Here is a 57,671-nt window from a genome sequence, read left to right on the forward strand (position 1 = left end):
TAGAAATACGGGTGTAATGGCGGTGACATCGGGGAGGTGAGTTCCACCGTTGTAGGGATTATTTGATAAATAAACATTGCCTGGTTTAATAGTGTCGCCTTTATCATTGATTAAACTGCGGACACTTTCACTCATTGAGCCTAAATGTACGGGAATATGGGGGGCGTTAGCTACTAATAATCCTGACGCATCAAAAATTGCACAAGAAAAATCTAAGCGTTCTTTAATATTTACGGATACGGCTGTATTTTGTAGGACAATTCCCATTTGTTCAGCAATGAATTGATAGAGATTTTTGAATATTTCTAAGCGTACTGGATCTGGTTGAGATGTAGTATACATTTTGATTGCGACTCCTTGAATGTGAGAAAATTGTCAGATATGTAATTACAAAAAGATAGGTTGGGTAGGGTGCGTCAGTATGAATAATTTTTGAGTATAGTTAGGTTCTATCGCACTGACGCACCCTACAGTTTGGATATTTTTTTATCTGGAAGTACCTAAGAAAAATTGTCAGATATAGCTATCCATTTTTTGTGATTACAAAAAGATAGAGGTTTGTAGTAAGGACTTCAGTCCTGATTTTTCTAAGGACTAAAGTCCTTACTACGAACTTGCTTATCTATCAATTGAAAATGGCGATCGCTGTTTCTTCAGATGGACTCTTCAACTTAAATAGTCAGAAACTCATCTTTCAAATCGCAATTAATTTGTAAATTTATTCATGGTTGACACATCGGGCTAAAATCAAATGATTACACTCAGTTAATCTGGCTTGCCAATTCGGTTCAACTACAATGGTGCTAATTTTTTCGACAATGATAGCAGCACCATTAATACAATCTCCTGGTTGTAAATCTTCCCGACGATAAACTGGCGTATCATGCCATTTTTCAGCAGTAAACATCTTGACTATTTCCACCGATTGGGGAAATTTATCTAAAGGTTTAGTACGAGCAATTAAAGTTTCTTCAGGAGTATCCATTTTCTGAATTACTTCTACTGAAATAGATTCAACAATTAAGGCTTTTTTTGACTGCACGAAACCATAGCGAGACTTATGTTTATCTGCAAATGCTATTTGCATCACGGTTACATCTACATCAAAATTAACACTTAAGGTAGAATCAGTCCCCTCATATTTTAAATTCAGGGTTTGAATTATTTCTTCTTCAATGCTGCTTTCATCTTGGCTGAGTTCACTTCTGGCTTGGGTTTTTAAAGACTCCATTAATTGTATTAATTGAGGAATTAATGCTTGATTTAAATGCTTTTCTACTCCCCCAACTCTAGTAGCTCTAACATCAGCTAATCCCATACCATAAGCTGAAAGAACACCAGCATAAGGATGCAGAAATATCTGTTTCATCCCTAAAGTATCAGCAATTAAACAAGCAACTTGTGCGCCTGCACCACCAAAACAACAAAGAACATATTCCGTGATATCATAACCACGTTGTAGGCTAATTTTTTTAATAGCATTAGCCATATTTTCGACAGCGATCGCCATAAATCCTGCTGCTACTTGTTCTGGTGTACGATAATTACCTGTAACGGTGGCAATATCTAGGGCTAATTGGTTAAATTTCTCCAAGACAATATCTTTATCTAAAGGTAAATTACCATCACTGCCAAAAACAGCAGGGAAATATTGGGGATGAATTTTACCTAACATCACATTAGCATCTGTCACCGCTAAAGACCCACCACGCCGATAACAAGCGGGTCCAGGATTTGAACCAGCCGATTCTGGCCCGACACGATAACTAGAACCATCAAAAAAGAGAATTGAACCGCCGCCAGCTGCGATCGTATTAATTGATAATACAGGAACTCGCATCCGCGCCCCAGCAATTTCGGAATCTAATTGGCGTTCATACTCACCTTTAAAATGGGCAACATCTGTACTTGTTCCCCCCATATCGAAGGTAATTACTAAATTAAAACCTGCTCTTTTGCTAGTTTGGACTGCACCAACAATACCGCCAGCCGGGCCGCTTAAAATGCTATCTTTACCTTGAAATTGTGTAGCATCAGTTAACCCGCCATCAGATTTCATAAACATTAACCTGACGTTAGGTAACTGACTAGCTACTTGGTCAACATATCGCCGTAAAATTGGCGTTAAGTAAGCATCTACAACAGTTGTATCACCGCGACTTACCAATTTCATCAAGGGACTAACTTGATGAGATACAGAGATTTGTGTGAAGCCTATTTTTTGAGCAATTTCTGCTACTTGTTGCTCGTGTTTGGGGTAGCGATCGCTGTGCATAAAGACAATTGCACAACTACGAACCCCTGTATGATAAACTGCTTGTAAATCTTGTTTTACCTGTGCAATATTTACAGGTGTTAATTCATTACCATTAGCATCATAGCGTTCATCTACTTCAATTACCTGTTCATAAAGCATCGTCGGTAAAATAATTTGACGAGCAAAGATATCAGGACGGTTTTGGTAGCCAATTCTGAGGGCATCTTTAAACCCTTTGGTAATTAGTAGAACTACTCTATCTCCTTGTCTTTCCAACAGTGCATTAGTGGCTACTGTTGTCCCCATTTTAACTACTTCTATCGCTGCACTGGGAATAGGTTCATTGTTTTTCAGACCAATAATATTCTGAATTCCTTGAATAACTGCATCTTGGTATTGTTCAGGATTTTCGGAGAGTAATTTATAGACTATTACCCATTCTTGATTAGGCAAAGGCACAATTAAAAATCGTTCCTGAAGTCTTGAGAGTCTGTCTATAATTTTCTGATTATCTGTTACAGCAACAATATCTGTAAATGTGCCACCTCTATCTGCAAATACTTTTAGCATAGTTAGATTTCATCTATCAACTAAAAGTAGCGTAGCAGTGATGTTTGGTATAGTTCTACTTCATGTGTGGTATATTTTGACAACAAGTGTAGACAAAAATATTTTTTATCGCACGCAGAGGCGCAGAAACGCAGAGAGTAAGAGTTTCAATCTCTGCATGATATCAGGTTCGGATAATTAGTTATGCTTTCAAGAGTGATTAAACCCCACCCTCACCCACGCGCCAGCAATTCTCATTTTCACTAAACCTATTTTGAGTATTTTCACTGCTTGACAAAATGCGCTCTACTCACCACTCCCTACTCATCACTCCCTACTCACTACTCCCTACTCAGCACTCAGCACTCATCACTCATCACTCCCTACTCAGCACTCAGCACTCCCTACTCAGCACTCTCTAACTATCATATGTTTTTTCGAGTCAAAACTAATTACTCCTTGTTGTTGCAATTTGCCTATCAATCTTGTAATTGTGACTCTAGTAGTACAACACGCGCTAGCAATTTCTTCGTGAGTGAAGCGAAGATTTAAACGAGTTCCTTCTGCTACTGGTTCGCCAATTTCTTGTTTCAAAAACTGTAAGAGATGATATAATCTATCTTCTACTCGTCGCTTGCCAAAAATAACTAACAAGGATTCAGTTTGCTTTAACCGTTGATTGATTTTTGGTGACAGAATATTACTTAATATCGGATTCAAAGCTACTTCAGTTAAATGAATAGATACTAATTTGACATCTGACAAGGCTGTAGCTTGATAAATAGGTAAAGATGTCATACTAGAGCCAAATACCATTTGTGGTGTTGCTAAACCTACTAAAATTTCTTCACCTGTTTCACAGAAAGTATTTAATTTCACTAAACCTTGGCAAATATAGAAAATTACTAAAGGATTCAAGGGAATATCTTCACCTTTAGTATAGGTATATATGGGGCGATCTTGACTGAGGTATTCTTCACGATTGATTAATCCTAAATCATTTAAATGATGTTGATTAATCTGACGCAATAACCAGCGCAAAGATGTTGGTTTACCATGTTGATTGCGAACTACTGCTACTGTCAAAGCCGCATCAAAAGGTTCACCATCATCTGGCTGTAAACGTAATACTAACTCTTTACCTCTATCAGATTGAAATAGCTGAGTTATTTCGCTGCGAAAACTTTCTCGCTCTTCGATGCGGATGAAGTTAATCATCGATTGACCGAATAAAGTCTGCTTGGTAGTATTCAGCAACTTAGCGGCGGCTAGGTTAGCTTCTTGAATAACGCCTTCTGAATTAGTAACAAAATAAGCATCTGGTGCAAATTCAAATAAATTGTAATAATGTAAGCGTTCAGCTTCTAATTGAGTTCTTGTTTGTAAAAGTTCCTCGTTTTGTTGATAAAGTTCTTCCGCCGCTAACTGTACCATTTTCGAGTTACTATAGAGTTCCTTAAAAGCTTGCGGTAGTAAATCTGGTGGAATCCACGGCAAAACGCTGGCAGTTTGGTATAAATCTGCTAGCTGCTTGTGTAGTGCTTCGGCTCGTTGGATAAATAATTCTATATTCACTTTAGATACTCACGACTTACTGACAGCACTGGATTAGAGCAATCAACTTAATTAATAGATTAAGAAACTGCTTCTACCCTAAAGCTGCGAATTGTCAAAGTTGAAGTAAACTGCAAATCTACATTTATCCTGAGAGTTAGCTAATCTTAGTATTTAGTACAAAACAGCCAACATAATTATTAAACCACTAAAAATCACTCTTAAATCAATATCAGCAGCAGATATTATTTAAAGAATTGTATAAAATCAATTTCATGGGAAATCCCTTGATACAGGGTGCTAACTGTGAAGAATAACGAAAAGTTTATAGCCATACTTCCATCACTAGCATCAAGCAACTACTACTTGAGATATAGATCAAACTTTAAGTTAATTTGTATTCTACAATACAGGAAACTATAACGATTTAGAATATTCCTCTTGCACAGTTCTGAAAATGAGATGTGTCATTCTGAATGAAACGTACAATTTTTGAGATGTTTCGCTTTGCTCAACATGACAGCATCCTTTGAGATGTTTCGCTTTGCTCAACATGACAGGTTCTTTTGAGATGTTTCGCTTCTCTCAACATGACAGGTTAAGGATTTATGCAAGAGGTTTAATAGTTTGTGATAATCAGAATCCCGACATCTTTGAGATATCAGGATTTTCAGGTTTTTAGGAAATAAGTTAGGAGGCAGAAGATAAATAAAAAATCAAATATTTGGTTAAAATTCGGCAAATAACATTATATTAATCCTAAATTAGCTGTTAATTCAATTGCTTTCTCAAAAGTGATACCTTGTTTAGTCGCAATATACAATAATGCTATTACGGCTGAACGGATTGAGTTATCACAATGAATCAGAGCAGGTTTTGGTAATTCATTGATGGTATTTAAGACATGGCGTGTAGTTTGATGGTTAATTTCTTCAACTTTAAGAGGTAAATTAAGATAACGCAATTCTAGAAATTCCAGTTTATCTCGTTCATCATCTAACCAGCCTTTTTCATCAGGCGATCGCAGGTTAAGTATAGACTTATAGCCATCAGCAAGAATTTGGGGAAATTGCTCTGGGGTAATTTGCCCTGCGACAGATAATTCATTGTTAATTTTTCTGACGATATCCATATTACCACCTTCCTAATAGTGAGTCATCAATTTTGCAGATAACTCTAATAGTAAGAACTCAGGAACAAAAAATATTGAAAAATTTCTCCTGAATTCTTACTAAGAATCTTCATGTTTAAAAATCTTGTTTTTCTGGTATATCCCCCTCAAAAGGCTGAACACCTGTTGCTGGGTAGTCATCATCTCTCACACCAAAGATTCTAGAAACTGCACCTGAGAGATAGTTAATTAATTGCTGTCCTAAGTTTTGGATTTTTTGCAGTAAATTTTTAGAGGTAGACATAAATTTTCCCTTTTAAATTTGTTTTAAACACCGATTAATTGAAAATGAATTGCTAATGTTAGCTATCTGATAACTGCATTTTAATTAATGTTTCCTCATCTCTCAAACAAAATTTTCAACATTGAATATATGGGCAGAAAATGCTATAAATCTCGAATTTTTACATCAAAATAGTAAATGAGGAAAGCCAGCATCGCTTTTTCGATGAACCCAATAACGATATTGGATTCTCATCAGCTAACTTCTACAACTTTTTGACTACAAAAATTACTTCTTTGTAAACAAAATCTTGTTCTAGGCATAACAAGACATAGATGTTTACTGAAGTATATTTGTAACCAGTGTGAGTATAAAGCAAGCTATTGAGGTAATCCAATTAATGCTGGCGTTTTCTACACTTTTAAATTTATGTCAAAAATTTGAGGAACTTGTGAGGAAATGGCTTACAGGAGAAATTTTTTTTGGCGATAAAATCTCTAATTATTTCTCTGTGCCTTAGTGTCTCTGTGGTTGAAAAGCTCTTGATTTCACCACAGAAACCCTAAGGCACAGAGAGTAGAGCGGGAAATATTCTCCTCACAACTTCCTCAAATTTTCCTCTTAACTTCAAAAATGAATGTCTCTAGGCTGTAGTCCCCAAATTTCTGAGGACAAAACGATGAACAAGAGAAACTTTGCAACTATAGATGGTAATGAGGCTGTGGCTCAAGTTGTCTATCGATGGCTAAATGTATCAAGTTGTGAGGGTGTAGAAGTTTAGAGTTTTGCAACCTACACCATACATTCGTTAACTTGATTGAGATGTTAATTTTATAACATAACCAGGAAATATATCAACATGGACTTAACAACTAGTTATATGGGGATGAAGCTGCGATCGCCACTCGTGCCGTCAGCATCTCCCCTGACGGGCGAAATTGATAGTATTGTGTGGATGGAAGATGCTGGTGCAGGTGCGATCGTACTTCCTTCGCTGTTTGAAGAACAGTTAAGCATGGAAAGTCACGAACTGCATCATCATCTGACCTATGGGACAGAAAGTTTTGCTGAGTCTTTAAGCTATTTCCCCGAACCTGAAAACTTTCGTCTTGGGCCTGACGAATATCTAGAGTTGATTTATAAAACCAAAGAAAAGGTAAAAATTCCCATTATCGCCAGCCTCAACGGTTCTTCACTAGATGGCTGGACTGACTACGCCAGAATGATTGAACAAGCTGGTGCGGCAGCGTTGGAATTGAATATTTACACTGTACATACTGATCCACAACTGACAAGCGAACAGATAGAGCAGAGCTATATCAATATGTTAAAGGTAGTTAAAGCTGCCGTATCCATTCCTGTAGCTGTTAAGCTCAGTCCTTATTTTACCAATATGGCAAACATGGCCAAGCGTTTCGATGATGCCGGGGCTGATGCTTTGGTATTATTTAACCGCTTTTACCAGCCAGATATCAACCTAGAAACCCTAGAGGTAAAGCCTCATGTACTCTTAAGCACCCCCCAAGCCATGCGTTTACCTCTGCGCTGGATTGCCATTCTTTATGGTCGGATCAATGCTAACTTAGCTGCTACCAGTGGTATTCATACTGCCCATGATGTTATCAAGATGCTCATGGCTGGGGCAAACATCACCATGCTGTGTTCTGTTTTATTACGGCATGGTATCAACCATATTCGGTGTATAGAAGAAGAAATGCGCGAATGGATGGAAAAACACGAATACGAATCTTTACAACAGCTTCAAGGTAGCATGAGCCAGAAAAACTGTCCTAACCCCAGTGCCTTTGAACGCGCTCAATATATGCGAGCTTTGCAAACCTATAAACCAGAATGGGGCAGAATTTACGAGCCGTCTAATTATCATGGATAGGGGATAGGGGACTGGGGGTGTAGGGGTGTAGGGGTGTAGGGGTGTAGGGGTGTAGGGGTGTAGGGGTGTAGGGGTGTAGGGGTGTAGGGGTGTAGGGGTGTAGGGGTGTAGGGGTGTAGGGGTGTAGGGGTGTAGGGGTGTAGGAGAGACAAGGGAGACAGCAAGTCATATCCAATGCCCAATCCCCTAATTACGAATTACGAATTACGTTAGCAGAGCGGGGCGTTAGCCCATTACGAATTATTTACTATGCGTAAACGAATTGGCATTCTAACTAGCGGCGGTGACTGTCCGGGATTGAATTGTGTGATTCGCGCAGTTGTCAGTCATGCGACACTTACTTATGATTGGGAAGTGTTAGGTATTCCCTATGCGACCAAAGGGTTGCTTGAGCGTCAAACGATCGCACTTAATATGCACGGTTGGGATTTGCGGGGTATTGACCCATTACTGAATATGGGTGGCACAATTTTAGGCACAATTAATAAAGGCGATACCTTAGCTCATATAGATGAGATGCTTGCCAGTTATGAGGCGTTGGCTTTGGATGCGCTGATTGCCATTGGTGGTGATGGAAGTTTAAGTATTATTAATGAACTTGCTACCCAAGGTAATTGGAATTTAGTTGCTATCCCCAAAACTATTGATAATGATGTCGCCCTCACAGAACGAGCCATTGGGTTTGATACTGCTGTAAATACAATTGTTGATGCGATCAATCGTCTAACTTTCACAGCCGCTAGTCACGATCGCGTGATGATTGTGGAAGTTATGGGACGCACAGCCGGACATTTAGCACTCCACTCTGGCATAGCTGGCGGTGCAGACGTGATTTTAATCCCGGAACTAGCATACACAATTAAGGGATTATGTCAACATATAGCAGAATTGCGCGATCGCTGGCAACGTAAATTTGCGATCGTTGTAGTCGCCGAAGGAGCAAAGTTGTGTATGGAAGATATGTCCAACACCACAAACTCTTCCCCCGCTCCCAACTCCCCAATCCTTACTCTCCCCCCTCCCAAATGCGGCAAAGGTCAATACATCGCCGAACAGATTGCTCTTTGTAGCGGCAATCTTATAGATACTAGAGTTTCTGTTTTAGGGCATATTCAGCGTGGTGGTATACCATCGGCACTTGATCGATTAACAGCCACCGTTTTCGGTAAAGCAGCCGTTGATTTAGTCGCTAAAGGTCAATTTGGTCAAATGCTAGCTTGGCAACATGGGGAAGTTGTTGCTGTTCCCATTCAAGAAGCTGTAGCGCAAAGTCCCTTACACGTAGATCCCGATGGTTACTTAGTACAAAGTGCGCGTTCTTTGGGCATTTATGTTGGCGAAAAAACCTAAACGGTTTGTAGTAAGGACTTTAGTCCTGATTTTTCTAAGGACTAAAGTCCTTACTACCAACTTGCTTATACCTTGCTTCCCCCTTTTCTTGAGAACCAATGCCCATAACTATTAGTCCTTGCCAGTATAGATAGACTAAAATCTCTAAATTCTCCCCAAAAGTATAGAGAAATAGAATCATCAAAATACTCAAGCCAACTTTAGCGGCGGGACGGTTGGGATCTAAAGACTTAATTAACAAATCAACGAAACTGAAAGCCATTGGTACAGCTATGGCGATAAACCCGACAATGCCCTTAACAAACAATACACCTGCCCAAGTATGGTGAGAACCAATAGGCATATATTCTACTAGGTGAGGCCCGGCTTCAACTATGCCATGTCCCCAAATTGGAGCTTCAGTATGCCAACGATAAACCGCAATCCGTTTTAAAGCCATACGTACCCGTGTTGAACCCGCCCTTGCAGCCTTAAAACCATCCCAAAAATTATTAAAAGCTAAAATAATCGATGGCGAGAAAATCCCCCCCAGGTAACTAGTGATTCCTAGTCCAATTAAGATCATTGGGCGAGCCAGTCCAGATAAAACCGTTGTCAGCAAGGGAATCGCCACAATACAAACTTGAGCCATGCGAGACTTACAAACGAAGCACATGATTATAGATCCGATTAAGCCAAACCACCGCCATCTTTTATTTTTTTCTTGCAAGGCCAACATAAAATTAACATTGCCGACAAAACCTAAAGCTGGCCCCCAAGGGGTAAATAGCCGCCAACGCAAATCACCTGTACTACCATCAATTTCATAGAGAGGGACATCAAAAAATTCATTACCCGGCCCTCCTACTGCTTTTAATGGTGAGACATATAAGATTTGGGGCAAGTGCAGCATGGGAGTTAACAATAAAAAAGGGGTAATTATTAACGTATGAAAACCAACAACACAAACAGCCCGATAAATAATTTGTGGGCGAATTTTTAAACAACCCGCCAAGGGATAAAGAGCCAATGCAGCCCAACCTTTAGCCCAACCAATGGAAGACTTAATAATTAAACTAGTTGGCAGATTGTAGTCCATATGTCCAGCAACCAAGGCTACTTCCATCGCCAACATCCCAGCAATCCACACCCAGATAGACAAGGGAATAGAAATTTTCTCCTCTGGTGGGGTGTCTTTTGTCTGTGCCAGGATTTTAATTAAGAGAAATAGTAGCAGCACCCAACACAAAACAGACCCCACAACATATAGTCCACCAAAAACCCAAATAAAGTAGGTGTTAGCGATCGCCCACCATACCACTTTTTCCGGTACATTCTCCGGCTGAATATCATGTTCTAACTTAAAAAATTTTTTCATTACTCCCTGTCACCTGTCACCTGTTCCCTATCCTCAAGACAACCAATTAGCAAGCTTATCTATCCAAGGTTTACGAATCCACAATATTAAAAGACCGAGGGTAGAAAAAACTGAACCAGCGGCCGCCCCAGCGAAAATCAAGCCCTTTTTAGGAGTTGTGGGGTCTTTTGGTAAACTAGGCTGCATTGCCATCTGTATCAAAGGATAGGCCGAAAAAATATCTCCTTGGCCTAAATCTAATTTGGTTAGTGTGGAAGCAAAGACAGCTTCGGCAATCTGTTGATCTCGCTTCAAATTTTCTAAGATAGATTGCCGTTGAGATAGACTATCTAAACGCCTCTCTAGGCGAGCAATTTCGGAGTCCAAAGCTTTAATCTGAGCTAGGAGTCCCTTTTGATCAGATTGGTAAACTATTAAACTTTGGAATAATGTATCCCTGCCAGACCCATTCACTGCTAAAGTTAAACGGATTAGTGTGTTTGGAGTCAGTTGTTTACGTGTAAGGAATTTACTGCGGTCTAAAAGAGCAATCCAAGCAGCCTCACGACGTTTACTTTCCTTAATAACTTGGGGATGGTTATCACCATACTTAGTCATTAAAACTTCTAAGCTTGTTGTCGCTTCACTGTAGTCCTTGAGGTTTTTTTGAAAGATTTGGTCTGCATGGAGCAAAAACCCATCGGCTGCTTCTTGGGGAGTCAGTCCTAAATCTTGGATCAGCTGCTGCATTCTTTTGCTGGTAAGTTGCTCTTGGGCTGTAGCCTCTGCACGTTGTCGGCGCAACTGCTCAATATTAGAAGAGAGATTACCCACTTGATCAGGAAAACTCAAGCCAGAGCGTACTTTGTATTCCGACAGCCGTGTTTGAGATTCTTCGAGTTTCTTTTGAGTGGAAAGCAAGATTTTTTGCGTAGGTTGACCACGCTGACTGATTTCCTCAGCCCGTAAAGCATTGATGCGATCTACCATTGCTTGATAGAGAGCCAAAGATTTAATGCGTGCATCCTCTGGACTTTTACCTGTCATCTCAAACAACATCATGGTAGTGTTGTCTAACAGTTTGATCCGGGGCTTGAATGACTCATCTGGCATTTTAGCGATCGCAGCTGCTGCCTTTAATACTGGCTCACTGGTAAAAATATATTCATAATTAGCTCTAGGATCGAAAGTAGAACTACCCAACCCAGAAGCACTAAAGGAAGAAGCCTGACCAATTTCTGGTAGGTTAACATTCACACCAAAACTAGCCCCGGTTAAAATCAGCGCAAACTCACTAGTGTAGGTTGGTTTCGTCACTTTTAAATACTGGATTGTTGACCCCCAGATCAGAACATTACCCAACACACTCAGCACCCCATAACGCAACCATCGGGCTTTTACAATACCGATAATGATTGCTAGGGGAAAAATCAAGCGTCGTTCTGTCATCTGAATATATTTCGTAGAATTGAGAGAGGGTTAAGAATGGTTTGGATCACGTCCCGAAATTCCACTACTTTGGAGTCATAACAGACGACAATATCATTGCCCATTAAAAAGGGATTATTAGCATCATTATTTTTCGTATCCATAAGCAGTCTGTTGACACTCCGCTCTATGTAAGTAGTTTTCCCTGTTAATTGTTCAGTTCTCGCCAGTACGGCTTTACGTGCTGCATTAGTTCCCCGTGTTCCTCCTGCACAGTTAGCCGCAGCCACCGCATGAGAAAAACGCGCACCATAAGCAAAAGATACGCCATCAGGAGGAGGATTACTAGGATCTGGTTCAGTCACATTCGAGAGGAAGACTTTCACCCCAATGGGGGTAATTGGTGAAGGACGGACTAACTCATTGTGCATCTTGCCAGAATCGGGGATGATAATGCGATCGCCTGCAATGAGTGGGATATCTGCAAAGGGTTCACCGGTTAAAATTCCAGACAAATCTACTATCCGGGTTTCTCTATCGCGGATCAATTGAATGCGTTTAATATCAGCATTAGGTTTAACTCCACCAGCATCGCGGATAGCCACCGCCAAGTAACGGTTAGGGGGATATTGTCCCGCCACTGCTACCGGGGGTTGGGTTCTATCACCTGGAGAGAGTTCATTAATAAATACCCGTCCCGGTAAAAATGTCGCCCCACTGACAAAGACTTCCACTGAAGCCCACTGCACCACCCTCACGTTTACTTGCAAAAACGAGGGTTGGAAGAAAGCCCCATGAATCAAAGCTGTAGTGAGATTTTCCTCAACTTGCTTTGGTTCTAACCCCACCACAGGTAAAGGAGATAAATAGGGAATCTCCAAATCTCCCTCTAAATTGACCTCAAAAATGCCACTAAACTCCTCCCCTTCAGGAATGATCACCTTAACGCGATCGCCAGGAGATAGAGGTAAAGCAAAACTGGGTGTTGTCCAACTCAAAATTATGAATATGGCATGGAAAATTATATGTTTGAACATTGACCCTGAAAATATTTAAGTATTAATTGCATAACGTTACAAAAAGCTTCTTTTTATCTAGTTAAAATTACAGTTCTTCAATGATGCTATTAACCTATACGAAATGTAAAAAATATAAACCGTATGAATTCAAAATCAGAATACCCTTTTAATCTATTTAACTAACTAATAAACCCTGCATTTTGCTTGTAAACAGTGGAAATGCTGACTAAATACCAACAGTAATTATTGCCTATCAGTGATTTTACTCTTGCATTATTTAAGGCGTTTTTAAGTGATAAGCGAGAAAATATTTATACTATCAATTCGGATAAAGACAAAAAGCTTTGTATAAGGATATTATACCAGTCATCAAAATTAGACACTGGTAACTGATAACCGATAACTGATAACTGATTTAATGGGACTCACGATTGGTCTAGTAAATACCTATTCAACTTTAAATATTGGTGATGCAGCAATTTACAGTGCCTTAACTGCCCTAGCAGATGATGCTCAAGTTGTAGCTAAATTCCAAGACTTAGAACCAGAGGACATTCCAGGTTTACAGCTTGTCCCTGAAATGAGACAGTGTGACGGCTATATTAGCGTAGGCGGCGATATATTCAACAATGCCCGCGAAAGTTTAATTACCAAAGCCTTCATTCGTAATTTACTGCAATTACAGCGATCGCCCCAAAAAACATTTTTATTTGGACAATCAATCCCGCGATCGTGTCATGGCCTAAGTTTTCAGGCCTTAGCGTTTTGCTTACGTCGCTTGGCTGCGGTTTGCGTCCGAGATGCCCAAAGCCATCAACGCTTAACCCAAGCTGGAGTATCAGCAATTCTATCCTTTGATGTCGCCTTCACCCTCTCAGTTAGTGAAACAGCCAAACAAACAGCCAGAGAAATCCTTCAAACATTAGAAATCGAACCAGAAACAGCCGCCTTAATTTCCCTCCGCGCCTTTGACTCAATGTACAGCCATGACAATCAAAAATTTCAACATCAATTAATTACCCTCAGCCGCAACTGCCAAAAACAAGGATATCAACCCGTATTACTAATTCAATCTAAAGCCTACGGAGCAGATAACGACCTAGCAGTAGCAGAACAAATCGCCCAACAAGTACCAGGACTCAAAATTTTCAACCCCTTTGGAGTAACCAATACAATACCCACATGGCAACTAGTCATGGGTGCATTAGCGATTAGTCGCCTAATAGTCGCCATACGTTATCACACAGCAGTATTAGCCCTAGCAAGCGGCAGAACGCCCTTTAACTTGTACTATTCCAACAAAGGCAAAGACCTAACCCAACGCTTAGACATTCCTGGGTGCAACCTCAAAGACTTTAACCCCGATAACTGTATGGATGCGATCGCCGCCACAGCCACCACCACCTTCAACCATCAAACAATTCGCCAACAAGTCCAACAAGACTTCCACCAATGCTATAACCAAGCACTCAAAAACTCAAAATAACTCCTCATTCTCCCTCTCTGCGCCTCTGCGTGAACCAATCCCCCCCCCACCAAAATGAAACCAAAAATTTCCCACCTCATAGGCGGTCAAGGAATGGGCTTGACCAAAAACCGATTACTACCGCCTGAAAAAATCGCCCTAATTCAGTCCTCCAGAATTGTAGATAATTTCTTAGCTGTTCCCCCCAAACCCAGGCTTATAGATCAACCATTCATCATCGGTGTATATGGAAGATTCTGCTTTCAAAAAGGCTTTGATATCTTAATCGATGCCGTCAATCAACTATCTAATCGACTTATACCACCAAGAAATCCAGTAGCACTAGCGAAAGCAATTCAGGAATTAGTTGATTTACCTGCTGCTGAATTAGCCCAGATGGGAGAACAGGGAAAAGCTTCTGCTATCAATGCTTGGGATAGTTACATATCTAACTGGCAACAGCTACTAGAGGCGGTGACATGAAAGCGATCGCCAAAACTTTAGCAGTCTTCAAACAAGACCGCTTCGTGCGTAATATTGGCTGGATGGGGGCTTCCGAGTTAGTTATTCGGGTATTTCGCCTGTTTACTACAGTCATTCTGGCGCGGTTTCTCAGTGCGGAAGATTATGGACTCGCCGCAATTGTTCTGACTACTTACGAATTTATTCGCGTGTTTACCCGTAATGGGATTGCAGACAAAATAGTCCAAGCCGATGCTAGCGAGGTAGAAGAGTTATGTCGTACCGCCTTCGGGTTGAATTGGGTAATTGCTGGGGTGTTATTTATCGTGCAGTGTTTAGCATCATTAGCGATCGCACAATTTTACGGTAACTCAAATTTAATTTTACCCATTTGTCTGATTGCGATTACATATCTGATTTATCCCCTAGCAATGGTGCAAACAGCCTTAATCAGAAGGGAAAACCGCCTGAATATTTTGGCTTTGATTAGTTCTGTGCAAGTATCTACAGACAACGTTTTAACGGCGATTTTTGCCCTTTCTGGCTGGGGAATGTGGGCGATTATTCTGCCTAAGTTTTTAGTAGCCCCCATCTGGATTATTCTCACCTTTAAATATCATCCCTGGCGCATGACTCAATCTGTCACCTTCGCTAAATGGCGACAGATTACATCTTTCGCTAGTCGCATCCTTGGTGTCGAATTACTCACCATTTTTAGAGAAAACATAGATTATCTGTTAATTGGTCGTTTCCTTGGTTTAGAAGCTTTAGGTGTTTATTATTTTGCATTTAATGCCGGATTAGGCATGAGTTTAAGTGTAATAAATGCTATACGGCTTTCGTTATTCTCCGACCTGTGCAACCTCAACTCTCAGCCCGTGTTATTCGCCCAACGTTATCTGCAAAGTCTGCGGAAAATCGCGTTTATGATTGTGCCTTTAGTCGTGTTGCAATCGAGTTTAGCACCTTTCTACATTCCCCTAATATTTGGGCAGAAATGGGTAGAAAGAGGTGCTGTACCCATTTTAATGCTGATTTGTTGTTCAGCCCTATCCCGTCCCTTTGCTGATGCAGCTTCGTTAATGTTCCGCGCCTTTGGTCAGACACAAATTGAATTGCGTTGGAATCTGATGTTTACGGTGTGTTTGGCTACGGGGATTTGGGTAGGGACACAATGGGGGATTTTAGGAGCTGCGATCGCAGTTATGGCAACCCATTTAATTCTCCAACCAATTTACACTATTTGGGCAACTCAGCACACTTTCAATAGTTCAAAGTTCAAAGCTCAAACTTAGGTTAAAAAGGTGGATTGAGGGGTGAATTTTAAACGCAGAGGGGCGCAAAGGTAAGCGCAGAGGTACGCGGAGAAGTTTCTGATTTGAGGAGGGGAAGGGATGATAATTAGTAAGCCAATGGTATCGGTGATTATACCTGCTTATAATGCGGCTGAGTTTTTAGGGGCGGCGATCGCTTCTGTACAAAAACAGACTTTCTCTGATTGGGAGTTATTGATTATTAATGATGGATCTACGGATGACAGTGTGGCAATTATCGGAGAATATCAAACTATAGATGACCGTATTCATCTAATCAATCAACTCAATCAGGGTGTTTCTACTGCCCGCAATCTGGGAGTAGAAAAAAGTCGAGGTCAATTCCTGGCTTTTCTCGATGCAGATGATCAGTGGCTACCAAACAAGCTCTACCAACACCTGAAGCATTTTCAATCTCATCCCCAGTTAGGGGTAAGCTTTTCTCAGGTGGAAATCCTTAATCAAGCGGGTGAACCAACCGGACAGGTTTCTAGTTCCCGTTTAAGTAATTTAAAACCAGAATACTTTCTTTCAGAAAACCCCACTACGACAACTTCTAATTGGGTAGTGCGTCGGGAAGTCTTTCATCAGGTGGGAGGCTTTTGTAAAGACATGAGTTTTTCTGAGGATTTGGAATGGTTGCTGAGAGTTAGTTGTACTGATTGGGAAGTTGCAGGTATTGACGAGGTTTTGACTCGGTATCGTACTAGTTCTGGTGGGCTTTCATCTAATTTATATCACATGGAAGCAGGTTGGAATCAACTTGTGGACAGGGCGAGAGTTTATGCACCTGCGTTAGTTGAGCGTCATTTTGCTTTGGCTCAGGCTGTGCATTTGCGTTATCTGGCTCGGCGGGCTTTTCGTCTGGGAGTACCTGCTGATGTGGGGGTTGATTTTATGACTCGCGCTTTGCGTTCTGATTGGCGGTTGTTGGTTTATGAGCCTCGGCGGAGTTTTTTAACTCTGGTGGCTGTGTTGGGGGTGTGGTTGATGGAGGGGATTTTTGCACGCAGTAGACGCTTTGCGGCTTCCCGCAGGGTGGCGCGGAGGCGCAGAGAGTAAGAGTTGAGAAGAGTTAATTACGAATTAGTTATGAAAGTATCTGTAATTATTCCGGTTTATAATTCTGCGGGTTCTGTGGCTGAAACTTTGCGATCGGTTTTGGCGCAGACATTTAAGGATTTTGAAATTATTATTGTTGATGATGGTTGCACAGATAAGAGTATTGAGATTTGTCAGCAATTTGATGATGGGCGGATACAATTTGTTCATCAACGGAATCGGGGCTTGGCTGGGGCGAGAAATACCGGGATTCGTCACGCACAAGGGGAATATTTGGCTTTTGTTGATAGTGATGATTTATGGCTACCGGAGAAGTTAGCGAAGCACGTTGATCATTTTGAACGTTCATCTACGGTGGGTGTGAGTTTTTCTCGTTCTAGTTTTATTGATGATCAGGGTCAACCTCTGGGAATTTATCAAATGCCTAAGTTGACTGATATTACACCAGAATATTTGTTCTGTCGTAATCCTATCAGTAATGGTTCTTCGGTGGTTATTCGCAGAGATGTTTTGCGAGAGATTAAGTTTCAGGAGAATCTCTATGGTGAAGTGGAAGACTTTTACTTTGACGATCGCTTCCGTCAATCTGAAGATATTGAATGCTGGCTCAGGATTGCTCTGCAAACTAACTGGAAAATCGAAGGTATAGCGGAAGCTTTGACTCTTTATCGGGTGAATATGGGGGGTTTATCAGCCAATATTATCAAGCAATATGAATCTTGGGAGCAGATTCTGGTGAAAACTCAGGTCTATAATCCTGAATTTGTGGAAAAATGGGGTAATAAGGCTAGAGCCTATCAACTACGGTATTTAGCCAGGAGAGCAACCAGACAGCGATCGCCTAAAATTGCTGTCAGTCTATTACACCAAGCTTTGAAAATACACTGGCGGATTCTTTTAGAAGAACCTCGCCGCACATTAATCTCTTGTGGTGCTGCATATTTACTCTGGATTTTACCCCAATCTGCTTACCAGTGGTTAGAAAAATTGATGATGCAAATCACTGGTACAAGTCAAAAACGACGTATCCAGCATGAACAAGTTAAGAGTGCTGAGTAATGAGTGATGAGTAATGAGTGATGAGTAATGAGTAATGAGTAATGAGTAATGAGTAATGAGTGATGAGTGATGAGTAAATATTCAGTCTGTAGATTATTCCTCTAGACTTTTGACTAATAAATAATGGCCAAATCAACTATGAAAGTATTATTAGTTTGCTCTTCCGGTGGACATTTTAAAGGTCTTCAACAATTGCGTTCTTTTTGGGAAAATTATGATCGAGTTTGGGTGAGTTTTAATACAGCAACTACACAAGCTGCTCTGAATGAGGAAACGGTTTACTGGGCTTATAGTCCTACTAACCGCAATTTTCCTAATTTGCTGAGAAATTTATACTTAGCTTTTAAAGTCATTCGAGAAACTAAACCCGATCTAATTGTCTCTACGGGGGCTGGTGTGGCTGTTCCCTTTTTGATTATGGGGAAACTCTTTGGTAGTCAGACAGTATTTATCGAATCTGTAACCCGGATTCATACTTTGAGTTTATCCGCCAGACTAGTTTTACCTTTTCTCAGTCTTCTATATGTGCAGTGGCCACAACTACAAGCCCGTTATCCTCAAGCTGAACTCATCAGTCCCCAAGAGAGTTAATCAATTCGTAATTCGTAATTCGTAATTCAAGCATCCTCTTACACCCCCCTACACCCCTACACCCCTACATCCCTACACCCCCTACACCCCTACACCCCTACATCCCTACACCCCCTACACCCCTACACCCCTACACCCCTATGATTTTAGTCACTGTTGGCACAGAACAATACCCCTTTAATCGCCTCATGCACTGGATTGAGGTGTTATTACAAACTGAATTAATTTAAGAGGAAATTGTGGTTCAGTATGGGAACTCGACGATTTTACCGGCTGGTGCTAGGGTTTATCGTTTCCTCAAGGAAGAGAAGTTTCAAGACTTGATTCACAAAGCCCGAATTGTGATTGCACACTGTGGGGAAGGAACTTTACTGCTGTTGGATTCCCTGGATAAGCCTTATATTTTGGTTTCTCGCAGTCAGCAGTTTCAAGAACACGTTGATGATCATCAAGTAGAACTAGCTTTAGCATTATCCCAAATCAATGTTCCTGTTGCTTGGTCTCCTGGTGATTTGGTGCGATTTATTGATAACCCCAGACAAGTATCGGTTTCTGATGTGTCTCAGGCTTCAGCGATCGCACTTTGCAATAGTTTAGAAGACAGATTTGGTCAAACTTTCAATCAATTACAGGTAGGTGTATAACAATGGTAGTTTCTAATTCCAAGGCAAAATTAACTCTAGTTACTACTCGCTTAAACAGCATTCTATTAGTACAGATGCCACCCCGATTAACTGTCCTAGAGGCGGTTGCTTTCCGGGAGATGTTTAAAAGTTTTTTGGAAGACTCTACTATCAACAAAATTATCTTAGATTTTGGACAAACCACAATTATTGATAGTAGTGGTGTTGGTTCAATGATTACTAACCTCAAATTAGCACAGACTAAAAAGGTGGAATTAGTTCTGTGGAGTGTGAATGAGCAAGTTAAATTAGCCTTTGGCTTGGTAGGGTTGGATAAAATATTGAACATTGAAACCAATACACAAGCAACTATCCCCACTCTCAACCGCAAGACAGACAAGCGTCCACCCGTAACCCATCCTTCGGTGCGATCGCCTGTCAAGCGTGCAGTTGATATTGTGGGTGCAATGATTGGGTTGGGTGTGACAGCCGTGTTATTTGTGCCGATTGCGATCGCTATTAAACTTGATAGTCCTGGGCCTATACTATTTAGCCAAACTCGCTGCGGTTGGATGGGACGGCGGTTTCGCATTTGGAAGTTTCGCTCAATGGTAACGAATGCAGAAGCCCTCAAAGCTACTATTGCTAACCAAGCTTCTGGTGCTTTCTTCAAGAATGATAATGACCCCAGAATTACCCGTGTAGGACGCTTTCTTCGCAAAACAAGCCTTGATGAATTTCCCCAATTTTGGAATATTCTCACCGGAGATATGAGTTTAATTGGTACTCGTCCCCCAACTCCCGATGAGTTAGAACATTACGAGATTGAAAATTGGCAAAGGCTAGATGTTAGACCTGGACTCAGTGGCGAATGGCAAGTTAATGGTCGCTCAAAAATTCGTGATTTTGAGGATGTAATTAAACTAGATTTACGCTATCAAGATAATTGGAGCTTGCTTTATGATTTCAAACTAATTTTGAAAACAATAATTGTTGTCTTCAACAAAGATTCAGGGGCAGTATAAACATTAATGAAAATAGATGTATTGATCCATAATTCTAGACTACAAGTTGCCAGTAACCTTGACGCAATGGCAACAATTGTAGAATGGTTTGAGCAATTCAACCACACACCAGTAACTTATCAATTGTGGCTAGAAGCCCAAACTGCTGTAATTGAAGGTTTTACCAATGTGGTACGCCATGCCCATAGCCATCTAAGTCCTGAAACCCCTGTGGATTTGACCGTAAAAATATCTCAGGAATTTTTTGAGATTTGCATTTGGGATCAAGGCGATATTTTTGATTTCGAGCTGGCTTTAGAAAATTTCCATCAAGAAGTTAGCGATCGCACATTTAACCCCTTAGACCATGAAGCTCATTGGGGGTGTATCTTCTTACTAAAGCTTAGAAAAGAATATGAATGGATCATTAGTTATACTCGTGAATCTGGAGACATAAATTGTCTATTGCTGAAGAAAAAGCTAGTTATTAATCATTAGTCAAGAGACAGGGGAAAATAGCAAGGATAGAGTATGGATTACAAATTACAATTCAAAGTGATTCAGCCTCGTGGAATTTTTAATGGAAGAAAAGGTAAAAAACTTTATCAAGAAGTGATAGAGATTATTCAATCAGGTATAAATACAGTTCTGATTGATTTCAAAGAAATTACCTTTATGGATAGTTCTGGATTTGGAACTCTGCTTTTGACACTGAAAACAGTTCGACAAAAAGAGGGAAGACTGGTTTTTTCTTCACTCAATGATCAAATTAGGATGATTCTAGACCTTAGTGACACAGCAAGGGTTTTTGAAGTATTTCCCGATCAGGCATCTTTTACCCAGACATTAGCTCAAAAACAAGAGGTGATAGGTAAGTAGTAGTCCATCAAATTTGAATTGAGGGATAAGAAAGTTTGTAGTAAGGACTTTAGTCCTGATTTTTCTAGGACTTACGCAATTGGCATATTTTTTACGTAGGGTGTGTGACGCTGCGAAAGTATTTAAACGTAGTGATAAGACTTACAGCGTCACGCACCAACTATCGATCGTGACACTTGCGTAAGTCCTGTTTTCTAAGGACTAAAGTCCTTACTACGAAACGTCAAATGCTTATATTAAATATTTATAACTAGTAAATTAGCTAAATTTAATTTCTATTAAAGAACAGTCATCTGTAAAAGATTGGATATTGGTATAAGTTTTTAGATATTCTAAAATTGATTCTAAATCCAATTTTAATGATTGATTATATAAGTTCAAAAAATTAATAAATCCTTCCAAATCCCACATAGTACCATTAGACTTTTCTACTTCATAAACTCCATCACTAAAAACATAGAGTTTACTATCTGGTTGAATATCACATACAGCATTGTGATATTCTGCTTCTGCAAAAGCTCCAATGGGGAGACTGCGGGTACATAATTGTTTAACTTCTAAACCAGAGTCAGTGGATGGAGAAAACAGTAAAGCTGGAGGATGTCCAGCACTAGCGTAGGTTAGTTGATGCGAACTGCGGTTAAAAACTCCATACCAAATTGTAAAATATTGAGCATTGTGTTTATCCATTTGAAATATCTCATTCAAATCTTCGAGAACTTCAGATGGTTGAGTGAGTCTGGCTTTAGGGAGAGAATGCGATCGCAATAAATTATGCACGGAAATTGAAGGTAGAGCCGCAGCTAATCCATGTCCAGAAACATCAAGAAGATAGATAACTAAATGCTCATCATCTAGCCAGTAATAATCAAAACAATCACCACCCAATTGACGAGATGGTAAAAACCTAGAGTTAATGGTGACGAGTCCCGACATCGGTGCAGGAAGAATAGATGTTACATAATCAGCAGCTTCTTTTAGCTCTATTTCTAAAAGATGCTTTTGGACTTTTAAATCTTTGGCTAATCTCTGGAGTTCTCGATTGGCTTGATATAGTCTAAGTCCGGCTCGCACCCGTGCTTTTAATTCACTCATCTCGATAGGTTTACTTAAGAAATCATCCGCACCTGTATCTAAACCTTCTACTCTGTCTTCTACAGATGTTCTAGAAGTAAGTAAGATGAAAAAGGTAGTTGCTAGAAATGATTGAGATTTAATTTCTCGGCACACTTCTAAACCATCCATTTCATCCATTTGCCAATCACAAATAATGATCGCCGGATAATATTTATGAGCTTTTTCTAAGCCTTGTATACCACTAGACGCAAGAATCACTTCATATCCTTGCTCTTCTAGTGTTCCTTTGATAATGAGTTGGATAATACGATCATCATCAATTACTAAAATTTTAACTTTGGAATCAGGTATTTCAGCCATTTTTTATATTGGGCATTGATTGGGAATTGGAAGGTAGACAAGGAAAAATGACGATTACTTATTCCTGGATTTCTCACTCACTACTCACTACTCACTACTCATTACTCACTACTCACTACTCACTACTCAGCACTCACTACTCACTACTCACTACTCAGCACTCAGCACTCATTACTCCCTACTCTTCCAAAAGTCGTTGGAGAGCGTTGATAACATTGTTATATTCGCTTTCTAGCTGATCAACCAGCCTAGATAATTGCTCTAAAGTTTGTTCATTGGCTGTAGTTTCCAAAGTCGCACAGATTTTCCCTAGGTTAAGTGCGCCCAGACTAACACTAGGCGATCGCAAAGCGTGAGCTGCTTTTTTGAGTTTGTCTCGTTCTCCAGAAGCTAAGGCTTGCTGAATCGTCTGGATTTGAACTGGAGTATCTTCGAGGTAAATCTGGATTAGTTCAGCAATCAGGACATTGGCTTCATTACCAGCCATTTTGCGTAAACCTTCCATAGTCTTTTGGTCGATTACTTGAGGAATGGGGACTGGTAACTGGTGACTGGTGACTGGTGACTGGTGACTGGTGACTAGCGAATCATGCTCTCTTGCCTCCCCTGCTCCCCTGCTTCCCTGCTCCCCTACCTCCCCTGCCTCCCCTGCCTCCCCTGCTCCCCCGCTCCCCTGCTCCCCCGCTCCCCTGCTCCTCTGCTCATTACCAAATTGTTTCAGGACTGCTTCCAGTGCTTCAATACTAATCGGCTTACTCACATATTCATCCATACCCGCCATTAAACATTGCTGGCGATCCTCTGGGCGAGCATGGGCTGTCATCGCAATAATCCAAGGTTGCGCCGTAGGGGAGAAGTCTGTGCGAATCCGTTGCGTTGTTTCCCATCCATCCATTTCTGGCATTTGGATGTCCATAAACACAACATCATAGAGTTGTCTTTGTAAAGCTTCTAAGGCTTCACAGCCATTATTAGCTATATCTGCCCAATAACCTAACCGTTGCAGCATTTTGATGGCAATTTTTTGATTGACTAACACATCCTCAACTAGCAGAATTTTCAACGGTAAACTTTGGGCTAGCTGGGTATCAATGGCTGGGCGATTTGTTGTCGGCAATCGGGAATAAGAGGGAATAATGGCTTTGGGATCTACCTTCTTAACCCAGCTACCGCGAACAATTTGTAAGAGCGTATGATGTAATTGATATTGCCGAATAGGTTTATGCAGAAAGGCTGTAAAGTCTGCTGTTATCTGCTTGACTTCTAAGGTTTGCTTGCCTTTAGAACTTAACATTACTAAAGGTAATTCTCGATGTCTGGGTATAGCACGGATCTTAGCTGTCAGGTTGAGGTGGTTAAAGTTTGGTTCATCAATATCTAAGATAGCCAGATCATAGGGTTTTTGTTCCCACAAACAATTTAGGGTAGTAGCATTCGACTCGACAACTTGGACAGATAAGCCCAATGTTTGCAGTTGTAAGGTTAAGCATTTTCTCAAGTTGGCGTTATTTACTGCTAGTAGTAATCGCTTACCAACCAGTTCTGAATCGACACTGCAAGAATTATCAATATGAGAGGTTTGCACTGGCAAAATGGTTGTGAAATAGAAGCTAGAACCTTTGTTTACTTGACTTTCTACCCACATTCTGCCACCCATGATTTCGCACAGACGCTTACTGATAGCTAACCCCAAACCAGTACCACCATAACGCCGAGTCATGGAAGCATCTACTTGGCTGAAGGGCTTGAACAGTCGATGTAGGCGATCGCCTGGAATGCCAATACCTGTATCTTTAACGGCAAATTTTAACTCGTATTTATGCGGTACTAACTGCCGAGCGGCGATCGCCACGACAATTTCCCCATCACTGGTAAATTTGACGGCATTACTAAGTAAATTCCAGAGAATCTGACGCAGGCGAGTAATATCACCAATAATCAGAGTCGGTGTGTCTGATGACAGTTGGTACATCAATTCAATCCCTTTGGAGGCGGCTTGAGGTGCTAACAAATCCAAGGCTTCTTCTACACAGGTGCGTAAGTCAAAGGGTTGTGCTTCTAACTCTAAATGACCAGATTCAATTTTAGAAAAGTCGAGAATATCATTGATGATTGTTAACAAGGCGTTACCACTGTTACGGATAGTTTCTACACAATCGAGTTGCTCAGGGTTCAAGGAAGTATCTAAGAGTAGTCCTGTCATGCCGATAATTGCATTCATGGGGGTACGGATTTCATGACTCATTGTGGCGAGGAAGTTACTTTTAGCCATGTTTGCAGTCTCTGCTGTGTGCTTGGCAAGGTTCAACTCTTCATTCTGCTGTGCCAACAACTGGGCTTGACGCTTTTCCTGAGATAGTAACTGGGCTTGGTTGAGAGCAATACCCATTTGATCTGCTAGGTGTTTGAGTAGATCCAATTCCCAATTAGTCCATTGTCTGGGGCGATCGCATTGATGCACAATCAATAAGCCCCACAAATCTGCCCGGATCAAAATTGGGACGACTAAATTGGCTTTGACTTGAAATTGCTGTAAAAATTCTACATGACAAGCTTGAAATCCTGCTTGCTCTATATCGGGAATGACAGTTATCCGTCCAGCACGATAAAAGTCAAGATATCCCTGGCTCAGACAAGGATCATTAATATCCTGATCTAGAGTCACCGACCATCCTGGAACTACAGCCTCTTGCACAACTTTACCAGAACCATCAGGATTGACTTGGAAAATCAGGACGCGATCGGCCTGTAAAATCCGTTGGACTTCTTTTACTGTTGTCTGGAGAATTTTTTCTAGTTTTAAAGACTGACGAATTTCTTCAGTAATTTGTTTCAACAGTAATGCTCTTTGGTATTCCTGCTGGAGTTCTACTTCGGCTTTTTTGCGTTCGCTAATATCTAAATGCGTTCCCGCCATTCTCACGGCTTTTCCTTGGGAATCGCGGCTAACTAATTTACCTCGATCTAGAATCCACTTCCATTCTCCAGATTTAGCCAGTAACCGGATTTCCGCCTCATATACAGGAGTTTCACCCTTGAGATGAGCTTTTAACTTTTGTTGCATTTGGGGTAGATCCTCTGGATGGATTAACCCATTTCTCAGTTTAATATGTTTGTCTAGTTCATTTGGGGTGTAGCCTAACATTGTGAACCAGCGTGGACTACGATAAACTTCTCCAGTGACTAGATTCCAATCCCAGATGCCCTCATCTACAGCTTCTAAGGCTAGCTTTAACCGTTCTTCACTTAATTTCAGGGCATTTTCAGATTTTTTTCTGTCGGTAATATCCCGATATTTCCATAGATGACCATACAATTTTTGCTCAACCATGATGGGTATATAGTCCTGTTCTAAGGTGCGCCCATCTAGCATCTGCCATTCTTGATTCAGAACTATTTTGCGTTGACTAACGACCTCATCTAAGTACCATATCAATTCCTCTGGTTTAGCAAATAGTTTTTGGCTGGCTGGAGCTAATTTTTGACAATCCATACCCTGTAAAGCCTCTGGAGCAAAGGGAAGGGCAAACTGATGACAAAATTCCTGATTTGCCAGAATAATATGTCTGGTGTCATCTTCCAATAGAATACCAACGTGTAAACTTTCAATCAGCCTGCTCAAAAGTACGACTGTGGCGTGTGATTCTGCCTGTTGAGATTTTAGTTGGGCGGTGAGTTTTTGGGCATCTGCAAGGGCGGTATTCTGAGTTTGCAAGAGAAATAAATTATCTACCACCGAGTCGTAGAGAGGAAAATCATTGAGACTCAGGTCTAACTTTTTTAGATGGGCAATATCAGTAACGTTAGGAGAGCCAAGAAATAAGAGATGATCGGATGCTTCTAGATATAGCATCTGTCCTTTAAGCTGCATTTCCTTGTAATGGGATTGCAGCAGAAACAGCGATCGCGATCGCTGTATAATCGCTGCAAAGTTCGCTGGACAGTTGGGGCGATGAATCTGAAAATGTTCTTCCAGGGAACTATCAAGCAGTACCACAGGTTCAAGAATGCGCTGAAGCACTCCACCCACCTGCACAATCTTCATTTCTCGATCTATTACCAGATGGAAGGGAAACAATGCTGCAAATTGTTCAGGTGCAAAACTGAATTGTTTTAATTCATTATTCTGAGCAGTGGTCATAGCATTGAAACTAAATTGTAAATAACTTTATCTAAGTCAGTATTAATACGAACGCAAAATTTAATATTTTTAAGTTCAACGTTGATCTTGAACGCTAAATACAGTATTTCTAATGAATTGTTGTCAACCATTTTTTGACTGTTTCATTATTTAAACCGTATATATATTTAAGAGTGAAGTGTAAATTTTAGTAAATACATAAGTATTTAAAAACGTTATCTTATCCATCCATGAGGGACATATAGTTAACTAATTGATTTATCTACAATTACTATCTTGTACTATAAAAATCAAATGTCAATTTCATAACGACGTGTAAACAGCAGCAGTTATTAACAATGAACAATGATCACGCTTTCTTGTCCTGATAACTCGTTGAAGCGTAACAGTATAGTTCACGAAATTCTCGGCGATAATTGTGCAACAGTCTCTAGTTTTGGGGAATAATATCTTTACAATCGTCAGACAGACAGATGTGACATTAGCTGTCAGTAACCCAGCCCTAAAGGGACTGGGCTTGTAAGAGTAATCAAGCAAGCTGTACTGACCAGACCACTTGGTTAAACGAGTAGCCGTTATTTGAGTTACGACACCCTGGAATGCGTAGCTAGTTCCCTGCTCTGTCGCTTGTGATTAAACAGTTCTAAGGTCACTGGAACAGTGTTGCAAGCCTAACAAGCTCTTATAACTGGTCGTTCGCGCAGCGTCTCCCCTTGGGAGAAGCTAACATTACCCCAGAAATGGGAGGCTCTTTAGAGCAAAACATTATGCGTACAGAGTTGGAAAATTTGAAACGGTAATTGTCCCGTTGAAAGTACATCACAAAAGTACCCCTAATTTCCCAACTCCAAGGCGGTAATGAACAAAATATCCAATGCGGTTAAAACCACTCGTACCGCTTCCCTCTCAGGGCTAAAGCCTCTGAGTTTCCCACTTACCGCGTATTCTTATGATAAAACTCGCTGGTTATCAAATATTAGAGAAAATTTATGAAAGTTATAATTCCGAAGTTTATCGGAGTGTTAGGCAACAAGATAACCAAGCAGTGATTCTCAAGGTTCTCAAGCAAGATTATCCCACATCGGCAGAACTGACTAGATATAAGCAAGAATATGAAATTACCCGCAATTTACATTTAGATGGAGTGGTGAAAGCTTATGCTTTAGAAGCGTATCAAAAAACTTTAGTGATTATCTTAGAAGATTTTGGGGGTGATTCATTCAGGCATTCTCATCATCTTAACTCCATAGCAGACTTTTTAGCGATCGCCATTAAAATCACCGCCACTTTAGCGCAAATCCATGCAGCTAATATCATTCATAAAGATATTAACCCCTCAAATATAGTTTTTAACCCCAAAACAGGCGAAGTTAAAATCATTGACTTCGGTATTGCTACAGTTTTTACTCGTGAAAATACTACCCTCAAACATCCCAATGTTTTAGAAGGTACTCTGGCTTATATGTCGCCAGAACAAACAGGGAGAATGAACCGCGCCCTCGATTATCGCACTGATTTTTACTCCCTCGGTGTGACATTTTATGAATTGCTAACTCAAAAACTTCCTTTTGAAACTGATGATTCTTTAGAATTAGTCCATTCTCATCTAGCTAAACAAGCAATTCCACCACATATCATCAATCCAGATATACACAAAACTCTATCAGATATTGTCATGAAATTAATGGCAAAAACTGCGGAGGAACGATATCAAAGTGCTTTGGGTATCAAAGCAGATTTAGAATTTTGTTTGATGCAATATCATCAAGGTAAAATCTCCTCATTTACCCTGGCTAGTCAAGATATTTCAGACCAATTTAAAATTCCGCAAAAACTCTATGGTAGAGAACCAGAAATTGCAGCTTTACTAACAGCTTTTACCAGAGTCAGCAAAGGAAACACAGAAATGATGTTAGTAGCTGGTTATTCTGGTATTGGTAAATCAACATTAGTACAGGAAATTTATAAACCCATCACTGAACGACGAGGCTATTTTATTGCTGGTAAATTTGACCAATTTCAGAAAAATATTCCTTATAGTGCAGTAGTTAAAGCCTTTCAATCTCTCATTAGACAACTGCTGACAGAAAGTGAAAGCCAACTGCAAACATGGAAAAATAAAATCTTAACGGCTTTAGGGGTCAACGGTCAGGTAATTATTGATGTTATCCCAGAATTGGAACTAATTATTAATCAACAACCACCAGTACAAGAATTAGCCGCAGCAGAATCTCAAAATCGCTTTAACTTAGTTTTTCAAAACTTCATTCGTGTATTTTGCCAAAAAGAACATCCGTTAGTCATATTTTTAGATGATCTACAATGGGCTGATTCTGCTACTCTCAAATTAATTGATTTAATTATGAGAGATGAAGAATTAGGTTATTTATTTTTGATTGGCGCATACCGAGATAATGAAGTAGATATTAATCATCCCGCCATCATTACTATTGAAGGATTAAAAAAATCAGGTTTTCTTATTGAAGAAATTACCTTAGAGCCACTAATATTAGAACATATTACTCAACTAATTTCCGAGAGTTTATACAGTGATATCATCTCTGTCGAACCATTAGCAAAGCTAGTACAATCTAAAACAGGTGGTAATCCTTTTTTCGTTAGTCAATTCTTGAAAACATTATATCAAGAAAACCTGCTGGTATTTGATTTACAAAACCTGATTTGGCAGTGGGATATTACCCAAATTGAAGAAATGGGTATTACAGATAATGTTGTGGATTTAATGATCGGCAAGTTAAAAAGACTGTCGCCAAAGACTCAGCATATTTTACAGTTGTCAGCTTGTGTAGGTAATAGTTTTGATTTAAATACACTGGCAATTATTTCTGAAAAACCAACACATGAAACCTTTAGGGATATTTTACCCGCCACTGAAGAAGGACTAATTATACCCACTTCTGATTTAGAAATTACAGAATTAGATTTAATTCATTCCCCCCTAATAATTATCAATTATCGGTTTCTGCATGACCGTGTACAACAAGCGGCTTATGCCTTAATTGATGAAGATAACAAGAAGAATATTCATCTTCAAATTGGTCAGTTATTATTACATAATCTAGTAACATCAGAACTAGTTAATAGAATATTTGAAGTTGTAGATCATCTCAATTTAAGTCGAGAACTACTAGTAAATAATATAGAAAAAATTGAGCTAACTAAATTAAATTTATCAGCAGGAAAGAAAGCCAAAGAAGCAAATGCTTATAGTGCAGCTTTGCAATATTTAATTGCAGGTATGGAAGTTCTGCCCGGTGATATTTGGCAAGAACACTATGATTTAGCCTTTAATTTGCATCTAGAAAGGTCAGAAGTTGAGTATTTACTGGGTAATTTTGAGCAGTCCCAATCTCTGATTGCAGTCATGCTAGAGCAGACTAGAACTAATCTAGAAAAGGCTAAAATCTATAATCTGCTGATTGTGCAGTATACCCTATTAGGGGAACTAGATGAGGCTGTTACAGCCGGACGTAAAGGTTTGGCTTTGTTAGGAATTTACTTACCTGAAGCTGACTTTGAAGCAGCTTTAGAAGTTTTAATCACTGAGGCTAATCAACTTTTAGAAAACCAGGATATTGCCAGCTTAATTGATAAGCCAGATATGGTAATTCCCGAAAAAATAGTTGCTTTAAATCTTTTAATGAATGTTGATCCGGCAACTTATCTTGCAGACCAAAGACTATACAAAATAGTAGTTTTAGAACTATTAAATCTCTCTCTAAAATATGGTAATTTAGGTGAATCTGTTAAGGGCTATGCCAATTATGGGATGTTACTAGGTGCTGTTTGGCGGGATTATCAAAAGGGTTATGAGTTTGGTAAGTTAGCTCTGCAAGTGAGTGAAAAGTTTAATAATCTAGCACAAAAATGTAAAGCCTGTTTTGTATTGGCGAATTTTCAAACAAATTGGGTCAAACATATCAAGTTTACGCGGGCAATTAATCAAGACGGATATCATGCAGGATTGGAATCAGGAGACTTACAATTTGCGGGATATATTCTCGCCTTTCAGATATTTAATACTTTATTTGAAGGAGTGCAATTAGCAGATGTATTGTCAGAGTTAGACAATGGGTTGCAATTTGTCCAGAAAAATCAGAATCAATGGGCAAAAGATACCATGTTAGCAGCCCGTTTAAATCTATTAAATTTGACAGCAAGAACATCAGATCAGCTAGATTTTGACACTACCGAAATTAGTGAATTAGAATATGTAGCAGGTTGTCGCGATCGCACTAGTTTTGCTCCCCTATTCTGCTATTTAACTTTAAAATCTCAAATTCTTTATTTTTATGATGAAAATTTAGAAGCACTCAGGTGTTCTTTAGAGGCAGAAAATTATCTAGAATTTTTGAAAGGTCTGATTCCAGTAGCTGATCAAAATTTCGCCCAATCACTAATCCTGACTTCTTTATATCCTCAATTTACTCAAGAAGAACAAACGGAGTATTGGCAAAAATTAGTTGCTAATCAAAAGCTGATGAAACTCTGGGCAAATAATAGCCAGGAGAATTTCTTGCATAAGTATCTTTTGATTGAAGCAGAAATGGCTCGCGTATCTGGTGCATATTTAAAGGCGATGGATTTATATGACCAAGCAATTACATCAGCACAAGAATATGATTTTATCCAAAATGTCGCTTTAGCTAATGAACTAGCCGCTAAGTTCTGGCTAACTCAAGGTAAAGAAAATATTGCCCAACTCTACATGATAGAAGCTCACTACAGCTATCAATTGTGGGGTGCTACACGCAAAGTAGAGGATTTATTAGTCAAATATCCCCAATTACTAGACAAAACAGGAGTAGTTAGTAAACGTAAACAAACTTTGACTACTCATAATAGTGTGACTACAACGCAGACTGATCATAGTGAATCTTTAGATTTAGCAACTGTAATTAAAGCATCACAAGTAATATCTGGGGAAATAGTCTTAAGCGAATTGCTCAAAAAATTGATGTCAATCGCTATTGAAAATGCTGGTGCTGCTCATGGCTGTCTGATTCTCAGCCGAAATGAAAAGCTAGGAATAGAAATTTCCGTAGATAAGCTAGGGGTAATTAGTGTAGAGTCAGCCAGAGCCTTGGTTGCGGACATTCTACCTTTATCTGTGATTAATTATGTGGCTAGAACTCATGAAGATGTCGTTTTGAGCGATGCAATAGACGAATCTAACTTTGGGAATGATCCATATATTCAATCTCAGCAACCAAAATCTGTGTTGGCGACAGCGATTATTAATCAAGGAAAGTTCATTGGGATTCTGTATTTAGAAAATAATTTGACTGTCGGCGCATTTACTAGCGATCGCCTAGCCATTTTGCAATTATTATGTTCTCAAGCGGCAATTTCTCTAGAAAATGCCTTACTGTATGAGCAACTAGAGCAATATTCCCAGACTCTAGAAATTAAGGTGGAAGAAAGAACACGGGAATTAAAAGCCGCCCAAACTAAAATAATTGCTCAAGAAAAACTTGCATCCTTGGGTTTACTCACAGCCGGAGTAGCCCATGAAATTAGAAATCCCCTCAATTTTGTGAATAATTTTGCTGAAATTTCTGCTGACTTAGCACAGGATGTACTTGCAGAACTCGAATCTCAATCTGAGCTTGTCAAAACAGAATCATTTGACTTTATCAAACAAACCCTAAATGACATAGTTGAGAATGTCACAGAAGTCAAACAGCAAGGACTCAGGGCTGATAACATCATTAGGAATATGTTGCTTTTAGCTCGAACTGATAGTGACAGTCAACGACAAATCACTGATCTCAATGCCTTAGTTGCCACTGCCATTCAACTGGCATATCATAGTTTAGTCAATAAGTGGGAAGGCTTTAATATAAAAATAGAAACTGAGTATGATCCATCTTTACCGGAGGTAGCAATTGTTTCTCAGGATATAAATCGAGCCTTGATTAATATTATTGATAATGGTTGCTATGCAGCTTATAAGAAAAAACAGGAGATTGGTAAACAGTTTATCCCCCAACTTTTTATCAAAACCCAAAATCAAGGAGAAAATTTCTCAATCATTATTCGAGATAATGGTAATGGAATTGCACCAAATTTAATCGATAAAATTTTCGATCCCTTCTTTACTACTAAGCCTGCTGGAGACGGTACAGGTTTAGGGCTATCTATCATCCAAGATATTATTGTTGGTCAACACCAAGGAGATATTCAAGTAAAAACCGAAGTTGGAGCATACACAGAATTCATAATCATCATACCAATTTCTTTGTCGATAAATCAAAAATAAGCAAAATTATTGAAGGGTTTTAAGTCATGCCTGAATATATATTATTTGTGGATGATGAGAAATTGATTAAACGTCTAGTATCTCATTATTTCCGAAATCAGATCCGCAAAGGAGAGTATGAATTTATTTTTGCCTATAATGGGATAGAAGCACTAGAAATATTACGAGAAAATCCCCTGATTAATTTGGTGATAACTGACATTAATATGCCAGAAATGGATGGATTGACATTGCTGGGCAAAATCCGCGAATTTCATGAAAATACCAAATCTATTATTGTTTCCGCATACGAAGATATAAAAATGATTAGACAAGCCATGAGTCTGGGAGCTTGTGATTTCATCAATAAACCTATTGACTTTCAAGACTTAGAGAATACTATTAGCCGTACTTTAGATTATATTAATCATTTAAAGAAAAATAGTTATTTAGAAGAACAAACGCAATTACCAAAAACCCAAACTAATCAAATATCTGTAGTTAGCCAGTTAATTACCGAATCAGTATATGAAATAAACAACCCCATTAATTGGATATCTGGCAATCTTCAAGAAGCGCAAGTAGTTATTAAAGACCTGATTAATAATTTACAACTATGCCAGCAACAATTCACTGATATACCACCGGAAATTTTGCAGAATATTCAAGAACATGGCAGGGAAGATTTAGTTTCACAATTATCTAAAATGATGATATCAATGCAAGTAGGGACAGATCGTCTTGAGCAGATTGGTAATAATTTAACAACTCAAATTAAACAATAGACCTCTTACATAAATGCTTAACCCGCATTTCTCACAAACAGTAGGGGCGGGTTCACAGATATACTCGAATCATTCACGAAGATTTTGCTAAACCCGCCCCTACGGACTCTGGACTGAGGTTGCAAGAATTGGTGAGAAATCCGAGTTAAGCTGTCATGTTGAGCGAAGCGAAACATCTCAAAGATTATACATTTCATTCGCAACAAGCCTAAATTTGTGCATTAGATGTAGCGACTGTCTTAAAAGTCAAGCGATCGGGAGCAAAAAAATGAAGCAGAGAAAGTAAAGAAAAAAGAAACAAGAGGAAAAAACAACATTCCAAAGCGAGCCAGTCATGCTGCGATCGGTAAACACAGAAGTCAAAGCACAACAAGCTATGGTGAATCATCTTGGTATAAAAAGATGATCTCAATTATGAAGACACAGTTGCAGATTCATCATTAACGCGCCAAGGTAAATTGTCTCTGACCATAGCATTTAAAATGACTAACATTTTATGAACGCAAGCAGTCAGAGCCAATTTCTTAGATTGGCTTTACTGACATGAATTCCTACCCATTGACCAGTATTTTCCATCTTTCACCCTCACAGATAACCTCAATCTTGGTAGATTTTCATCCCCTTGATTTCACTCATCCTTGCCCGATACGGACTGTATACTTTAATTCTCTATACTTAAACTTAAAGTTTTGCCCCTGGCGACTGTTCGAGTTCTGTCAAAGAGATTGTTGTAGTGACCCATGCTACGAAGCAGTCTATTTTGACCAAGGTTGTGACGGTCTACTACTTCCCTCAATATACAAGGTTGGGTTACGCGTAGCGCAACCCAACATGGACTCGGAAACTCAACATAGATATTAGACCATGACAGCTTATAGCGTTTCTTACTGGAGTTTAGACTCTTATATTTAGACTAAAAATTGGGTCAAGAAGTGAGCTGATAGAGAAGATATAAGAGAATACCGTTTAGTTACGGGTAATTTAAGGATACAGAACAGCAAGCAGATCCTAGTTGCTTCACAACTTCCTCATCTTCTAATTGTAAATTGTGGATAGTAACACCTAGACGATCGCCATGCCAGCGAGAGAATAAGTATGAACGCCATACAATCTACAGAAAATTCCCGTCATTCCTTAGTCTACGGGCCGGTCAAATCTTGGCGATTTGGGCGATCGCTGGGTATTGATCCAATTGGAGAAGTTTCTAGTTGCTCGTTTAATTGCGTCTACTGTCAATTAGGGCAAATTCAAGTACACACCACTGAACGCCAGATTTTTGTACCTACATCTCAAATCATTGAGGATTTGCGGCGATCGCTATTACCCAATAAAAAAATAGATGTAGTTACCCTCAGTGGTAGTGGTGAACCGACATTAGCCTTAAATTTAGATGAAATTTTAGCGATCGCCAAACAGTTGACAAAACTGCCAACGGTAGTATTAACTAACAGTTCACTCCTAGGCGATCGCATGGTACGCGACGCTTTGCAACTAGCTGATATTGTATCTGTTAAATTAGATGCCATTTCGTCACATCAATGGCAGCGCATCAATCACCCAGTAGGGATAATAAATCTACCAGATATTTTGGCAGGTATTGCCCAATTTCGCGGGGAATATACAGGACATCTCGCTATCCAAACAATGGTTTTGTCTTCCTGGACGACAGAAATGCTAGAAGATTATATCCAACTGTTACAGCGTCTGAGTCCTGATGAAATTCAACTTAACATTCCATCTCGACCCCGCGCTTTGGTTCGTCAGTTGGATACTAGGGGGAATAATGCGGTTGAATCCGGGTGTGGTAATTTGAGCCAACTTAAGTGTATCAGTGTCAATGTCCTCAATGCTTTAGCTGATGCCATTTACGATGCAACCAAAATTCCAGTACGCTGCGCCCCGATAGCTTTGTCATAGTTCACCGTTTACAAGGAATCAACAGATGGAAACCGAACAAACCAACCTATCACTAATACGCCCAGAAATTCCCTCTGGTCATCTTAACATCATGGGTTATATTGATGAATCAGAAGTGAATGGACCTGGTTGTCGTGCTGTTGTTTGGGTACAAGGGTGTCCGAGGGAATGTCCTGGCTGTTTTAATCCCGATTCCTGGACATTTGAGATGAACCAACTAGTAACTGTTGATAGTCTAGTTGAGCAAATTTTAAGCAAACCCCAAAATACCGGCGTGACATTTTCTGGTGGAGAACCATTTTGGCAAGCACCAGCCCTAGCTGATTTAGCCCGTAAGCTAAAAGCTGCTGGTTTAAATGTCATGTCTTTTAGTGGTTTTACCCTCAAGCAACTCCAATCAGAATCCGCACCTCCAGGTTCTCAAGAATTATTAGCACAATTAGATATTTTGATTGATGGGCCGTTTGTAGAAACTTTAGCAATTAATTCTCCAGATTCCCCTGTTTCCTCTCGGAATCAAAAAGTTCGCGTATTTAACCCAGCTTTTGCTGACAAAATTTCTTGGGCTAGCGACCAGATAGAAGTTCACATCCTCAAAGATGGAAATCGTATTGTCACCGGTTATCAAGGTTGGCTGGAATTGACTTAAATCAGTTAACAGTTATAGCACTTCTCGTTTGTATGCAATACACTCTAACCTCTCTTTAAACCTCTCTCCTACAACTGTAGAGACGTTGCATGCAACGTCTCTACATATTCCCCCCTTCCCTACTAGGGAAGGGGCTGGGGGTTAGGTCTGTATTAGACTCAACTGCAAACCGCTATATCAAGATTAAAATTTCTGGATGGTATACCTTTGGGGAGTAGAAAATATTAATCTACTCCCATTTTCTTGTATCTTAATTACGAATTACGAATTACGTTAGCGGAGCGGGACGTTAGTCCATTACGAATTACATAATTATGCTCACCTTGACGCAAAGACAACCACCAAACCCTGAGATAACAGTCACTTTTACTTTGGCACTGACAGCAGAAGAACGTACCCGCAGCCGTCACCGCTTTGAAACAGAAGACGGTAAGGTGGTGTTTTTACGTTTACCTAGGGGGACGGTGTTGTGGGATGGGGATATTCTACAAGATGAAACCAATGGCAGTTTTATTAGAATTACCGCTAAACCAGAACAGGTTTTAACTGTTATCGCCCCTACGCCAATTTTATTAATGCGGGCTGCATACCATTTGGGTAATCGTCATGTACCTGTAGAAATTACCTGCAATTATTTACGTTTATCTCCAGACCCAGTTTTACGCACCCTGTTAGAACAGATGGGGCTGGAAATCACAGAAGAAATTATCCCATTTCAGCCGGAGGTCGGTGCTTATGGACACCATCACCCTCACGGATAGTCATTTATTGCATCTCTTGCAGCTAGCCAGTTCCGCCTTACCTGTGGGAGCATACAGCTATTCGGAAGGAATAGAAACATTAGTAGAACATGGCACAATTACCAACAAAGACACCCTCAAACATTGGTTAGAGGCAGAATTGCGTTATGGGGCAATTCGATTAGAAACGGCGGTAATAGTCAGAGTGCATGAGGCTGTGACTACAGGTGATTTGGAAAGATTGCGCTATTGGAATGTGTGGTTATCGGCTGCTAGGGAAACCCAAGAATTACGTAATTCTAGCTGGCAAATGGGGCGATCGCTCATGCAATTACTTGCTAAAATACAACCGCAAGTATTAGATTTAGCCAACGCTGTGAGTAATCCTTGCAATTATGCGATCGCTTTTGGTGTTGCTGCTGCTCATTGGCAAATCCATCCTCAAGCCGCTTTACTAGCATATCTGCATAGCTGGGCAACTAATTTAATGACGGCTGGAGTAAAACTCATCCCCCTCGGACAAACAGCCGGACAAGAAATATTACTAAATTTACAACCATTAATTACTTCTGCCACAATAGAAATAATGGAATTAGAAGATGATGACCTGAGTTGCTGTAGTTGGGGCTTATCTTTAGCAAGTATGCAGCATGAAACGCAGTATACAAGATTGTTTAGAAGTTGAGAGATTAGTTAGCGTTTTTAATATATCAACTAAGAATGGATTGGTTCAAGGAGTTAGCTACAAAGCTTGTACGCATATACATAGAAAAGATGGATATAACTACTCAACTTAGAAGATTCCATGAGACTCTCATTCGCCCGTGTCGCTTCCCTCTCAGCACTGAAGTGACTGAGTTTCCCGCATACCGTGAGGTCTTATGACAAAAACAATACCCCAGCCAGGACTACCCCGACTGGGGAAACTATGTGAAATTCTTTATTCAAGGCGAAACTAGGGGGATTAATTGGTATTTTTCGTGAGAGGTTAGCCTAAAGTTGCTGGAGAAGATGCTTAATCATATTGTCTTTGACCATTAACTGTCGCAGCACCTCCAAGAGGAATTTTTGAGATTCTTCCTGGCTTAATCCCTTAACCTGCTCTTCGTAAAGTTTGAGGTTGAATTTTTGCTCTAAGTTCAGCTCCATTGGAATATCCATAATTTCTATTCTCCGGTGTTTCGCAACATTAGCTTGATCTAGACTATAGATGTAAGGTTAACAAACGTTACACCTACTTGACAAGTAGACACTTTTAGACGATTGCGAATAAACGAAATATACAGTTTGTTGTAGCGACTTCAGTCGCGTCCGCTTCTTTGGTATAAGTTTTTGTTGGCAACTTCTTAACGTTTTATAATTTATGAGCAGAGGGTTTTCAACTTGTTGTTTGGAGTTAGGTTTTTATGGATGCAATGGAGTTTTTTGAACTAAGTACAGGTAGATGGCGATCGCAGCGAACGACACACCACCTGGCCTTCAAGCGATCGGAAGCTGGGGAATCAGACATCCAGGTGCAAGCCTTTGCTGCTGATCATCCTCAAGTGATTGAAATTTGCCAACTCCATGAGGTTGACCCCAAATTAGCGATCGGTGGTGCTTTTGTCACTTGGCAAGGAGCAATGGGATGGGATAAAGAAGAAGAAAATCATGAAGGCTCTACAGTCTTCTCCCTAATTCCTGATGCAGATAACCCCCGCCAAGGTTCATTGCTGCGAGAACGAGGCTATGCCGAAATTGTCCCAGTAGCAGGACGCTATCACATGGATGATGAAGATGCGTTAGTCTTGACGACTGAATATGAAACAATGAGTTCAATTGAGAGATTTTGGTTTGTCAGCCCCAGTCTCAGGATGCGAACCAGTACAGTCAAACGGTTTGGTGGTTTTAGCACTGCTACCTTTTGTACCGAATTTCGGATTGCAGATGCTTCAGAGGTTGCTTCTAACCTGACTCCTGACCAGATTAACAATGCGGCTCAACCCACAAAACACTTCTCCTTCTTTGGTTGGTAAATTAATCATTACCAGCAGTACCGATCCAGTAGCACGAGGGTTAGACTACCTTTATGGAGTTAGGTGTCTAGCTCTTGACTCAGAGATGATAGATGTGGTTTATGATATGAATAACCGCATTCCTCTGTGCGCCTGGATCAGTGAGCATATTGATGGGGTGAACAGACAACTGGAAAAATATCTTCAGGCTTGCCACGATTGTTTTCACCCTTGGGAGCAACCTCCTATTCAAATTTGTGCTGCTCCTATTGCTCAGGGTTTTGGGATTGATGCTCTCTGTAACCTCCAGACACATCCAATTACCATTCTGATTGATGTAGGGCGAGTTGTGCCGGCAGACTGGTTGCGCTTAGTTGTCCACGAATATGCCCATGCTCATGTCGGTTTTCCGGGACATCAAGAACAATTTGCGCGATCGCTCTCTCACCTCTGTCTCGGATTGGGAATTGCACCCCCCCCTAGGGAATCTGCTATAGAATCTCACCTGCGATTTTATCCTGATTGCCGTCCCACTCAGAACCCCTTAGCGTTTTGGCGCGGAGAATGAGTAGGACTGACGATCAAATGTTACGAATTACTACTTACTTTCGCAAATCAACAGGCGAAATCTCTACACAAGCGTATTCTGGATTTTGAGTTCCGTAGATGGATAGCAGTTACATCACCCGTAGTTAGAAGCTGCGGTCATTGCTAGCTGCTAATTCGATACAATAACGGAATTTTTTACGTGCGTTTCATATATCATAAAGGTGTTCATTATGTCAATTCCTTTGTTGGAGTATGCCCCTTCATCTCAAAATCAGCGTGTGACTAGCTTTGAGATACCTGGTGATGAACAGCCTAGAGTTTACACAACTGAGAACCTGTTGTCAGCCAGTGAAATGGATGTCTTGATTGTGGCAGCCTATCGCCAAATTTTTCATGAACAGCAAATGCTGTCCAGTAATCGTCAAATCTTCCTGGAATCTCAACTCAAAGCAGGACAGATCACAGTCAAAGATTTTATTAGCGGATTAGTCTTATCCGATTCGTTTAGACGGCTCAATTACGAGTCCAATAATAATTACCGCTTTGTAGAACTCTGTGTACAAAGAATTCTAGGGCGGAATATTTATAGCGATCGCGAAAAACTCGCCTGGTCTATCGTCCTTGCGACCAAAGGACTAAAAGGCTTCATTAACGATTTGCTCAACAGCGAAGAATACATCGATAACTTTGGTGATAGTACCGTTCCTTACCAACGGCGACGAATTTTACCCCAGCGTTCCCAAGGCGAGTTACCCTTTGAAAGAATGGCACGCTACGGCACTGATTATCGTGACAAGTTGCCACCTTCAATGAGAGGCTATAAACAACGTGAGCCATTTACTTTACAAACCTTCTTACGTAGTTCTGACAGGGATGTAATTTTATGGCTAGTAGCTTCCATCGTCTTTTTAATCGCCTCCTGCTACTTCCTACCCATGTTTGATTTATTAACCAAAATCGGACCCTACTAAATAATCTCTCCGTGTCTCTGTGTCTCTGTGGTGAAAAAACCCTTAATTTCACCACAAAGACCTATGACTGGGAAAGTATTTCCATTTCTGCATTCAGATTATATCTAGCAAATGGCTCCGCAAACTCCAGCATCAAAGGCGTAAAATATATATTTAGGTTTGGTGTTATTTTATGCTTGGTCAGGTTTTAAATATTGGTCAATTGCACTGGCAAGCACCTACATTTTGGTTGAAAGGTGTAGCTGGGGCAATTGCATTTTGTAGCATAGATTTGGCAATTTATACTTTATTTTTACAAAAACTGATAACTCCACCTCAAATATCTCAATCACAAGTATTAACAACAGTTAAACAAAAAGCTAACAGGGGAGATTTTCAAGAAAGTATAGCTCCTATTATCCCTACAAAAAATTCACCTACTTTTAATTATCAGGAAGGGGAAAAAATTACTAAAGGTGAAATTGTTAATGCTAAAATTGGTGAGGGTGATGCAGTGTTACCAAATAATAAGCACTATAAAATATATACTTTACAGGGACAAAAAAATGATGAAATTTTGATTGAAATGACAAGTCAAGAGATTGATCCATCAATAATTTTATTAGATGCTGATGGTAATGAAATTTGGCACAAAATTCAATGGTCAAGTTGTACAAGCTACATTAAAATCAGGCGATCGCACTTTACCTAACAATAGCTATTTTCACATTTATGTGTTTGAAGGCAAAGCAGGTCAGCAAGTGACTATTGAGATGAATAGTAAACAAATAGATGTGAACCTTTACTTACTTCTACCTGCTAAAGAGAAACTTATAGCCACCAATGATGATATTGCTCCCAACAATTTCAATGCTAAATTGACTGTCACTTTGCCAGAAAATGGGGTTTACTATCTTCTGGCTAATACTTTTGCGGGAGGAGAATCCGGTAGTTACAGCTTACGAGCTAAGATTAATTAATAGGTCAAGCAGCAAAAATGTTTGAGTAAGGTTTCACTGTATTTGAGTTCATCAATTAAGTGATTTAGGTAAAAAACATTATTTTAACACTGTTCTGTTACTCTCTGAAAGCATTTGCTATTTGTGAATTCTAGAGCTTTTATCTACCAAGTGATCGCTCGATTATTTCTTAATAACAAATACAAGACCTATTTTTTCTAATAAGTAGGGTTAATACCGCCGCCATCATCAACGGTAAATTAAGTATCCGTTCTCTGATTCCTAATTTTTGGTAGTAATTTTCTAGATTTGTAATGGCTGGTGTCAGTAATCTTTTCAATTGCTCGGCTATTACTTCGTCTTCCACCAGTGGTCTGTGTTTCTTTTTCGCGTGGTCACGAGAATATTTTTCGGCTGGGGGTCATGGCTGGTCTCAATCGCTCAACTACTTGTCTACACCGAGTTTCTCATGATTTTTGACCTCTGCAAATACTACCCTTGACAATTTTCCCTTTTCCTTCAGAACTTATGCAAGTGTCACAATCGATAGTTGGTGCGTGACGCTATAAGTCTCATGACTACGTTCAAATACTTTCGCAGCCTCACACAACGACAATAAAGCGGGAGGAAAATCCACACCGCTTTTTGCCTCCCCTACATCAAAAATATGCCAGTTGCGTAAGTCCTATCCTTAACTTGTCACCAATGATTACACAGTCTACTTTAAAGAGGATATAAATTACAGTTGATTTATATAGTAGCTTCACTGAGAATCAAGGGTCAGTAACTTACTCAAATATATTGAATAGCCAAATTTATTATTTATTAAATAAATTAAGTACAATTTCGGTTTTTAATTTAACCGAAAATTATATATTTTATCTCTATGTACCTCAATAAAGCTACATCCAATACAAAGAATAAATACAAAAGACAAAACTATTTTCGCGCATTCAAATTTGGCTCGCTTGTCAGTTCCTGAGTATTTTGATCATAAAAACTGTAAAACTGTCACCGACTACAAATTTTCCTGAGCTATGTAGCACGATATTTATTTTAATATCGCGCCATAAACGCCTTGTTTAAAAGTCAGTAATTGATTGTTTATTAATTAAATAAACCCGGTGCTATGCCTACCTCAACTACCAATGAACTGAAGTGCGAAATTTGGCAGTTGTTGCGAGAATATCAGCTATCTCGCTCAGAAACTGTCCGCAATCAACTGGTAAAACTTAATTTAGGTCTGGTGAGAAAAGAAGCTCACTACTGGATAAATCAATGCCATGAAAACTATGATGATTTAGTTCAGGTTGGTTGCTTGGGTTTAATTCGGGCGATTGAAAGATTTGAACTGACCAAAGGTCATGCTTTTAGTTCCTTCGCTATTCCCTATATTCGGGGCGAAATCCAACACTATCTTCGAGATAAAGGTGTCACAGTTAGGATTCCCAGACGCTACTTAGCACTGCAACAACGTGCAATAGGGGTTTCTCGTTCTTTGCGAGTAAAATACAATCGCCAACCTACTGACTCGGAATTAGCAGCAGCACTAGAAATTTCTCCAAACGAATGGCAAGAAATTAAATTAGCTTGGGTAAACCGTGCGCCTCTGAGTTTAGATGTTCCCATTCAAGATGGCGAAGAAGGATCTACTAGTCTGGGTGAATTAGTTCCAGATCACCAATATCGCAGTTTTCAATTAGCGCAAGAAGATCAGATTCGCTTACAACAAGCATTGTTTCAGTTAGAACAACGCACCCGCGAAGTTTTAGAGTGTGTATTTCTACAAGATTTGACACAGAAACAAGTAGCAGAACATTTGGGGATTAGTGTAGTTACTGTTTCCCGGAGAGTCAAAAAAGGATTGGACTTGTTGAAACATCTCATGTGTACAGCAGAAGATTAAATTTTCATCGAGTCAACAGTATTTATTCTGAAATTTTAGTGTTAAAAATAACTGCTGAAATGGGAAAAATTAGGTTATAAAGATAACAACACTCTGCTGGGAATATCAGCAGAGTGGATTTCGATCAATCATTTCCTATAGCGTTTGAGAACGGCTAATGGGCAGAACATCAAAAATCTTAGTTGCAGCTATTATGACTGTAGCGATCGCTGGATGCGCTACAGAAGATACACAACAAGCTGCTAATCCTATCCCCAGTGCAACACCTGTTGCCAAATCACCAGCCGCAGCAGCTCAATCTTTTAATAACCCTGTAGTGTCTGGTCAGCCAACAACAAAACTGACAGGGGCGGCCTCCAATTTAATTCAACCTACCAATGCTACAGAACGGATAATTTTAGTTTCCAAGGGACGGATTGACCCATTTGCCCAAATTGTCGGGCAAGTAGTCCCCGAAATGTCACAAACTATAAGTGTTAGACCAGTTCCTTCTGTACCGCCTTTACCACCTGCTACTAAACCCCAGAAGGGGAATACCAGCACCAACAAAACTACTTCAACGCCAAACAAATTAGCGCGGGTAGTAAAGCCACCTAGCTTAACTCCCGTCTTACCTAAAGTTTTACCGCAGGTAGTGCCTAATCCCACCTTAGTTTCAGTTTTACCACCGCCAGCACAGCCTGATTTAGCAAAAGCTGTGATGGTGACAGGCGTTGTGATTATTGGTAAAGCACCCCAAGCAATTATCAAAATACCAAATGAACTTACAAGTCGTTATGTGGAAGCAGGACAGCGACTGGCGAATGGTGTTTTGGTGAAACGAATTGAAATGAATGAAGGTTCTAATCCGATTGTAATTCTGGAACAATACGGTATAGAGGTTGCCAGAACAGTAGGTGAAGTACCAACAGGTACAACACCTGCAACAACAAATCCTGTTTCTGTGACAACACCTACCTCAAATACCGATAGTGTTGGAGTTTCATAAGGATGGAGACTAAAGAAAAAATTGAGTTTGCTGGTTTACCATTAGCGGTATATCGAGAGATAGCAGCCCATCTGTGCCAAGTAGCAGGGGTAGAAGTGGATTTAATCCCTCAGACTTCTCAAGAGTTTGACTACCATCAAAGTCAAATTGCCGGCTTGTATATTTCTTGGACAGCAAACTCTAATGTGGAAAGTCGGCAACGTGTACAGCAAATATTGGCTTACTACCAAAAACAATATAGTATTTGACGCTTTGAGTAAATCTTGAAGTGTAGCTATATTTGGTATTGATCAGGATGAGTGGAATCTACTCTATCCTGATGTTGCGTTGAGTGGGAGTTGCCTAAACCCAACTTAAATTATTTATTGAAAGTATGACGATCTGAATCAAAAAATTACATTACAGTGATGCAATTACAGATTGCTGAGGTAAACTTGCTAGCAATATAATGCAAAAAATTTCTCAGCTGCTCTTCGGTCTGGACATCACTTACAATGGAACACTGGCAATTTCTGATTCAGAAACAGGGCGATCGCTCCTGGCAATCTCTAGAATCGCCAAGCACGGAGATTATTGAAGGTCGGTATAGGGTTTTGGCTCTATCACAACTTCCTCATAGGGATATAGAAGTACGTGTTACTCACTTTTCCCACCAGGAAACACCACCAAAACGGCGCATTCAGAAGCGGTTACGTCGTACTAACTCGGACGGCTTAATGGCGGTGATTCCTTTTACCTACCTCAAACCGGGGATTTGGGAGTTGCGCTGTTCCGGGGATTTGATGTCGGATATGTTAGGACAATCCTGGCAATATGGTGTTTATTTACAGGTATTGTCTCAGGAAGTACACGAGCCAGATGCTTCTACAGAGCCAGGATCATTTAATGATCCATCTGAGAGCAGTTTGGTATCTGATGAGTTTACAGAACTAGCGATCGCTCCCCAGAGCCAACTTTTAGCTACAGGTTTGGATCAAGAAGCATTGATTGATGAGCCTGTTAACCCAGTTTGGGTGAAAGGTGAAACAGCCGAGCAGATTTTACAAAATTTAATTGATTTAGCATTACCGACCTCTGACCCACTAATCGCAGAGGAAAAAGTTGCGGAATCTCCGCCACAACAGCCCCAATGCCCTCTAGTATTGACTTTAGATCGGGAAACTTATATTACTCGTTGGGGTCATGTACTCACAATTCATGGGAATGTCGCGTTACAAGAAAATTATCAGCCAGAGCAAGAATTAAAGCACGAACATTTTTATGATTTGGAATTGAGGATTGAACTGCGATCGCCTCAAAGCTTGGACGTTTTGACTCAGATACGGCAATCTTTAGGAGATCAAGCACTACCTTTTACTCTCCGTTCTGCAATTGATATTCCGGCTGAGTGTGAATCAAAGCTAATTTTGGCAGATATTAGTTTATATGGCTCTGTCTCGAATGCTGGGGAAGTAACACTTTTAGCTAGCCAGTCCTTCACGATTACAGCAGATGTCACACAATTGTTGGCAGTGACGACGACAACCCAATCTAGTTATGAAACTAGCACCCCACCCACATCAACGCCTGAACCATCAATAAGCCTTGATTTGGAATTATTCAATTTGGTGAAAACTCCTTCAGCCGGACAATCACCGCTAACCTATCCAGTTCCAAATCTAGCCTTACCAGGGTCAATGGAACTGCTATCAATCAAGAAAGAGGTTGATTCCCGTGGGCTACAATTGCCAAAGTTGCCTGAGAATCAAACTGAGGCGATGACCTACAGTGGGACGCAGCCCATCGCTAGTCAGGACACAGTAGCAGAATTTGATCTAGAACCCCCTGTGATGACACAGGATGAAATTACAGTTCCCATGACTCCTGCTCCCATTAACTTGGAGCAATTGGTGATTAAAAATCGGCGATCGCGGATGCTGGGCAGTAGTTTTCCCTACCTCAAACGCCTACAACCTGCTGCTACTGAAACTGAAGCAGTGAATAGCGAAATTACCGATACTTTAAATATTCAAGCTGCTGAGATATTACCAGAAATAGATTTACAAATATCGGAAAATACTGAAGAATATGGGAATGATCAGGCTCAATTTACGGATGATTTCCTAGGCGAATCGGAAGTTATCCCAACTCCAGAATTAATCCCTGCTGCTAACCCTGAACAAGAAACTCTGGCAACCTCGGAATCAAGTGATGATTTAGTCCAGGAAACACCTAATTTACCACCTTCTTACTCATCGCCTCTGATCAGAAAATGGATGCAGAGCCAAGGTTATACCTTGCCTGAAGCCACAGAAATGCAATATTCAGACCCAGAGGTGTTAGACCATCAGATCACAGTTGAGAAACCACCTCTGCCTACTGTGAGTGATGAGGCTACAACTTTGGCAGCGAGTCGAGATGTAGCAACAGCAATTACAGAGACTGATACTTTTGGTGATGAGGCTACAACGTTGGAAGTGAGTGGAGATGTAGCAACAGCAATTATAGAGACTGATACTTTTGGTGATGAGGAGATAGAAAATCAAGAATATGAACCAGAATCTACTACTTTAATTCCTGCACCAGAACTATTACCTGTGGAGGAAATCGAGACAACTCTGGCTTGGTTAGCCCAAGAAATTGTTGTAGATGATATATTTGCTGAGGAAGAGGTGGATTTAAGCAAAAGCGATGTTTTTCAAGTAGAAAATCCATCAATGGCCAGTTTATCTATTTTTACTTCCCTGAGTGAAGAACCCATCGAACCTTTGCCAATTCCTCAACTGCACGTACCTGAAGGTGAACTGATTGCAGGTAATTCTATTAGGGTGAGAGTGGAACTACCTAAAGTGCCACCACAGGTAGTGGCTAAGTTATGGGTGGAAGATTGTCAAACTCGCTGGTTGCTAGATGGCCCTCACTTGCTGACAGATTTGTTACCTAATTCCTCCGGGGGAATGGAAGTGATGATTCCCTTGAATATTCCTTTTGGCTGCTTAGAAATTCGCATAGAGGCGATCGCGTTAAACAGAGCTACTCAACAAGAAAGTCACAAAGTTACGGTATTTCGCACTGTAATTCCTCCAGATTTGCCGAATTTACAACTAGACGAATTATTCGGTCTGTGATTACTCCCTGAATAGACTCTGTGTTAAAAATCTTGAGAATTTAAAAAAATTGGGTTGAATTTGCAGTAAGCTCGTCTTGAATTGTAGTGTAACTTAACAGGAATCTTTACTATGGCAGCTTCATTTTTGCCCTCTATCTTAGTTCCTCTGACTGGTTTGGTTTTTCCAGCAGTAGCAATGGCGTTCATGATGTTATACATTGAACGCGATGATATTGGTTAATTAACTTGATTGGTTGACTAATCAATAATTAAAAGACCGCCTGTCCAAAAGAACAGGCGGCTTTTTAATGAAAATTTTTAAACAAGTGCTAGATGAATTGGTTCAATTTCAAGTTACATCGAAGAACCGATTCCAGCGTAGGCCCCATAAAAGAAAATACCTACAACAGTTATTACACCTAAACCTGCGATCGTAGCGACGACCCACAGGGGAATTCTCCCAGTTCCAGCAGACACAGATTTTCCTCCTCTCTTAATAAAAAATCAACACAGGTTCAATAAACCCAGATTCAAAACCAGAGTTCCAGTTAGTTAAAGAAGTAACTGGAAAACAGAATCCCTAGAACAAAAACTAGTAGTAGTCCCAGGTACAGAGAAGTCCGGTTAAGTTCTACCGGCTGATTATTCGGGTTGGGCGTTTTTTCCATGATTTACCGTTGAATAAATTGCATTGAGGCGATCGCGCCCAAAAAGAATACGGTAGGCACAGCTAATGTATGCACTGCAAGCCATCTAACCGTAAAAATAGGATAGGTAACTGGTTGGTTGATGTTATTGCCGCTAGTCATGATTTCAAACTAATTTCCAATAAGTTGGTCAACTTGCTTTTTCGCATCAAAACGATTATTCACAATTGGCACTTCTTGCCGAGCTTGTGTGAAATACTCATTAGGACGAGGAGTGCCAAACACATCATAAGCCAGCCCGGTGCTGACAAATAGCCAACCGGCAATAAATAATGCTGGAATGGTGATGCTATGGATTACCCAGTAACGAATACTGGTAACAATATCGGAAAACGGACGTTCTCCAGTAGTCCCTGACATTTAGATACCCACCTTTACAAAAATGTTATTGAGTTTATTATCCTACAAAGTTTAGAAAGAGTTACAAGTTACAACTTGCTTCTCATAAAACTGCAAGATAATGAAAACCTAAATTATCTAAGCGGCTGCTGGTGTTTTGGCAGATTTAGCCATATTGGGTTGATATTTTAGCAGTACGCCGCGATCGCCAATGATAAATCCTTGTTCAGGCTGGAAAAAAACGATCTTGTAAAAATTAGCTGCAACTGCTTCTACATCACGGTCTTTTTCCCAGGTTTTACCGCCATCGGTACTCATGAGTAAATTACCGCTACCGCCACCAATCCAAAGTTCATCGGGTGTGCGATAAGCTAAATCTAATAAACCCCAACTGGTAGAAAGTTCAGGAGTTTCAGCTTTTAGCCACTCATCTGGTTTAGTCGGGTCACTAAACTGTACCTGACCTCCTCTTGCTAGTAACCACAACTGACCATCTTGAGCAAATCCCATATTTTCTACCCGACGGGAACTATTGCGGTTATGAGGATTCCAACTATCTTGTCCTGGTTCCCAAATCGAGTAAAAGCTTCCCTTAGCAGAAACGGCTACATATTTGCCATCAGCAGAACGTTCTAAGTTACGTACTACCCCTACTGCTGCTTCCACCTGAGCTTTCCAGTTTTTGCCACCATCTGTAGTTTTGTATATTGCGCCTACATCAGTAGCCATTTCAGCTGTATTCTCAGCCAAAGCATAAATAGAAATGGGATTACCTGGTAGCTGAGAACTTAGAGGAATACGTGACCAAGAATGACCCTCATCAGTGGTGTGCAGTAGCAAAGAAGGCTCTCCAGCAATCCAACCTTCTTGTCCAGCAAAACTTACTGAATCAAACCGATACCGATCATCATCTAATTCTAATTTGAGAGGCTGCCAAGTGTCGCCACCATCATTGGTTTCCAAAAGGGTGGTGTTGCTACCAACGAGGAAACCATGTTGAGGATTGCTAGTAAAGCCGATATCTAGCAGTTTTGCCTCAGTTGGCACAGAAATAACTGCCCAAGGGTTGTAGCTTATAGAGGGAACTTTGCTACAACCAATACACAAGAAAACGACCATCAACAAAGCAAAGATTTTCTGCCAACTTTTCACAATAGACATCGATCGCATGAGATTTTTTTGTATTTGTTTCTAAATTTGTGTAAGGTTTCTCTAAAAAGTTTACCTATCTAGTAGAAAAAGCTGATTGAGTGCTGAGTGCTGAGTGCTGAGTGCTGAGTGCTGAGTTCTGTTAGCGGTAGCGCGGCGTTTAGCCGGTGCTGAGTATAGTTTTCTCATCTGCCCACTGCGCCTCTGCTGCTCTTCTCCACTGCGCCACTGCGCCCCTGTCTCCAGTCTCACTGCAAGCCGTAGAGACTAATAAAAAACAAAATGGCAAGACCCAAAGCACCAAAAATCAGGAGATTTTTCTGATTTGGGGTTAGGGTATTTACACCTAAACCATAACTGAGATTTTCTTTGAAACCGGATGCTGTGCCTGCTGGTCCAATATTGCTAAAAGCAGTTTTTTTAGCCGTACAAACAGGACAACGCCAATTTACTGGCAGTTCTAAAAAAGGTGTCCCTGAAGAAATATCATGCTTATCATCACCCTTTTCAGGTTCATAAACATAACCACAGGCGCGACACTCGTAGCGGTCTAACGCTGTAGTCTCAACAGCTTGTTCGCTCATGACTCAGGTCTCGCAAAGAGGAATTATTAAATATACGTTACAAATTATGACATATTCGTTAGACTTTTCTATCACCCTCACAAATGAATCAAATACCTGAAATCCGTCTGTTTCACAGATTTCAGAAAAACTAAACAGATATAATGTAAAAGAAAGTAACAGCGTTATTTACACTATAAGCGGTAGATATTCATTGTGTTTGTCCTTAGCGGTTACGAATACCTTCTAGGCTTTTTCATTATCTGTAGCCTAGTTCCTGCCTTAGCACTGTCTGCGTCCAAGCTTCTCAGACCCACGGGTAACAGCCTGGAACGTCGCACCACCTATGAATCTGGGATGGAACCCATCGGAGGGGCCTGGATTCAGTTCAACATCCGCTACTACATGTTTGCTCTAGTCTTCGTAGTCTTTGATGTGGAGACTGTGTTTCTCTATCCTTGGGCGGTAGCCTTTCACCGTCTGGGGTTATTGGCATTCATTGAAGCACTGATTTTTATTGCAATTCTTGTAGTCGCCCTAGTTTACGCGTGGCGTAAAGGAGCTTTGGAATGGTCTTAAATTCTAATTTAACCACCCAGGACAAAGAGCGCATCATCAACCCCATTGAGCGTCCTAAAGTCACTCAAGACCTGTCAGAAAACGTAATTTTGACTACGGTTGATGACCTCTACAACTGGGCGAGGCTTTCTAGTCTGTGGCCTTTGCTGTTTGGTACAGCTTGCTGCTTTATTGAGTTTGCAGCTTTAATTGGCTCACGTTTTGACTTTGACCGCTTCGGATTAATTCCCCGTTCTAGTCCTCGTCAAGCTGATTTGATTATTACAGCCGGGACAATCACCATGAAGATGGCCCCCCAATTGGTGCGTCTTTATGAACAAATGCCCGAACCTAAATATGTAATTGCGATGGGAGCTTGTACAATTACAGGCGGGATGTTTAGTGTTGATTCTCCCACGGCTGTACGCGGAGTCGATAAACTGATTCCTGTGGATGTGTATTTACCGGGTTGTCCTCCTCGTCCTGAAGCAATTATTGACGCAATTATTAAGTTGCGGAAGAAGATTGCTAATGATTCGATGCAGGAACGGGGTCAAATTAAACAAACCCACCGTTTCTACAGCACGACTCATAATATGAAACCAGTACCAGAAATTTTAACTGGTAAGTATATGCAGTCAGAAACCCGCTTCAACCCACCCAAGGAATTAACCGAAGCAATCGGTTTACCTGTTCCACCTGCACTGTTGACAGGAAAGACACAGAAGGAGGAACAAGGCCGTGGCTGATGAAGAAGTAAAACCAGTTCCCGCAGAGACAGAGGCTATAGTTCCAGCCGGTCAAATTTCCCAGTGGCTGACAGAAAATGGCTTTGCTCATGAGTCTTTGACAGCTGATAAGAACGGCGTAGAGATAATTAAAGTCCCGCCAGATTTCCTGCTTCCTATCGCTACAGCCCTGTACGCTTACGGGTTTAATTATCTCCAGTTTCAATCAGGTATTGACCTTGGGCCAGGAGAGGATTTAGTCAGTGTGTATCACTTGGTGAAAGTGGGTGATAATGCTGACCGACCTGAAGAAATCCGGGTGAAGGTGTTCTTACCACGGGAAAATCCTGTAGTGCCTTCTGTTTACTGGATTTGGAAGACGGCAGATTGGCAGGAACGCGAATCTTACGATATGTTCGGCATTATCTACGAAGGACACCCCAATTTGAAGCGGATTTTGATGCCTGAAGATTGGGTGGGTTGGCCTTTGCGTAAGGATTACATCTCGCCTGATTTCTATGAGTTGCAGGATGCTTATTAGGTTTTGCTGAAGTCCTAATTGCTGAGTGTCAGCTAGTGAGAATTTTAATGTCTCATCTTTAACCCTTCTCCGGCGGCGGAGAGGGGTAATGTTTTTTAGGGGTAGTTCACGAAACTACAAAGTTTTTCAGAGAATAGACCTCTTGCATAAATGCTGAAGCTGTCATGTTGAGCGAAGCGAAACATCTCAAAGATTCTATATTTCATTGAGAATGACACATCTCATTTTCGGACTTTTGCAAGAGGTCTAATCGCGATCGCTAAAATTTTTTTAGTCTATGATACTGTTTAATATGCAATTTTTAATTCCCAATTACAAAACTCCTCTTATAAATGAGAGGAGTTTTGTAAAGTTTAGTTGCTAAAATTTTATTTTTTTATTTTTAGAAAACACTCATGATGGTGATTATGCTGACGCTAGTCAACATAATTAACGCTCCCATAACCATAGATTCTCCCAACGAATTAGGGCGTTTTGGGTTATTTATCATAGTAGAATCCTGCAAATTTAGTTATTTCATAAAGATATCAGTCACCGTATATATATCTAAGAAACTAAGGTAAAACTTAAAATACTGCAATACTTCTTAGTAAATACTGTAGTATTTACTTAAAAATCAGATTCATCATTTTAGATAAACATAAATTTTAATTACGTACAATAACCTCATAAATTACAAAATTCATACGGCAACCTAATGAGAGCAAATTAACTTATACTCCCTTCCTTCCCTGCTAATAAAAAATATTGCCGACGACCTAACTTATGATTAAAATCCTTCACCTCTCTGACATCCATATGGGAAGCGGTTTTTCCCACGGCAGAATTAATCCAGTTACAGGTTTAAACACGCGACTGGAAGATTTTGTGCAGACTTTATCACTGTGTATTGATCGGGCATTAACGGATGCTGTAGATTTGGTTCTATTCGGTGGGGATGCTTTTCCTGATGCGACACCACCGCCTTATGTACAAGAAGCTTTTGCTAGTCAATTTCGGCGATTGGTCGATGCTAATATTCCAACGGTGTTGTTGGTGGGAAATCATGACCAACATTCCCAAGGACAAGGAGGCGCGAGTTTAAATATTTACCGCACCTTGGGAGTACCAGGTTTTGTAGTTGGGGATAAGTTAACTACTCACCACATCTCTACCCCTAACGGTAAAGTGCAAATAATTACCCTACCTTGGCTTACCCGTTCCACTCTGATGACTCGTCAGGAAACAGACGGTTTATCGCTGGCGGAAGTCAATCAATTGTTAACGGAACGCTTGCAAGTTGTTATGGAAGGGGAAATTCGTCGGCTTGACTCCGATGTGCCTACTGTGCTTTTAGCTCACTTGATGGCTGATAATGCAACTTTAGGGGCTGAACGGTTTTTAGCGGTGGGTAAAGGTTTTACACTACCCTTATCTTTGTTGACTCGTCCTTGTTTTGATTATGTGGCTTTGGGACACGTCCACCGCCATCAAAATTTAAATAAATCTAATAACCCGCCAGTGATTTATCCGGGGAGTATTGAACGGGTAGATTTTAGTGAGGAGAAAGAAGATAAAGGTTATATCATGTTGGAACTGGAACGGGGGAGTGCGAAATGGGAATTTTGCCCTTTATCAGTTCGGACTTTTCGGACTTTAGAAGTAGATGTGTCGAAAGCAGAAGAACCCCAAGGTGTTTTAATCAAGGCGATCGCTAAACATGATTTAGAAGATGCAGTAGTACGGCTAATTTATAAACTTCGTTCCGAACAAATCGATTTGATTGATAACTCTGCCTTACATTCTGCCCTGAGTGCTGCTCATACTTATACTATTCAAGCAGAATTAGTCAGTCAGTTAGCTCGTCCCCGCATTCCTGAGTTGAGTGCTAGCAGTAGCATAGACCCAATGGAAGCACTCAAAACTTACTTACAGAATCGTGAAGACCTCAAAGATATAGCTGGGTCAATGTTAGAAGCCGCAGAAAACTTATTAGGGACTTCGAGAAAATAAAATATACAATTAATAGTGATAATAATTCTTATTACTTGTATATTCTATTTTTGTTAGACTCAATTTTTCGATAATTCTTTAAGCAACTTGGAAATTTTCGGCTTCTTCCATTGGTTCATAACCATGAGTTAACTGCTCAATAGCTCTATCAATCAAATCTAAACCTTGCTGTACTGTTTCCACTAAACTTAATTGTCCCCGCAATTCAGCTGCACCGACAAAACCTTTGGCGTACCAAGTCATGTGCTTGCGGGCTTGACGGACACCGCGATCGCCTTTATATTCCCATAAGGCTTGTAAATGATCTCTGGCGCATTCCAAACGCTGAATTGGGGTTGGTGCTGGTAATGTCTCTCCAGTTTTCAAGAAGTGGTCAATTTCTCCTACCAAAAAGGGATAACCCAAAGTCCCACGGGAACACATCACACCATCAGCACCAGTTTGTTCTAAGCATCTTACAGCCGCTTCTACTGAAAATATATCCCCATTACCAATCACTGGAATAGATAGGGTTTCCTTCACACGGGCTATCCATTCCCAGCGAGCATTCCCATTGTACCCTTGAGCGCGGGTACGTCCATGCACAGTAATCATTTGCGCCCCGGCATCTTCCATGCGCTTGGCAAAATCGAGAATGAAGATTTCTTTGTCATTCCAGCCAATACGCGTCTTGACTGTGACTGGTACATTAACAGCCTTCACCACTTCCCGAACAATAGCCTCTGCTACTTCTGGCTGTCTCAACAGGGAAGAACCGCCACCATTTTTGGTAATTTTATTGACTGGACACCCCATATTTATATCAATAGTGTCAGCACCTTCTGCAACTGCTTTGATGGCTGCTTCCGCTAAGAAATCAGGACGACAATCAAACAACTGAATGCTGATAGGGCGTTCGTTGGGGTCTACCTCCATGATTTTGGGTAGTTGCTTGACGTAGTGTAACCCCGTAGCATTCACCATTTCGGTGTACATCATTGAATCTGGTGCATAGCGTCGCACTAAGCGACGAAATACCATATCTGTCACCCCAGATAAAGGCGACTGAAGAACTCGGCTTTTGACTTCAAATGAGCCGATTTTGAGGGGTTGAGAAAGTCTAGCTTGTAGGCTGGGAGACAGTGTGAGCATACGAACAATTCAAAATACACTTCAATGATATCTATTTGGCTCACCTTTTTTTAGTTAAGAAGGGGGTGTAAGGGTGTGAGGGTATAGGGGTGTAAGGGTTTTTAACACCTATACCCCTTCACTCTCCCCCAAACTCTTGATTTTTCGTATCACTGCGTAAGTCCTATCTAGTGCAAGTAATGGTAAATTGATATACAGATTTTAATGAAATCTTAATGATTGGTTGTAGCGATCGCCTGTAAATCCCCTCGAATGTTCCTAGCGTTTGACGAATTAGAGGATTTTGGCGATCGCTGGACGATAAATTTGTTTTATGATTCTGGGCTAGTGGTAGTTAAACGTTTTTCTTTGAGGTTTTGTAATTCCTGCCACAGAGAATCAACCTCTGCTTGCAAGCTCATGAACTTGACTTGTTGATCGTCTTGATAACAAGTCTTGGTTAACTCGCGTACTCGTACAGCTTGAGAGTTACGTTCAGCAATAGTAGATATACAAGTAGTCATCGCTAATTAAATTCCACAACTCAACTCACACCTTTGGTAAATAATATAATAAAGCAACTTTAAGCTTTGTTAAATGATTGTATGTTTTACATCATTTACTTTAATATATTACCACCTCTATGATAAGCGACGGCGATGACATAACTTCAGTTCCAGAATCCGGCATCCCGCTTGGTCAGCCAGTATAGCGTAACCTTTTTGACATCTTAACCCGATGTTCTCTTACGAATTATCTTGGCGGCTCAAATCAGCTACAATTTCTACACCACTGATTTGTTCCTCTAACCAAAGTGTAAATAAATCTTTAGCAATTTGCATCCGTCGTTCCTCATCTAATTCGGGGTTAATGATTTCCTCGACGGCGATGATATGCACTCCTTTGGGGGTGACTATGGGTTTAATAATTTGGGGAGGAGTAGCAGCAAAAACCGCAGCTGCAATTTCTGGTCTAAAGTCTCGCCGATAGCGAATACCTTGATAGCCCCCAGCCCTTCTAATTTCTGGGGTTTGAATGTATTGACGGGCAATTTCTTGGAAGCTGATTTCACCTTCTTTTAAGGCGTAAAATAGCTCTAAAGCTAAGTCTTCATCATCTAAAATAACTTCATAAGTAACAGCCCCGGTGTAATCAATTTGATGGGCATAAAAGAATGGTTCAACTTTATCTGCAAATAAATGACCAGCTAACTTAGCGGATAATAAGTTGGTTTTAGCCATGTCTTCAAAGTCATCTAAAGAAAGATAATACTTGTTTAACCAGTTCCAAGTATCTTCTGCCTTGAACAACTGATGAGTTAAGCGCATACTATCTGCGGCTTGTTGGAGTTCTTCTATACTGATTTCAATGCCTGCTGAGACGGCAACTTCAGTAATAATTCTGGAGGTGGCGATCGCTTCTAAAATTGTGGGGATTTGACAAGATAATTTTAGATGATAAATAATGTCTGCAATCGATAGTTGTATAAGTTTTGACATGATACAATTCTCCCTTTAAATAATTGGTGGCAGAAATATAGGCATGGGGGTAAAACAGTTATCAGTTATCAGGTATCAGGTATCACCCACTTGATAAATCTTCACTGTAGGACTTACGCAAGTGTGACAATCGATGGTTGGTGCGTGACGCTATCATTCTCATGACTACGTTGAAATACTTTCGCCGCGTCACACACCCTACATCTACATAAAAAATATGCTAGTTGCGTAATTCCTAACTGATTTAGCTCCCCAGTCCCCAGTCCCCTAAAGCTCCAACCCACCTTTTTGTAATTTCTTGAATGGGTCTAAGACAAAATCAATTACCCGCCGTTGACGAATAATTACCTCTGCTGATGCTGTCTGACCAGGGGTTAAGAAAATACGTTTATTACCAGCTTGGATATATGGTTGATCTATAGTGATATTCATTTCGTAGGTTTCTACGTTTCCTTGGTTGGTGGTTTGGATCTTCGAGTCAGGAGAAATCCAGTTGACGCGCCCTTGCACCACACCATAATCTTGGAAAGGATAAGCATCAAACTTGATTTTAACTGGCATTCCCACCTTCAAGAACCCGCTTTGTTGGCTGGGCATTTGGGCTTTGAGAATTAAAGGTGTATTTTGTGGTGCGATTTGAGCTACTATCTGTCCTGGTTCGACTACGGGGCCTGGTTTTTCTACAGGCAACTCAAAAATTACACCATCAATAGGCGATCGCACTATTCTTTGTTGTAGTTGTAGCTTAAATGATGCAATCTGGCTCTTGGTCTGCGCTATTTCAGATTGCAAGTTAGTGATTTGGCTTTGGAGGTCTTTGAGCTGTTCTTGGCTTTTAAGGACTGCCAATTTACCCGCTTGGACAACCCCTTGATAACTACTTA

At 40.4% G+C, this 57,671-nt stretch carries 55 protein-coding genes and 2 pseudogenes (2 of these 57 running past the window's edge); 32 read left to right on the forward strand and 25 right to left on the reverse strand.

Features of this window, described 5'->3' with window-relative positions:
* From L6494_RS11670 to L6494_RS11690, 5 genes are all read right to left on the reverse strand, one after another.
* Nucleotides 1–342: the 5' portion of a hydantoinase B/oxoprolinase family protein gene (locus L6494_RS11670; protein ID WP_237994978.1), read on the reverse strand. It extends 1,215 nt beyond the left edge of the window; 342 of the gene's 1,557 nt are visible here — the first part of the coding sequence; its start codon is at nucleotides 340–342; its stop codon lies beyond the left edge, outside the window.
* A 376-nt stretch (nucleotides 343–718) separates the two neighbouring features.
* Entirely contained in the window at nucleotides 719–2,827 is a 2,109-nt protein-coding gene (locus tag L6494_RS11675; RefSeq protein ID WP_237994980.1) for a hydantoinase/oxoprolinase family protein, read from the reverse strand.
* A gap of 387 nt (nucleotides 2,828–3,214) precedes the next feature.
* Entirely contained in the window at nucleotides 3,215–4,381 is a 1,167-nt protein-coding gene (locus tag L6494_RS11680; protein WP_237994982.1) for a PAS domain-containing protein, read from the reverse strand.
* A 727-nt stretch (nucleotides 4,382–5,108) separates the two neighbouring features.
* On the reverse strand, nucleotides 5,109–5,492 hold the full coding sequence (locus L6494_RS11685; RefSeq protein ID WP_237994985.1) for a beta-lactamase hydrolase domain-containing protein: 384 nt from the start codon (nucleotides 5,490–5,492) through the stop codon (nucleotides 5,109–5,111).
* 115 nt (nucleotides 5,493–5,607) lie between these two features.
* The gene (locus tag L6494_RS11690; protein ID WP_237994987.1) at nucleotides 5,608–5,775 is read right to left on the reverse strand and encodes a hypothetical protein; all 168 of its coding nucleotides are present in this window, start codon (nucleotides 5,773–5,775) and stop codon (nucleotides 5,608–5,610) included.
* A gap of 838 nt (nucleotides 5,776–6,613) precedes the next feature.
* On the opposite strand from L6494_RS11690, the gene L6494_RS11695 reads away from it, so the two are divergent.
* Nucleotides 6,614–7,645 (forward strand): dihydroorotate dehydrogenase-like protein, encoded by a 1,032-nt coding sequence (locus L6494_RS11695; RefSeq protein WP_237994989.1) that lies wholly within the window; start codon nucleotides 6,614–6,616, stop codon nucleotides 7,643–7,645.
* On the opposite strand, the gene L6494_RS11700 is transcribed toward L6494_RS11695, so the two are convergent.
* The gene (locus L6494_RS11700) at nucleotides 7,629–7,814 is read right to left on the reverse strand and encodes a hypothetical protein (RefSeq protein ID WP_237994993.1); all 186 of its coding nucleotides are present in this window, start codon (nucleotides 7,812–7,814) and stop codon (nucleotides 7,629–7,631) included. The genes L6494_RS11695 and L6494_RS11700 overlap by 17 nt on opposite strands.
* An 80-nt stretch (nucleotides 7,815–7,894) precedes the next feature.
* Here L6494_RS11700 and L6494_RS11705 point away from each other — a divergent pair, with 80 nt between their 5' ends.
* Nucleotides 7,895–8,995: an ATP-dependent 6-phosphofructokinase gene (locus L6494_RS11705; RefSeq protein ID WP_237994996.1), complete on the forward strand. Its 1,101-nt coding sequence runs from the start codon at nucleotides 7,895–7,897 to the stop codon at nucleotides 8,993–8,995.
* Nucleotides 8,996–9,029: 34 nt separating this feature from the next.
* On the opposite strand, the gene L6494_RS11710 is transcribed toward L6494_RS11705, so the two are convergent.
* From L6494_RS11710 to L6494_RS11720, 3 genes are read right to left on the reverse strand one after another with little or no spacing between them, the layout of a single operon-like run.
* Nucleotides 9,030–10,352, reverse strand: a complete 1,323-nt coding sequence (locus tag L6494_RS11710; RefSeq protein ID WP_237994998.1) for an O-antigen ligase domain-containing protein — start codon at nucleotides 10,350–10,352, stop codon at nucleotides 9,030–9,032.
* 33 nt (nucleotides 10,353–10,385) lie between these two features.
* Nucleotides 10,386–11,780 carry a GumC family protein gene (locus tag L6494_RS11715; protein ID WP_237995000.1) on the reverse strand — a complete coding sequence of 465 codons (1,395 nt, stop codon included), beginning with the start codon at nucleotides 11,778–11,780 and terminating at the stop codon, nucleotides 10,386–10,388.
* Nucleotides 11,777–12,796, reverse strand: a complete 1,020-nt coding sequence (locus L6494_RS11720) for a polysaccharide biosynthesis/export family protein (RefSeq protein ID WP_237995002.1) — start codon at nucleotides 12,794–12,796, stop codon at nucleotides 11,777–11,779. Before L6494_RS11720 ends, L6494_RS11715 begins: the two co-directional genes overlap by 4 nt.
* Nucleotides 12,797–13,196: 400 nt before the next feature.
* Here L6494_RS11720 and L6494_RS11725 point away from each other — a divergent pair, with 400 nt between their 5' ends.
* From L6494_RS11725 to L6494_RS11770, 10 genes are all read left to right on the forward strand, one after another.
* Nucleotides 13,197–14,264: a polysaccharide pyruvyl transferase family protein gene (locus tag L6494_RS11725; protein WP_237995004.1), complete on the forward strand. Its 1,068-nt coding sequence runs from the start codon at nucleotides 13,197–13,199 to the stop codon at nucleotides 14,262–14,264.
* 54 nt (nucleotides 14,265–14,318) lie between these two features.
* Complete coding sequence (locus tag L6494_RS11730) at nucleotides 14,319–14,726, forward strand: glycosyltransferase (RefSeq protein ID WP_237995007.1); 408 nt, start codon at nucleotides 14,319–14,321, stop codon at nucleotides 14,724–14,726.
* Nucleotides 14,723–16,000: a lipopolysaccharide biosynthesis protein gene (locus L6494_RS11735; RefSeq protein WP_237995009.1), complete on the forward strand. Its 1,278-nt coding sequence runs from the start codon at nucleotides 14,723–14,725 to the stop codon at nucleotides 15,998–16,000. The genes L6494_RS11730 and L6494_RS11735 overlap by 4 nt, the downstream gene beginning before the upstream one ends.
* Nucleotides 16,001–16,099: 99 nt before the next feature.
* Entirely contained in the window at nucleotides 16,100–17,080 is a 981-nt protein-coding gene (locus L6494_RS11740) for a glycosyltransferase family 2 protein (RefSeq protein WP_237995011.1), read from the forward strand.
* A 30-nt stretch (nucleotides 17,081–17,110) separates the two neighbouring features.
* Entirely contained in the window at nucleotides 17,111–18,139 is a 1,029-nt protein-coding gene (locus tag L6494_RS11745) for a glycosyltransferase family 2 protein (protein WP_237995013.1), read from the forward strand.
* A 138-nt stretch (nucleotides 18,140–18,277) separates the two neighbouring features.
* On the forward strand, nucleotides 18,278–18,730 hold the full coding sequence (gene pssD, locus L6494_RS11750) for a PssD/Cps14F family polysaccharide biosynthesis glycosyltransferase (protein ID WP_237995015.1): 453 nt from the start codon (nucleotides 18,278–18,280) through the stop codon (nucleotides 18,728–18,730).
* A gap of 239 nt (nucleotides 18,731–18,969) precedes the next feature.
* Nucleotides 18,970–19,374 (forward strand): glycosyltransferase, encoded by a 405-nt coding sequence (locus L6494_RS11755; protein ID WP_237995017.1) that lies wholly within the window; start codon nucleotides 18,970–18,972, stop codon nucleotides 19,372–19,374.
* Between the two features lie 2 nt (nucleotides 19,375–19,376).
* The gene (locus tag L6494_RS11760; protein WP_237995019.1) at nucleotides 19,377–20,378 is read left to right on the forward strand and encodes a sugar transferase; all 1,002 of its coding nucleotides are present in this window, start codon (nucleotides 19,377–19,379) and stop codon (nucleotides 20,376–20,378) included.
* A gap of 6 nt (nucleotides 20,379–20,384) precedes the next feature.
* Nucleotides 20,385–20,855: an ATP-binding protein gene (locus L6494_RS11765; protein WP_237995021.1), complete on the forward strand. Its 471-nt coding sequence runs from the start codon at nucleotides 20,385–20,387 to the stop codon at nucleotides 20,853–20,855.
* A 33-nt stretch (nucleotides 20,856–20,888) separates the two neighbouring features.
* A complete protein-coding gene (locus L6494_RS11770) occupies nucleotides 20,889–21,236 on the forward strand; it encodes an STAS domain-containing protein (protein ID WP_237995023.1) in 348 nt (115 codons plus the stop codon).
* Nucleotides 21,237–21,494: 258 nt separating this feature from the next.
* Here the strand turns inward: L6494_RS11770 and L6494_RS11775 are convergent, their stop codons facing one another.
* Nucleotides 21,495–22,673, reverse strand: coding sequence for a PP2C family protein-serine/threonine phosphatase (locus tag L6494_RS11775; protein ID WP_237995025.1), 1,179 nt, complete (start codon nucleotides 22,671–22,673; stop codon nucleotides 21,495–21,497).
* A gap of 178 nt (nucleotides 22,674–22,851) precedes the next feature.
* Nucleotides 22,852–26,814 (reverse strand): response regulator, encoded by a 3,963-nt coding sequence (locus L6494_RS11780; protein WP_237995026.1) that lies wholly within the window; start codon nucleotides 26,812–26,814, stop codon nucleotides 22,852–22,854.
* A gap of 949 nt (nucleotides 26,815–27,763) precedes the next feature.
* Between L6494_RS11780 and L6494_RS11785 the strand changes: the two genes are divergently transcribed.
* Entirely contained in the window at nucleotides 27,764–33,097 is a 5,334-nt protein-coding gene (locus L6494_RS11785; protein WP_237995028.1) for a trifunctional serine/threonine-protein kinase/ATP-binding protein/sensor histidine kinase, read from the forward strand.
* Between the two features lie 26 nt (nucleotides 33,098–33,123).
* Nucleotides 33,124–33,861 carry a response regulator gene (locus L6494_RS11790; RefSeq protein ID WP_237995030.1) on the forward strand — a complete coding sequence of 246 codons (738 nt, stop codon included), beginning with the start codon at nucleotides 33,124–33,126 and terminating at the stop codon, nucleotides 33,859–33,861.
* A gap of 412 nt (nucleotides 33,862–34,273) precedes the next feature.
* On the opposite strand, the pseudogene L6494_RS31145 reads toward L6494_RS11790, so the two are convergent.
* A pseudogene (locus L6494_RS31145) lies at nucleotides 34,274–34,393 on the reverse strand (IS110 family transposase); the annotation flags it as partial.
* Between the two features lie 563 nt (nucleotides 34,394–34,956).
* Here L6494_RS31145 and L6494_RS11795 point away from each other — a divergent pair.
* The 4 genes from L6494_RS11795 to L6494_RS11810 all read left to right on the forward strand — a co-directional run bounded on the left by L6494_RS11795 (nucleotide 34,957) and on the right by L6494_RS11810 (nucleotide 37,852).
* Nucleotides 34,957–35,778, forward strand: a complete 822-nt coding sequence (locus L6494_RS11795; protein WP_237995032.1) for a radical SAM protein — start codon at nucleotides 34,957–34,959, stop codon at nucleotides 35,776–35,778.
* A 25-nt stretch (nucleotides 35,779–35,803) separates the two neighbouring features.
* Nucleotides 35,804–36,427, forward strand: a complete 624-nt coding sequence (locus tag L6494_RS11800) for a 4Fe-4S single cluster domain-containing protein (protein ID WP_237995033.1) — start codon at nucleotides 35,804–35,806, stop codon at nucleotides 36,425–36,427.
* Nucleotides 36,428–36,741: 314 nt separating this feature from the next.
* Complete coding sequence (gene ureE, locus L6494_RS11805; protein WP_237995034.1) at nucleotides 36,742–37,188, forward strand: urease accessory protein UreE; 447 nt, start codon at nucleotides 36,742–36,744, stop codon at nucleotides 37,186–37,188.
* Nucleotides 37,163–37,852, forward strand: a complete 690-nt coding sequence (locus L6494_RS11810; protein WP_237995035.1) for an urease accessory protein UreF — start codon at nucleotides 37,163–37,165, stop codon at nucleotides 37,850–37,852. The genes ureE and L6494_RS11810 overlap by 26 nt, the downstream gene beginning before the upstream one ends.
* Nucleotides 37,853–38,160: 308 nt before the next feature.
* On the opposite strand, the gene L6494_RS11815 is transcribed toward L6494_RS11810, so the two are convergent.
* Nucleotides 38,161–38,328 (reverse strand): NblA/ycf18 family protein, encoded by a 168-nt coding sequence (locus tag L6494_RS11815; RefSeq protein WP_237995036.1) that lies wholly within the window; start codon nucleotides 38,326–38,328, stop codon nucleotides 38,161–38,163.
* A 245-nt stretch (nucleotides 38,329–38,573) separates the two neighbouring features.
* Here L6494_RS11815 and L6494_RS11820 point away from each other — a divergent pair, with 245 nt between their 5' ends.
* The 5 genes from L6494_RS11820 to L6494_RS11840 all read left to right on the forward strand — a co-directional run bounded on the left by L6494_RS11820 (nucleotide 38,574) and on the right by L6494_RS11840 (nucleotide 41,640).
* Nucleotides 38,574–39,182, forward strand: coding sequence for a phycobiliprotein lyase (locus L6494_RS11820; protein ID WP_237995037.1), 609 nt, complete (start codon nucleotides 38,574–38,576; stop codon nucleotides 39,180–39,182).
* Nucleotides 39,139–39,729, forward strand: a complete 591-nt coding sequence (locus tag L6494_RS11825) for a hypothetical protein (RefSeq protein WP_237995039.1) — start codon at nucleotides 39,139–39,141, stop codon at nucleotides 39,727–39,729. The genes L6494_RS11820 and L6494_RS11825 overlap by 44 nt, the downstream gene beginning before the upstream one ends.
* A 211-nt stretch (nucleotides 39,730–39,940) precedes the next feature.
* A complete protein-coding gene (locus tag L6494_RS11830) occupies nucleotides 39,941–40,681 on the forward strand; it encodes a phycobilisome rod-core linker polypeptide (protein WP_237995042.1) in 741 nt (246 codons plus the stop codon).
* Nucleotides 40,682–40,853: 172 nt separating this feature from the next.
* Nucleotides 40,854–41,372: a hypothetical protein gene (locus L6494_RS11835; RefSeq protein ID WP_237995044.1), complete on the forward strand. Its 519-nt coding sequence runs from the start codon at nucleotides 40,854–40,856 to the stop codon at nucleotides 41,370–41,372.
* A 61-nt stretch (nucleotides 41,373–41,433) separates the two neighbouring features.
* A complete protein-coding gene (locus L6494_RS11840; RefSeq protein ID WP_237995046.1) occupies nucleotides 41,434–41,640 on the forward strand; it encodes a hypothetical protein in 207 nt (68 codons plus the stop codon).
* Between the two features lie 196 nt (nucleotides 41,641–41,836).
* Here L6494_RS11840 and L6494_RS11845 read toward each other — a convergent pair.
* Nucleotides 41,837–41,989 (reverse strand): annotated as a pseudogene (locus L6494_RS11845) (IS4 family transposase); the annotation flags it as partial.
* A 759-nt stretch (nucleotides 41,990–42,748) separates the two neighbouring features.
* On the opposite strand from L6494_RS11845, the gene L6494_RS11850 reads away from it, so the two are divergent.
* The 5 genes from L6494_RS11850 (at nucleotide 42,749) to psaI (ending at nucleotide 47,842) form a co-directional block, all read left to right on the forward strand.
* Entirely contained in the window at nucleotides 42,749–43,525 is a 777-nt protein-coding gene (locus tag L6494_RS11850) for an RNA polymerase sigma factor SigF (protein ID WP_237995049.1), read from the forward strand.
* Between the two features lie 157 nt (nucleotides 43,526–43,682).
* Nucleotides 43,683–44,513, forward strand: a complete 831-nt coding sequence (locus L6494_RS11855; RefSeq protein ID WP_237995051.1) for a hypothetical protein — start codon at nucleotides 43,683–43,685, stop codon at nucleotides 44,511–44,513.
* A gap of 2 nt (nucleotides 44,514–44,515) precedes the next feature.
* Entirely contained in the window at nucleotides 44,516–44,761 is a 246-nt protein-coding gene (locus tag L6494_RS11860; RefSeq protein WP_237995053.1) for a hypothetical protein, read from the forward strand.
* 246 nt (nucleotides 44,762–45,007) lie between these two features.
* Nucleotides 45,008–47,620, forward strand: a complete 2,613-nt coding sequence (locus L6494_RS11865) for a hypothetical protein (RefSeq protein ID WP_237995054.1) — start codon at nucleotides 45,008–45,010, stop codon at nucleotides 47,618–47,620.
* Nucleotides 47,621–47,731: 111 nt separating this feature from the next.
* Nucleotides 47,732–47,842, forward strand: a complete 111-nt coding sequence (psaI, locus tag L6494_RS11870; protein ID WP_237995057.1) for a photosystem I reaction center subunit VIII — start codon at nucleotides 47,732–47,734, stop codon at nucleotides 47,840–47,842.
* A gap of 113 nt (nucleotides 47,843–47,955) precedes the next feature.
* Here psaI and L6494_RS11875 read toward each other — a convergent pair whose 3' ends face one another.
* From L6494_RS11875 to L6494_RS11905, 7 genes are all read right to left on the reverse strand, one after another.
* The gene (locus tag L6494_RS11875) at nucleotides 47,956–48,078 is read right to left on the reverse strand and encodes a photosystem II reaction center protein J (RefSeq protein WP_015139786.1); all 123 of its coding nucleotides are present in this window, start codon (nucleotides 48,076–48,078) and stop codon (nucleotides 47,956–47,958) included.
* A 71-nt stretch (nucleotides 48,079–48,149) separates the two neighbouring features.
* A complete protein-coding gene (locus tag L6494_RS11880) occupies nucleotides 48,150–48,269 on the reverse strand; it encodes a photosystem II reaction center protein L (protein WP_237995059.1) in 120 nt (39 codons plus the stop codon).
* 3 nt (nucleotides 48,270–48,272) lie between these two features.
* Complete coding sequence (gene psbF, locus L6494_RS11885; protein WP_011318656.1) at nucleotides 48,273–48,410, reverse strand: cytochrome b559 subunit beta; 138 nt, start codon at nucleotides 48,408–48,410, stop codon at nucleotides 48,273–48,275.
* A 9-nt stretch (nucleotides 48,411–48,419) separates the two neighbouring features.
* Nucleotides 48,420–48,668 (reverse strand): cytochrome b559 subunit alpha, encoded by a 249-nt coding sequence (gene psbE, locus L6494_RS11890; RefSeq protein ID WP_237995061.1) that lies wholly within the window; start codon nucleotides 48,666–48,668, stop codon nucleotides 48,420–48,422.
* A gap of 117 nt (nucleotides 48,669–48,785) precedes the next feature.
* The gene (locus L6494_RS11895) at nucleotides 48,786–49,808 is read right to left on the reverse strand and encodes a photosynthesis system II assembly factor Ycf48 (protein WP_237995979.1); all 1,023 of its coding nucleotides are present in this window, start codon (nucleotides 49,806–49,808) and stop codon (nucleotides 48,786–48,788) included.
* A gap of 60 nt (nucleotides 49,809–49,868) precedes the next feature.
* Nucleotides 49,869–50,048, reverse strand: a complete 180-nt coding sequence (locus tag L6494_RS11900) for a hypothetical protein (RefSeq protein ID WP_237995063.1) — start codon at nucleotides 50,046–50,048, stop codon at nucleotides 49,869–49,871.
* Nucleotides 50,045–50,380 carry a rubredoxin gene (locus tag L6494_RS11905; protein WP_237995065.1) on the reverse strand — a complete coding sequence of 112 codons (336 nt, stop codon included), beginning with the start codon at nucleotides 50,378–50,380 and terminating at the stop codon, nucleotides 50,045–50,047. Before L6494_RS11905 ends, L6494_RS11900 begins: the two co-directional genes overlap by 4 nt.
* A gap of 195 nt (nucleotides 50,381–50,575) precedes the next feature.
* On the opposite strand from L6494_RS11905, the gene ndhC reads away from it, so the two are divergent.
* The 4 genes from ndhC to sbcD all read left to right on the forward strand — a co-directional run bounded on the left by ndhC (nucleotide 50,576) and on the right by sbcD (nucleotide 54,178).
* The gene (gene ndhC / locus L6494_RS11910; protein ID WP_190702296.1) at nucleotides 50,576–50,938 is read left to right on the forward strand and encodes a photosynthetic/respiratory NAD(P)H-quinone oxidoreductase subunit C; all 363 of its coding nucleotides are present in this window, start codon (nucleotides 50,576–50,578) and stop codon (nucleotides 50,936–50,938) included.
* Complete coding sequence (gene ndhK / locus L6494_RS11915; RefSeq protein ID WP_237995067.1) at nucleotides 50,929–51,666, forward strand: photosynthetic/respiratory NAD(P)H-quinone oxidoreductase subunit K; 738 nt, start codon at nucleotides 50,929–50,931, stop codon at nucleotides 51,664–51,666. Before ndhC ends, ndhK begins: the two co-directional genes overlap by 10 nt.
* Nucleotides 51,659–52,186, forward strand: a complete 528-nt coding sequence (locus L6494_RS11920; RefSeq protein WP_237995069.1) for an NAD(P)H-quinone oxidoreductase subunit J — start codon at nucleotides 51,659–51,661, stop codon at nucleotides 52,184–52,186. The genes ndhK and L6494_RS11920 overlap by 8 nt, the downstream gene beginning before the upstream one ends.
* 765 nt (nucleotides 52,187–52,951) lie before the next feature.
* Entirely contained in the window at nucleotides 52,952–54,178 is a 1,227-nt protein-coding gene (gene sbcD, locus L6494_RS11925; RefSeq protein WP_237995071.1) for an exonuclease subunit SbcD, read from the forward strand.
* A gap of 78 nt (nucleotides 54,179–54,256) precedes the next feature.
* On the opposite strand, the gene dusB is transcribed toward sbcD, so the two are convergent.
* The 4 genes from dusB to L6494_RS11945 all read right to left on the reverse strand — a co-directional run.
* Nucleotides 54,257–55,309 carry a tRNA dihydrouridine synthase DusB gene (gene dusB, locus L6494_RS11930; protein ID WP_237995073.1) on the reverse strand — a complete coding sequence of 351 codons (1,053 nt, stop codon included), beginning with the start codon at nucleotides 55,307–55,309 and terminating at the stop codon, nucleotides 54,257–54,259.
* 311 nt (nucleotides 55,310–55,620) lie between these two features.
* The gene (locus L6494_RS11935; RefSeq protein WP_237995075.1) at nucleotides 55,621–55,812 is read right to left on the reverse strand and encodes a hypothetical protein; all 192 of its coding nucleotides are present in this window, start codon (nucleotides 55,810–55,812) and stop codon (nucleotides 55,621–55,623) included.
* Between the two features lie 222 nt (nucleotides 55,813–56,034).
* Nucleotides 56,035–56,787 carry a peptidylprolyl isomerase gene (locus tag L6494_RS11940; protein ID WP_237995077.1) on the reverse strand — a complete coding sequence of 251 codons (753 nt, stop codon included), beginning with the start codon at nucleotides 56,785–56,787 and terminating at the stop codon, nucleotides 56,035–56,037.
* 267 nt (nucleotides 56,788–57,054) lie between these two features.
* Nucleotides 57,055–57,671, reverse strand: the final stretch of a protein-coding gene (locus L6494_RS11945) for an HlyD family efflux transporter periplasmic adaptor subunit (RefSeq protein ID WP_237995079.1). 931 nt of this gene lie beyond the right edge of the window; 617 of the gene's 1,548 nt are visible here — the last part of the coding sequence; its start codon lies beyond the right edge, outside the window; the stop codon is at nucleotides 57,055–57,057.

This window comes from Nostoc sp. UHCC 0870 (genome assembly GCF_022063185.1).
In the GTDB taxonomy this organism is placed as follows: domain Bacteria; phylum Cyanobacteriota; class Cyanobacteriia; order Cyanobacteriales; family Nostocaceae; genus Trichormus.

What these genes read in the sequence shown, in the direction of transcription:
- L6494_RS11675 (WP_237994980.1), bottom strand. Translation starts at nt 2,827, where the DNA reads ATGCTAAAAGTATTTGCAGATAGAGGTGGCACATTTACAGATATTGTT.
- L6494_RS11685 (WP_237994985.1), bottom strand. Translation starts at nt 5,492, where the DNA reads ATGGATATCGTCAGAAAAATTAACAATGAATTATCTGTCGCAGGGCAA.
- L6494_RS11690 (WP_237994987.1), bottom strand. Translation starts at nt 5,775, where the DNA reads ATGTCTACCTCTAAAAATTTACTGCAAAAAATCCAAAACTTAGGACAG.
- L6494_RS11695 (WP_237994989.1), top strand. Translation starts at nt 6,614, where the DNA reads ATGGACTTAACAACTAGTTATATGGGGATGAAGCTGCGATCGCCACTC.
- L6494_RS11700 (WP_237994993.1), bottom strand. Translation starts at nt 7,814, where the DNA reads ATGACTTGCTGTCTCCCTTGTCTCTCCTACACCCCTACACCCCTACAC.
- L6494_RS11705 (WP_237994996.1), top strand. Translation starts at nt 7,895, where the DNA reads ATGCGTAAACGAATTGGCATTCTAACTAGCGGCGGTGACTGTCCGGGA.
- L6494_RS11710 (WP_237994998.1), bottom strand. Translation starts at nt 10,352, where the DNA reads ATGAAAAAATTTTTTAAGTTAGAACATGATATTCAGCCGGAGAATGTA.
- L6494_RS11715 (WP_237995000.1), bottom strand. Translation starts at nt 11,780, where the DNA reads ATGACAGAACGACGCTTGATTTTTCCCCTAGCAATCATTATCGGTATT.
- L6494_RS11720 (WP_237995002.1), bottom strand. Translation starts at nt 12,796, where the DNA reads ATGTTCAAACATATAATTTTCCATGCCATATTCATAATTTTGAGTTGG.
- L6494_RS11725 (WP_237995004.1), top strand. Translation starts at nt 13,197, where the DNA reads ATGGGACTCACGATTGGTCTAGTAAATACCTATTCAACTTTAAATATT.
- L6494_RS11730 (WP_237995007.1), top strand. Translation starts at nt 14,319, where the DNA reads ATGAAACCAAAAATTTCCCACCTCATAGGCGGTCAAGGAATGGGCTTG.
- L6494_RS11735 (WP_237995009.1), top strand. Translation starts at nt 14,723, where the DNA reads ATGAAAGCGATCGCCAAAACTTTAGCAGTCTTCAAACAAGACCGCTTC.
- L6494_RS11740 (WP_237995011.1), top strand. Translation starts at nt 16,100, where the DNA reads ATGATAATTAGTAAGCCAATGGTATCGGTGATTATACCTGCTTATAAT.
- L6494_RS11745 (WP_237995013.1), top strand. Translation starts at nt 17,111, where the DNA reads ATGAAAGTATCTGTAATTATTCCGGTTTATAATTCTGCGGGTTCTGTG.
- pssD (WP_237995015.1), top strand. Translation starts at nt 18,278, where the DNA reads ATGAAAGTATTATTAGTTTGCTCTTCCGGTGGACATTTTAAAGGTCTT.
- L6494_RS11760 (WP_237995019.1), top strand. Translation starts at nt 19,377, where the DNA reads ATGGTAGTTTCTAATTCCAAGGCAAAATTAACTCTAGTTACTACTCGC.
- L6494_RS11765 (WP_237995021.1), top strand. Translation starts at nt 20,385, where the DNA reads ATGAAAATAGATGTATTGATCCATAATTCTAGACTACAAGTTGCCAGT.
- L6494_RS11770 (WP_237995023.1), top strand. Translation starts at nt 20,889, where the DNA reads ATGGATTACAAATTACAATTCAAAGTGATTCAGCCTCGTGGAATTTTT.
- L6494_RS11775 (WP_237995025.1), bottom strand. Translation starts at nt 22,673, where the DNA reads ATGGCTGAAATACCTGATTCCAAAGTTAAAATTTTAGTAATTGATGAT.
- L6494_RS11780 (WP_237995026.1), bottom strand. Translation starts at nt 26,814, where the DNA reads ATGACCACTGCTCAGAATAATGAATTAAAACAATTCAGTTTTGCACCT.
- L6494_RS11785 (WP_237995028.1), top strand. Translation starts at nt 27,764, where the DNA reads ATGATAAAACTCGCTGGTTATCAAATATTAGAGAAAATTTATGAAAGT.
- L6494_RS11790 (WP_237995030.1), top strand. Translation starts at nt 33,124, where the DNA reads ATGCCTGAATATATATTATTTGTGGATGATGAGAAATTGATTAAACGT.
- L6494_RS11795 (WP_237995032.1), top strand. Translation starts at nt 34,957, where the DNA reads ATGAACGCCATACAATCTACAGAAAATTCCCGTCATTCCTTAGTCTAC.
- L6494_RS11800 (WP_237995033.1), top strand. Translation starts at nt 35,804, where the DNA reads ATGGAAACCGAACAAACCAACCTATCACTAATACGCCCAGAAATTCCC.
- ureE (WP_237995034.1), top strand. Translation starts at nt 36,742, where the DNA reads ATGCTCACCTTGACGCAAAGACAACCACCAAACCCTGAGATAACAGTC.
- L6494_RS11810 (WP_237995035.1), top strand. Translation starts at nt 37,163, where the DNA reads ATGGACACCATCACCCTCACGGATAGTCATTTATTGCATCTCTTGCAG.
- L6494_RS11815 (WP_237995036.1), bottom strand. Translation starts at nt 38,328, where the DNA reads ATGGATATTCCAATGGAGCTGAACTTAGAGCAAAAATTCAACCTCAAA.
- L6494_RS11820 (WP_237995037.1), top strand. Translation starts at nt 38,574, where the DNA reads ATGGATGCAATGGAGTTTTTTGAACTAAGTACAGGTAGATGGCGATCG.
- L6494_RS11825 (WP_237995039.1), top strand. Translation starts at nt 39,139, where the DNA reads ATGCGGCTCAACCCACAAAACACTTCTCCTTCTTTGGTTGGTAAATTA.
- L6494_RS11830 (WP_237995042.1), top strand. Translation starts at nt 39,941, where the DNA reads ATGTCAATTCCTTTGTTGGAGTATGCCCCTTCATCTCAAAATCAGCGT.
- L6494_RS11835 (WP_237995044.1), top strand. Translation starts at nt 40,854, where the DNA reads ATGCTTGGTCAGGTTTTAAATATTGGTCAATTGCACTGGCAAGCACCT.
- L6494_RS11840 (WP_237995046.1), top strand. Translation starts at nt 41,434, where the DNA reads ATGAATAGTAAACAAATAGATGTGAACCTTTACTTACTTCTACCTGCT.
- L6494_RS11850 (WP_237995049.1), top strand. Translation starts at nt 42,749, where the DNA reads ATGCCTACCTCAACTACCAATGAACTGAAGTGCGAAATTTGGCAGTTG.
- L6494_RS11855 (WP_237995051.1), top strand. Translation starts at nt 43,683, where the DNA reads ATGGGCAGAACATCAAAAATCTTAGTTGCAGCTATTATGACTGTAGCG.
- L6494_RS11860 (WP_237995053.1), top strand. Translation starts at nt 44,516, where the DNA reads ATGGAGACTAAAGAAAAAATTGAGTTTGCTGGTTTACCATTAGCGGTA.
- L6494_RS11865 (WP_237995054.1), top strand. Translation starts at nt 45,008, where the DNA reads ATGGAACACTGGCAATTTCTGATTCAGAAACAGGGCGATCGCTCCTGG.
- psaI (WP_237995057.1), top strand. Translation starts at nt 47,732, where the DNA reads ATGGCAGCTTCATTTTTGCCCTCTATCTTAGTTCCTCTGACTGGTTTG.
- L6494_RS11880 (WP_237995059.1), bottom strand. Translation starts at nt 48,269, where the DNA reads ATGGAAAAAACGCCCAACCCGAATAATCAGCCGGTAGAACTTAACCGG.
- psbF (WP_011318656.1), bottom strand. Translation starts at nt 48,410, where the DNA reads ATGACTAGCGGCAATAACATCAACCAACCAGTTACCTATCCTATTTTT.
- psbE (WP_237995061.1), bottom strand. Translation starts at nt 48,668, where the DNA reads ATGTCAGGGACTACTGGAGAACGTCCGTTTTCCGATATTGTTACCAGT.
- L6494_RS11895 (WP_237995979.1), bottom strand. Translation starts at nt 49,808, where the DNA reads ATGTCTATTGTGAAAAGTTGGCAGAAAATCTTTGCTTTGTTGATGGTC.
- L6494_RS11905 (WP_237995065.1), bottom strand. Translation starts at nt 50,380, where the DNA reads ATGAGCGAACAAGCTGTTGAGACTACAGCGTTAGACCGCTACGAGTGT.
- ndhK (WP_237995067.1), top strand. Translation starts at nt 50,929, where the DNA reads ATGGTCTTAAATTCTAATTTAACCACCCAGGACAAAGAGCGCATCATC.
- sbcD (WP_237995071.1), top strand. Translation starts at nt 52,952, where the DNA reads ATGATTAAAATCCTTCACCTCTCTGACATCCATATGGGAAGCGGTTTT.
- dusB (WP_237995073.1), bottom strand. Translation starts at nt 55,309, where the DNA reads ATGCTCACACTGTCTCCCAGCCTACAAGCTAGACTTTCTCAACCCCTC.
- L6494_RS11935 (WP_237995075.1), bottom strand. Translation starts at nt 55,812, where the DNA reads ATGACTACTTGTATATCTACTATTGCTGAACGTAACTCTCAAGCTGTA.
- L6494_RS11940 (WP_237995077.1), bottom strand. Translation starts at nt 56,787, where the DNA reads ATGTCAAAACTTATACAACTATCGATTGCAGACATTATTTATCATCTA.